62 protein-coding genes and 1 tRNA gene (2 of these 63 only partly in view) are annotated in these 54,901 nt (G+C 62.5%); 37 read left to right on the forward strand and 26 right to left on the reverse strand.

Translation table 11 applies throughout. From position 1 onward, the window contains the following. On the reverse strand, positions 1-109 hold the start of the coding sequence (locus CJ178_RS27355; protein WP_033234205.1) for a M23 family metallopeptidase. 929 nt of this gene lie to the left of the window's left edge; the window shows 109 of its 1,038 coding nt (coding positions 1-109); its start codon is at positions 107-109; the stop codon falls past the left edge of the window. A gap of 233 nt (positions 110-342) precedes the next feature. Here CJ178_RS27355 and CJ178_RS27360 point away from each other — a divergent pair, with 233 nt between their 5' ends. The 3 genes from CJ178_RS27360 to sucD all read left to right on the forward strand — a co-directional run bounded on the left by CJ178_RS27360 (position 343) and on the right by sucD (position 4,508). Continuing rightward, a complete protein-coding gene (locus tag CJ178_RS27360; protein ID WP_257013464.1) occupies positions 343-2,229 on the forward strand; it encodes a hypothetical protein in 1,887 nt (628 codons plus the stop codon). Positions 2,230-2,420: 191 nt separating this feature from the next. Beyond that, positions 2,421-3,590: an ADP-forming succinate--CoA ligase subunit beta gene (gene sucC / locus CJ178_RS27365; RefSeq protein WP_045069199.1), complete on the forward strand. Its 1,170-nt coding sequence runs from the start codon at positions 2,421-2,423 to the stop codon at positions 3,588-3,590. Between the two features lie 15 nt (positions 3,591-3,605). Next, positions 3,606-4,508 carry a succinate--CoA ligase subunit alpha gene (gene sucD, locus CJ178_RS27370; protein WP_033234208.1) on the forward strand — a complete coding sequence of 301 codons (903 nt, stop codon included), beginning with the start codon at positions 3,606-3,608 and terminating at the stop codon, positions 4,506-4,508. A gap of 140 nt (positions 4,509-4,648) precedes the next feature. Here the strand turns inward: sucD and CJ178_RS27375 are convergent, their stop codons facing one another. Further along, complete coding sequence (locus tag CJ178_RS27375; protein WP_045069201.1) at positions 4,649-5,272, reverse strand: IMPACT family protein; 624 nt, start codon at positions 5,270-5,272, stop codon at positions 4,649-4,651. Between the two features lie 86 nt (positions 5,273-5,358). Between CJ178_RS27375 and CJ178_RS27380 the strand changes: the two genes are divergently transcribed. From CJ178_RS27380 to purH, 4 genes are all read left to right on the forward strand, one after another. Continuing rightward, positions 5,359-6,336: a DUF5336 domain-containing protein gene (locus CJ178_RS27380; RefSeq protein WP_033234210.1), complete on the forward strand. Its 978-nt coding sequence runs from the start codon at positions 5,359-5,361 to the stop codon at positions 6,334-6,336. 71 nt (positions 6,337-6,407) lie between these two features. Further along, positions 6,408-7,940, forward strand: a complete 1,533-nt coding sequence (locus CJ178_RS27385) for a cell division protein PerM (protein ID WP_257013466.1) — start codon at positions 6,408-6,410, stop codon at positions 7,938-7,940. A 57-nt stretch (positions 7,941-7,997) separates the two neighbouring features. Further along, positions 7,998-8,639 carry a phosphoribosylglycinamide formyltransferase gene (gene purN / locus CJ178_RS27390; protein ID WP_051730473.1) on the forward strand — a complete coding sequence of 214 codons (642 nt, stop codon included), beginning with the start codon at positions 7,998-8,000 and terminating at the stop codon, positions 8,637-8,639. Then, complete coding sequence (gene purH / locus CJ178_RS27395; RefSeq protein WP_033234212.1) at positions 8,632-10,191, forward strand: bifunctional phosphoribosylaminoimidazolecarboxamide formyltransferase/IMP cyclohydrolase; 1,560 nt, start codon at positions 8,632-8,634, stop codon at positions 10,189-10,191. The genes purN and purH overlap by 8 nt, the downstream gene beginning before the upstream one ends. Before the next feature lie 85 nt (positions 10,192-10,276). Here the strand turns inward: purH and CJ178_RS27400 are convergent, their stop codons facing one another. From CJ178_RS27400 to CJ178_RS27415, 3 genes are all read right to left on the reverse strand, one after another. Next, positions 10,277-10,498: a hypothetical protein gene (locus CJ178_RS27400; protein ID WP_033234213.1), complete on the reverse strand. Its 222-nt coding sequence runs from the start codon at positions 10,496-10,498 to the stop codon at positions 10,277-10,279. A 496-nt stretch (positions 10,499-10,994) separates the two neighbouring features. Continuing rightward, positions 10,995-11,963 carry an alpha/beta hydrolase gene (locus tag CJ178_RS27410; RefSeq protein WP_095888435.1) on the reverse strand — a complete coding sequence of 323 codons (969 nt, stop codon included), beginning with the start codon at positions 11,961-11,963 and terminating at the stop codon, positions 10,995-10,997. A gap of 27 nt (positions 11,964-11,990) precedes the next feature. Next, a complete protein-coding gene (locus CJ178_RS27415) occupies positions 11,991-12,563 on the reverse strand; it encodes a DUF4126 domain-containing protein (RefSeq protein ID WP_095888436.1) in 573 nt (190 codons plus the stop codon). 74 nt (positions 12,564-12,637) lie between these two features. Between CJ178_RS27415 and CJ178_RS27420 the strand changes: the two genes are divergently transcribed. The 3 genes from CJ178_RS27420 to CJ178_RS27430 are packed head-to-tail and all read left to right on the forward strand — an operon-like array spanning position 12,638 to position 16,420. Beyond that, positions 12,638-13,042: a VOC family protein gene (locus CJ178_RS27420; RefSeq protein ID WP_033234216.1), complete on the forward strand. Its 405-nt coding sequence runs from the start codon at positions 12,638-12,640 to the stop codon at positions 13,040-13,042. A 53-nt stretch (positions 13,043-13,095) separates the two neighbouring features. Further along, complete coding sequence (locus tag CJ178_RS27425; RefSeq protein WP_092806774.1) at positions 13,096-14,472, forward strand: ATP-binding protein; 1,377 nt, start codon at positions 13,096-13,098, stop codon at positions 14,470-14,472. Positions 14,473-14,482: 10 nt separating this feature from the next. Further along, a complete protein-coding gene (locus CJ178_RS27430) occupies positions 14,483-16,420 on the forward strand; it encodes a vWA domain-containing protein (RefSeq protein ID WP_033234217.1) in 1,938 nt (645 codons plus the stop codon). Here the strand turns inward: CJ178_RS27430 and CJ178_RS27435 are convergent. Both CJ178_RS27435 and CJ178_RS27440 read right to left on the reverse strand, forming a co-directional pair. Further along, positions 16,417-17,442 carry an agmatine deiminase family protein gene (locus CJ178_RS27435; RefSeq protein ID WP_095888437.1) on the reverse strand — a complete coding sequence of 342 codons (1,026 nt, stop codon included), beginning with the start codon at positions 17,440-17,442 and terminating at the stop codon, positions 16,417-16,419. The genes CJ178_RS27430 and CJ178_RS27435 overlap by 4 nt on opposite strands. Then, complete coding sequence (locus CJ178_RS27440; protein ID WP_045069216.1) at positions 17,442-18,386, reverse strand: nitrilase-related carbon-nitrogen hydrolase; 945 nt, start codon at positions 18,384-18,386, stop codon at positions 17,442-17,444. Before CJ178_RS27440 ends, CJ178_RS27435 begins: the two co-directional genes overlap by 1 nt. 149 nt (positions 18,387-18,535) lie before the next feature. Between CJ178_RS27440 and CJ178_RS27445 the strand changes: the two genes are divergently transcribed. Beyond that, positions 18,536-19,147, forward strand: coding sequence for a TetR/AcrR family transcriptional regulator C-terminal domain-containing protein (locus tag CJ178_RS27445; protein WP_033234220.1), 612 nt, complete (start codon positions 18,536-18,538; stop codon positions 19,145-19,147). Here the strand turns inward: CJ178_RS27445 and CJ178_RS27450 are convergent. From CJ178_RS27450 to CJ178_RS27460, 3 genes are all read right to left on the reverse strand, one after another. Next, positions 19,134-20,687, reverse strand: coding sequence for an APC family permease (locus CJ178_RS27450; RefSeq protein WP_095888438.1), 1,554 nt, complete (start codon positions 20,685-20,687; stop codon positions 19,134-19,136). The genes CJ178_RS27445 and CJ178_RS27450 overlap by 14 nt on opposite strands. Beyond that, positions 20,684-21,583, reverse strand: coding sequence for a universal stress protein (locus CJ178_RS27455; protein ID WP_033234222.1), 900 nt, complete (start codon positions 21,581-21,583; stop codon positions 20,684-20,686). The genes CJ178_RS27450 and CJ178_RS27455 overlap by 4 nt, the downstream gene beginning before the upstream one ends. 91 nt (positions 21,584-21,674) lie before the next feature. Beyond that, positions 21,675-23,105 (reverse strand): gamma-aminobutyraldehyde dehydrogenase, encoded by a 1,431-nt coding sequence (locus CJ178_RS27460; RefSeq protein ID WP_095888439.1) that lies wholly within the window; start codon positions 23,103-23,105, stop codon positions 21,675-21,677. 169 nt (positions 23,106-23,274) lie between these two features. Here CJ178_RS27460 and CJ178_RS27465 point away from each other — a divergent pair, with 169 nt between their 5' ends. Then, positions 23,275-24,792, forward strand: a complete 1,518-nt coding sequence (locus CJ178_RS27465) for a PucR family transcriptional regulator (RefSeq protein WP_095888440.1) — start codon at positions 23,275-23,277, stop codon at positions 24,790-24,792. Positions 24,793-24,825: 33 nt separating this feature from the next. Here the strand turns inward: CJ178_RS27465 and CJ178_RS27470 are convergent, their stop codons facing one another. From CJ178_RS27470 to rpmB, 7 genes are all read right to left on the reverse strand, one after another. Beyond that, positions 24,826-26,187, reverse strand: a complete 1,362-nt coding sequence (locus CJ178_RS27470; RefSeq protein WP_095888441.1) for a flavin monoamine oxidase family protein — start codon at positions 26,185-26,187, stop codon at positions 24,826-24,828. Between the two features lie 159 nt (positions 26,188-26,346). Beyond that, positions 26,347-26,811, reverse strand: coding sequence for a hypothetical protein (locus CJ178_RS27475; RefSeq protein ID WP_033234225.1), 465 nt, complete (start codon positions 26,809-26,811; stop codon positions 26,347-26,349). 19 nt (positions 26,812-26,830) lie between these two features. After that, complete coding sequence (locus CJ178_RS27480) at positions 26,831-27,766, reverse strand: AEC family transporter (protein ID WP_045069227.1); 936 nt, start codon at positions 27,764-27,766, stop codon at positions 26,831-26,833. Positions 27,767-27,876: 110 nt separating this feature from the next. Next, positions 27,877-28,134 (reverse strand): 30S ribosomal protein S18, encoded by a 258-nt coding sequence (gene rpsR / locus CJ178_RS27485; protein WP_003946414.1) that lies wholly within the window; start codon positions 28,132-28,134, stop codon positions 27,877-27,879. 9 nt (positions 28,135-28,143) lie between these two features. Continuing rightward, positions 28,144-28,449, reverse strand: coding sequence for a 30S ribosomal protein S14 (gene rpsN / locus CJ178_RS27490; RefSeq protein ID WP_033234227.1), 306 nt, complete (start codon positions 28,447-28,449; stop codon positions 28,144-28,146). 2 nt (positions 28,450-28,451) lie between these two features. After that, positions 28,452-28,616, reverse strand: a complete 165-nt coding sequence (gene rpmG, locus CJ178_RS27495) for a 50S ribosomal protein L33 (protein WP_003946358.1) — start codon at positions 28,614-28,616, stop codon at positions 28,452-28,454. 4 nt (positions 28,617-28,620) lie between these two features. Beyond that, a complete protein-coding gene (gene rpmB, locus CJ178_RS27500; protein ID WP_095888442.1) occupies positions 28,621-28,857 on the reverse strand; it encodes a 50S ribosomal protein L28 in 237 nt (78 codons plus the stop codon). A 105-nt stretch (positions 28,858-28,962) separates the two neighbouring features. On the opposite strand from rpmB, the gene mrf reads away from it, so the two are divergent. The 9 genes from mrf (at position 28,963) to CJ178_RS32915 (ending at position 35,935) form a co-directional block, all read left to right on the forward strand. Beyond that, entirely contained in the window at positions 28,963-30,231 is a 1,269-nt protein-coding gene (gene mrf, locus CJ178_RS27505; protein ID WP_257013469.1) for a ribosome hibernation factor-recruiting GTPase MRF, read from the forward strand. Then, positions 30,228-30,482: a type B 50S ribosomal protein L31 gene (locus tag CJ178_RS27510; protein ID WP_033234229.1), complete on the forward strand. Its 255-nt coding sequence runs from the start codon at positions 30,228-30,230 to the stop codon at positions 30,480-30,482. The genes mrf and CJ178_RS27510 overlap by 4 nt, the downstream gene beginning before the upstream one ends. After that, complete coding sequence (gene rpmF, locus CJ178_RS27515; protein ID WP_033234230.1) at positions 30,482-30,655, forward strand: 50S ribosomal protein L32; 174 nt, start codon at positions 30,482-30,484, stop codon at positions 30,653-30,655. The genes CJ178_RS27510 and rpmF overlap by 1 nt, the downstream gene beginning before the upstream one ends. 18 nt (positions 30,656-30,673) lie before the next feature. Continuing rightward, a complete protein-coding gene (locus tag CJ178_RS27520; RefSeq protein ID WP_033234231.1) occupies positions 30,674-31,285 on the forward strand; it encodes a trimeric intracellular cation channel family protein in 612 nt (203 codons plus the stop codon). A gap of 71 nt (positions 31,286-31,356) precedes the next feature. After that, positions 31,357-32,043 (forward strand): response regulator transcription factor, encoded by a 687-nt coding sequence (locus CJ178_RS27525; protein ID WP_033234232.1) that lies wholly within the window; start codon positions 31,357-31,359, stop codon positions 32,041-32,043. 68 nt (positions 32,044-32,111) lie between these two features. Then, the gene (locus CJ178_RS27530; RefSeq protein ID WP_202025801.1) at positions 32,112-33,491 is read left to right on the forward strand and encodes a HAMP domain-containing sensor histidine kinase; all 1,380 of its coding nucleotides are present in this window, start codon (positions 32,112-32,114) and stop codon (positions 33,489-33,491) included. A gap of 191 nt (positions 33,492-33,682) precedes the next feature. Continuing rightward, entirely contained in the window at positions 33,683-35,176 is a 1,494-nt protein-coding gene (locus tag CJ178_RS27535; protein WP_095888711.1) for a S1C family serine protease, read from the forward strand. An 80-nt stretch (positions 35,177-35,256) separates the two neighbouring features. Continuing rightward, positions 35,257-35,754: a MogA/MoaB family molybdenum cofactor biosynthesis protein gene (locus CJ178_RS27540; RefSeq protein ID WP_179300869.1), complete on the forward strand. Its 498-nt coding sequence runs from the start codon at positions 35,257-35,259 to the stop codon at positions 35,752-35,754. Positions 35,755-35,761: 7 nt separating this feature from the next. Further along, entirely contained in the window at positions 35,762-35,935 is a 174-nt protein-coding gene (locus tag CJ178_RS32915; protein ID WP_165826316.1) for a hypothetical protein, read from the forward strand. A 63-nt stretch (positions 35,936-35,998) separates the two neighbouring features. Here CJ178_RS32915 and mscL read toward each other — a convergent pair whose 3' ends face one another. The 4 genes from mscL to CJ178_RS27560 form a co-directional block, all read right to left on the reverse strand. Continuing rightward, positions 35,999-36,421 (reverse strand): large conductance mechanosensitive channel protein MscL, encoded by a 423-nt coding sequence (gene mscL, locus CJ178_RS27545; protein WP_033234234.1) that lies wholly within the window; start codon positions 36,419-36,421, stop codon positions 35,999-36,001. 97 nt (positions 36,422-36,518) lie between these two features. Continuing rightward, entirely contained in the window at positions 36,519-37,262 is a 744-nt protein-coding gene (locus tag CJ178_RS27550) for an SAF domain-containing protein (protein ID WP_095888444.1), read from the reverse strand. A gap of 91 nt (positions 37,263-37,353) precedes the next feature. Next, positions 37,354-37,662: an FmdB family zinc ribbon protein gene (locus CJ178_RS27555; protein WP_033234236.1), complete on the reverse strand. Its 309-nt coding sequence runs from the start codon at positions 37,660-37,662 to the stop codon at positions 37,354-37,356. 158 nt (positions 37,663-37,820) lie between these two features. Next, entirely contained in the window at positions 37,821-38,396 is a 576-nt protein-coding gene (locus tag CJ178_RS27560) for a 5-formyltetrahydrofolate cyclo-ligase (protein ID WP_095888712.1), read from the reverse strand. A gap of 59 nt (positions 38,397-38,455) precedes the next feature. Between CJ178_RS27560 and CJ178_RS27565 the strand changes: the two genes are divergently transcribed. The 5 genes from CJ178_RS27565 to CJ178_RS27585 all read left to right on the forward strand — a co-directional run bounded on the left by CJ178_RS27565 (position 38,456) and on the right by CJ178_RS27585 (position 42,590). Then, on the forward strand, positions 38,456-39,367 hold the full coding sequence (locus tag CJ178_RS27565; RefSeq protein WP_033234238.1) for a UTP--glucose-1-phosphate uridylyltransferase: 912 nt from the start codon (positions 38,456-38,458) through the stop codon (positions 39,365-39,367). Positions 39,368-39,492: 125 nt separating this feature from the next. Then, positions 39,493-40,752 carry a molybdotransferase-like divisome protein Glp gene (gene glp, locus CJ178_RS27570; RefSeq protein ID WP_033234239.1) on the forward strand — a complete coding sequence of 420 codons (1,260 nt, stop codon included), beginning with the start codon at positions 39,493-39,495 and terminating at the stop codon, positions 40,750-40,752. A gap of 57 nt (positions 40,753-40,809) precedes the next feature. Further along, complete coding sequence (locus CJ178_RS27575; protein WP_033234240.1) at positions 40,810-41,445, forward strand: GNAT family N-acetyltransferase; 636 nt, start codon at positions 40,810-40,812, stop codon at positions 41,443-41,445. Positions 41,446-41,688: 243 nt separating this feature from the next. Continuing rightward, complete coding sequence (sepX, locus tag CJ178_RS27580) at positions 41,689-42,426, forward strand: divisome protein SepX/GlpR (protein ID WP_033234241.1); 738 nt, start codon at positions 41,689-41,691, stop codon at positions 42,424-42,426. Between the two features lie 88 nt (positions 42,427-42,514). Then, positions 42,515-42,590: transfer RNA gene (locus tag CJ178_RS27585), tRNA-Ala, on the forward strand. A 335-nt stretch (positions 42,591-42,925) separates the two neighbouring features. Here CJ178_RS27585 and CJ178_RS32530 read toward each other — a convergent pair. After that, the gene (locus CJ178_RS32530; RefSeq protein WP_179300851.1) at positions 42,926-43,243 is read right to left on the reverse strand and encodes a hypothetical protein; all 318 of its coding nucleotides are present in this window, start codon (positions 43,241-43,243) and stop codon (positions 42,926-42,928) included. Between the two features lie 27 nt (positions 43,244-43,270). Here CJ178_RS32530 and CJ178_RS27590 point away from each other — a divergent pair, with 27 nt between their 5' ends. From CJ178_RS27590 to CJ178_RS27600, 3 genes are read left to right on the forward strand one after another with little or no spacing between them, the layout of a single operon-like run. Next, positions 43,271-44,056: a hypothetical protein gene (locus CJ178_RS27590; protein ID WP_143547542.1), complete on the forward strand. Its 786-nt coding sequence runs from the start codon at positions 43,271-43,273 to the stop codon at positions 44,054-44,056. A 46-nt stretch (positions 44,057-44,102) separates the two neighbouring features. Beyond that, positions 44,103-44,564 (forward strand): ImmA/IrrE family metallo-endopeptidase, encoded by a 462-nt coding sequence (locus CJ178_RS27595; RefSeq protein WP_045069236.1) that lies wholly within the window; start codon positions 44,103-44,105, stop codon positions 44,562-44,564. Continuing rightward, positions 44,561-45,574 carry a hypothetical protein gene (locus tag CJ178_RS27600; RefSeq protein WP_033234243.1) on the forward strand — a complete coding sequence of 338 codons (1,014 nt, stop codon included), beginning with the start codon at positions 44,561-44,563 and terminating at the stop codon, positions 45,572-45,574. The genes CJ178_RS27595 and CJ178_RS27600 overlap by 4 nt, the downstream gene beginning before the upstream one ends. Positions 45,575-45,623: 49 nt before the next feature. Here CJ178_RS27600 and CJ178_RS27605 read toward each other — a convergent pair whose 3' ends face one another. After that, positions 45,624-46,040: a helix-turn-helix domain-containing protein gene (locus CJ178_RS27605; RefSeq protein WP_033234244.1), complete on the reverse strand. Its 417-nt coding sequence runs from the start codon at positions 46,038-46,040 to the stop codon at positions 45,624-45,626. Positions 46,041-46,540: 500 nt separating this feature from the next. On the opposite strand from CJ178_RS27605, the gene CJ178_RS32920 reads away from it, so the two are divergent. From CJ178_RS32920 to CJ178_RS27615, 3 genes are all read left to right on the forward strand, one after another. After that, positions 46,541-46,696 carry a hypothetical protein gene (locus CJ178_RS32920; protein ID WP_165826315.1) on the forward strand — a complete coding sequence of 52 codons (156 nt, stop codon included), beginning with the start codon at positions 46,541-46,543 and terminating at the stop codon, positions 46,694-46,696. Positions 46,697-46,813: 117 nt separating this feature from the next. After that, complete coding sequence (locus CJ178_RS27610; RefSeq protein ID WP_095888446.1) at positions 46,814-47,662, forward strand: SDR family oxidoreductase; 849 nt, start codon at positions 46,814-46,816, stop codon at positions 47,660-47,662. Positions 47,663-47,714: 52 nt separating this feature from the next. Continuing rightward, the gene (locus CJ178_RS27615; protein ID WP_033234246.1) at positions 47,715-48,206 is read left to right on the forward strand and encodes a DUF2505 domain-containing protein; all 492 of its coding nucleotides are present in this window, start codon (positions 47,715-47,717) and stop codon (positions 48,204-48,206) included. Between the two features lie 7 nt (positions 48,207-48,213). Here CJ178_RS27615 and CJ178_RS27620 read toward each other — a convergent pair whose 3' ends face one another. Beyond that, positions 48,214-48,699, reverse strand: coding sequence for an FABP family protein (locus CJ178_RS27620; protein WP_045069243.1), 486 nt, complete (start codon positions 48,697-48,699; stop codon positions 48,214-48,216). A gap of 61 nt (positions 48,700-48,760) precedes the next feature. Between CJ178_RS27620 and arcA the strand changes: the two genes are divergently transcribed. Beyond that, positions 48,761-49,978 (forward strand): arginine deiminase, encoded by a 1,218-nt coding sequence (gene arcA / locus CJ178_RS27625; protein ID WP_033234247.1) that lies wholly within the window; start codon positions 48,761-48,763, stop codon positions 49,976-49,978. Between the two features lie 3 nt (positions 49,979-49,981). Here arcA and arsC read toward each other — a convergent pair whose 3' ends face one another. Then, positions 49,982-50,335, reverse strand: coding sequence for an arsenate reductase (glutaredoxin) (gene arsC, locus CJ178_RS27630; RefSeq protein ID WP_033234248.1), 354 nt, complete (start codon positions 50,333-50,335; stop codon positions 49,982-49,984). A 95-nt stretch (positions 50,336-50,430) separates the two neighbouring features. Here arsC and CJ178_RS27635 point away from each other — a divergent pair, with 95 nt between their 5' ends. From CJ178_RS27635 to CJ178_RS27650, 4 genes are all read left to right on the forward strand, one after another. Beyond that, positions 50,431-51,114, forward strand: coding sequence for an SDR family oxidoreductase (locus CJ178_RS27635; protein ID WP_095888713.1), 684 nt, complete (start codon positions 50,431-50,433; stop codon positions 51,112-51,114). Then, positions 51,114-51,476, forward strand: a complete 363-nt coding sequence (locus CJ178_RS27640) for a GntR family transcriptional regulator (protein WP_033234249.1) — start codon at positions 51,114-51,116, stop codon at positions 51,474-51,476. Before CJ178_RS27635 ends, CJ178_RS27640 begins: the two co-directional genes overlap by 1 nt. 47 nt (positions 51,477-51,523) lie before the next feature. Beyond that, positions 51,524-51,955, forward strand: a complete 432-nt coding sequence (locus tag CJ178_RS27645; RefSeq protein WP_033234250.1) for a DoxX family protein — start codon at positions 51,524-51,526, stop codon at positions 51,953-51,955. A gap of 84 nt (positions 51,956-52,039) precedes the next feature. Further along, positions 52,040-53,680: a BCCT family transporter gene (locus tag CJ178_RS27650; protein WP_033234251.1), complete on the forward strand. Its 1,641-nt coding sequence runs from the start codon at positions 52,040-52,042 to the stop codon at positions 53,678-53,680. Position 53,681: 1 nt separating this feature from the next. On the opposite strand, the gene CJ178_RS27655 is transcribed toward CJ178_RS27650, so the two are convergent. Next, positions 53,682-54,901, reverse strand: the 3' portion of a protein-coding gene (locus tag CJ178_RS27655; protein WP_033234252.1) for a dolichyl-phosphate-mannose--protein mannosyltransferase. The gene runs 340 nt beyond the window's last position; only the last 1,220 of its 1,560 coding nucleotides appear in the window; its start codon lies beyond the right edge, outside the window; it ends in the stop codon at positions 53,682-53,684.

The following is a 54,901-nucleotide window of genomic DNA, read 5'->3' on the forward strand; positions in this document are numbered from 1 at the left end:
AACTTTTGGTCTCGGTGTAACGCCGGGCCGAGTGCGTTGGATAAGAGGGCGTGACCTCGTCCGGTTCTGATTCTGTGAACCTGCTGGGCGTGAACTGGCTGTGTCGCATATGCCTGTTCGCTCCTTGGGGTTCGTGATCAGCCTGTGACTTAGCTGGAGTAACGGTAACGAAATGGTTGCGACACGTGCAACCTATACAGCAAACGAGTCGTAGTTTGTGACGTGGCTCACATCCTGACCAGGCAATATGTCGCTTCGGACAAATCGGACCAAGTATCTCGATTGATATCGGGGTGTGTCACAACCAGATCACCGACCTGCGCAGGCGCTACCGTCGAGCAGGTGTCGTCAACACTCCGAAGCTCGTCGGTCCACGCGCCCGGCGATGTTCGCACCGCTCGTCCATTCCCACCGCCGCTCGCCCTGGCCCTAGTTCTGGGGCTGCTCGGCGCGGTCGCGGTGTCGGCTGCGCCGATTGTCGACGTGGGGGGTGGACTCGGTGCGTCCGGTTCGATCGTGACCGCCTCGATATTTGCCGCGCTGTGCGCGCTCGTGATCCCGGCCGCTGCGATTGTGGTGGCGCGTCGTCACCCCGCCCTCTCAGGCGCGCTCTTGGCCGGTGCAGGCGCGCTGTCCTTCGGGGTCGCGATCCTCGATCTGCAGTTGTTCGTCGACGCGATCGACGCAAACCGCTTGGAACTTTTCCGTCCGATTTCCGCCGGAGTGATCACCGCCGGTGTCGGGTCGTACGTTGCACTTCTCGGGCACGCACTGTTGGTTGTTGCCGGAATTCTGGGGCTTGTGGTGATTCATCGTGAGTCCGAGCGTGACGGATACGGCAGCGCACATGCTGCCGAGTACGACGGCAGATCCGTAGGCGGACGCATCGGTGCCTGGCCGACGTCCGTATTGATTCTTGCTGCAGGCGCTTACCTGCTGTCGCTGTTCGCGCCCGCCTTCGATTCGCAGGATCCGATCTTTCTCGCCCGCTCCCTCGTGGACAGTCCCGCTGCCAGTGCTGTCGGAACCGCGTTGGTTGCCGTTGCCGTCTTGATTGTCACGGCATCGGCTCTGACGTCGATTTCGCCGTGGGTGGGCGCAGGCGGCGTTGTCGGCGCCGGCGTCGGCGCGCTGGGTGTCAGTGGCACTCGGGTTGTTGCCGGTCTGGCGTCCGGTGACCGGATCGGTGTCGGCGCTGGATCGATCGTGGGTGCCATCGCGGCGGTGGTCATCGTGGGAGTGGGCGCGGTGATACCGATTCTGTCGGCGCGGCGCGAGGCTGCGGCGGTAGAAGAAGCGCGGCCGGTGAAATCCGAAAACCAGGCGCAGTCCGGCGGCTCCAAGAAAGCGCGCCGAGCCGCGATGATCGAGCAGGCCCGCGAAGCGCAGGCTCACGTCACGAAGATGCACCGCATCGCCGGGGCGCTCGGAATTGGCGCCGCGGTGTCGGCCGCACTTGGCGCGTCGTTGCCCATTCTGTCCTTGCCCGGGGGACTCGCCGAACCGTCGATACTCGCGACCCGCATCGTCTTCGTCGCGGCGATCGTTCTCTTCGTTGCATCGCTCGGGCTGTGGATTCCTGGCCGCGCCGTTGCCATTCGGCCGGCCGTGGGAACGCTGTGGACCACCGTCGTCATGGGCATTGCGGCTGTCGTGCAACCAGCTGTCATCGCAACAGATGTTTCGGGTGTCGACCTTGGGGCCGGGGTGTACGTGATGGGCGTCGCCTCCGCGCTCGCGGCCGCTGCCGGCCTGGCGTTGTGGTTCGCCGGAACAGCGGAACGCGAGGAAATCGACACATCCGTGGAGATCGAGGCGAACTCCGTGGTCCGTATCCTCGCCGGACTCGGCGGCGTACTTGCACTCGTCGGCACCGCTCTGCCGCTCTATCGCGGCGCAAATCACACCGCGGCGTCGATCACGCAATGGCCATGGGGCAGTGACGCGTGGGGGATCGACACCTGGGGGCAACTCCTCGTCGGAGTGTCTGTCCTGCTCGCATCCGTCGTCGCCACCCGTTCCCGGCCACCGCGTGCTGTTGCGCTCCTCGTCGGATCGGCGATCTCGGTGTCGATATATCTCGCCGCGGGACCACTGACGTCTTCACGCATACCGGACGCAACAGTGGGGGCGGGTGCGATCGCAGCGGCGACGGGCCTACTCTTGCTAGTCGTTGCTGCTTTCTTCAGTGCGCGAACAACGCTGTCGATGCATGCCGAGCGGCGGTGAGACCCGCGCTTGACAAATGGTGCGAAGCTGCGTTGCCGATCGGTGACGCCTGCCGCACCTGGCGATGTCGCGTGACATGGGCCACATAGCATGTATGCGGGCGCAAACCGAACGCAGCAACTGGTTAAAGTCCAGAACAGACCCGCTCCTACCCCTCGAGCGGGTGTCAACGCAGACGAGACGGTGAGCAGATGGATCTCTTCGAATACCAGGCGAAGGAACTCTTCGCCAAGCACGGAGTGCCGACTTCGGCTGGGCGTGTTACGGACACGGTCGCAGGAGCACGCGAGATTGCCGAAGAAATCGGCAAGCCCGTAATGATCAAGGCGCAGGTCAAGGTCGGTGGCCGCGGCAAGGCCGGTGGCGTGAAGTACTCGCCCGACGTGGATGCCGCAGTGGCAAACGCAGAAGCAATCCTCGGCCTGGACATCAAGGGCCATGTTGTCAAGAAGCTGCTGGTCGCAGAGGCAAGTGACATTGCCGAGGAGTACTACATCTCCTTCCTGCTCGACCGCACCAACCGCACCTACCTGGCCATGTGCTCGGTAGAGGGTGGCGTCGAGATCGAGGTCACCGCCGAGGAGAACCCCGACGCTCTCGCGAAGATCCCCGTCGACGCAGTCAAGGGCGTCGACCTCGCGTTCGCGCGCAGCATCGCCGAGGCAGGAAAGCTGCCCGCTGAGGTGCTCGACGCAGCGGCCGTCACGATCCAGAAGCTGTGGGAGGTCTTCATCAACGAGGACGCACTCCTCGTCGAGGTCAACCCCCTCGTTCGCACGCCTGACGATCAGATCCTCGCCCTCGACGGCAAGGTCACCCTCGACGAGAACGCAGCGTTCCGTCAGCCCGGCCACGAGGCATTCGAGGATCGCGACGCAACCGATCCCCTCGAGCTCAAGGCCAAGGAAAACGACCTCAACTACGTCAAGCTCGACGGTGAGGTCGGAATCATCGGCAACGGCGCAGGCCTTGTCATGTCCACCCTGGACGTCGTCGCATACGCAGGCGAGAACCACGGTGGCGTCAAGCCCGCCAACTTCCTCGACATCGGCGGCGGAGCTTCCGCTGCAGTCATGGCTGCCGGCCTGGATGTCATCCTGAACGACGCACAGGTCAAGAGCGTGTTCGTCAACGTCTTCGGCGGCATCACCGCTTGTGACGCAGTTGCCAACGGCATCGTCGGCGCACTGAAGACCCTGGGCGACGAGGCCAACAAGCCGCTCGTCGTTCGCCTGGACGGAAACAACGTCGAAGAGGGTCGTCGTATCCTCGCCGAGGCCAACCACCCGCTGGTCACGGTCGTCGCAACCATGGACGAGGCCGCCGACAAGGCCGCCGAACTCGCTCACGCAGCGAAGTAAGGGACTCACAGAACAATGGCAATCTTCCTCACCAAGGATTCAAAGGTCATCGTCCAGGGCATCACCGGCGGCGAGGGCACCAAGCACACCGCTCTGATGCTCAAGGCCGGCACCCAGGTCGTCGGCGGCGTCAACGCTCGCAAGGCCGGCACCACGGTCTCGCACGTTGCTGCTGACGGTTCCGCTGTCGAGCTCCCCGTCTTCGCGACGGTCGAAGAAGCAATCAAGGAGACCGGCGCAGACGTTTCCATCGCGTTTGTTCCCCCGGCCTTCTCGAAGGACGCCATCGTCGAGGCCATCGACGCGGAGATCCCGCTCCTCGTGGTCATCACCGAGGGCATCCCGGTCCAGGACTCCGCTTACGCTTGGGCGTACAACGAGTCCAAGGGCAAGAAGACGCGCATCATCGGACCGAACTGCCCCGGCATCATCACCCCGGGTGAGGCTCTCGTCGGCATCACGCCCGCCAACATTGCGGGCACCGGCCCCATCGGCCTGGTCTCCAAGTCGGGCACCCTGACCTACCAGATGATGTACGAACTCCGTGACTTCGGCTTCTCCACCGCCATCGGCATCGGCGGCGACCCGGTCATCGGTACGACGCACATCGATGCCATCGAGGCATTCGAGAACGATCCCGACACCAAGGTCATCGTGATGATCGGTGAAATCGGTGGCGACGCAGAAGAGCGCGCAGCCGATTACATCAAGGCTCACGTCACCAAGCCGGTTGTCGGCTACGTGGCAGGCTTCACTGCTCCCGAAGGCAAGACCATGGGCCACGCAGGCGCCATCGTCTCCGGTTCCTCGGGAACGGCTCAGGCCAAGCAGGAAGCTCTCGAAGCTGCAGGCGTGAAGGTCGGCAAGACGCCGTCCGCCACCGCTGCTCTCGCACGCGAGATCCTTCAGAGCCTCTAAGTTCGTTTCGCGGAGCGTAGTGCTTCGTGTTGAACTACAGCTTGTCTGAACTACAGCTTGTCTGAACTACAGCGCCCGCAATCAGGTTTTCCTGGTTGCGGGCGTTGTTCGTCACTGTGACATGTCTGTCGCCGGGTGGCTCAGACGTCGACCCACGTATCGCCTGCGGTTTCGAGTTGGCCGGCGCCTGAGGTGATCGATGCCACCGTCGACGCAAGGTGTTCGGGGTCGTGAGTGGCAAGTGTCAGAACAGCTTTCGATCCGTAGTCGGTCCCAAGGACCACAACTCCGCGGGCGCGCAGTTCGGCCTCGACGCGTCCGGCCTCCCCATGCCGAATTGCCAAGGTGTGCAACGTTCGTCGCTCGCGGCCGACCAGCGTGGCAGAATCCACCGCAACCGACACCGCACCGGAATATGCGCGTACCAAACCGCCTGCGCCCAGTTTGATGCCTCCGAAATATCGTGTCACGACCACGATTACATCCACGAGGTCACGCGCCTTGAGTACCTGCAACATCGGAATCCCGGCTGTGCCGCCGGGCTCACCGTCGTCGTCGGCGCGTTCGGACCGCGACGATGCGTCGTAGCCCACCACGAATGCCGAACAATGATGGCGCGCATCCGGATACAGTGATTTCTGTTCGGCCAGGAACTGTTTTGCGCCCTCGGTGTCGTCGATTCTGCGGAGGGAGGCGATGAACCGCGAGTGCTTCACTTCCGTCTCGACAGTGTGATCCGCGCCGGGAGCAAGAGTGAAGGGCATCTGCCCATTGTCTCCTGTCGGTGTTGGCGTGAGAAGACAAGGCACATAGGCTGGAATCGACAACCGTCCGTCCACGAGGGGAAGCCATGACGTTCACACCGCAAGGGTCAAATTTCGGAGGATCCTCGTACGGATCGCCGACGCCCCCGAACGCAGGCGGTGGGGCCAAGATCGGTTTCTTCTTGACCATCGCGGTAGCCGCGTTGGGAATCGTCAACTTTCTGCTCGGGTTCGCTCCCTTCACCTCGATCACGAGTTCCGGTGTCGGTTCCGACGTGAGCACCACGTCCAGCTTCTTCGAAACCAGTGTCTACGGACTCGGATTCCTTTTTGCCGGCGGTGTTCTGGCTGCGGTGTCACTGCTGCCGCAGCAACGCTACGCAGGGATATTTGCCGCGTTGTCCCTGGTCGGATATGTCTCGTTGGTGTTCACCGCGTTCAGCCTCGGTTCGACGGATTACCTCGACATCGGTTTCGGGTGGGGATTGATCGTCGTCCTCGTCCTCGGCTTTGTGCAGACCGTCGTCGCAGTGGCCGCGTTCCTCTTCGACATCGGAATCCTCAAGGCCCCCGCGCCCAGGCCGGTAGCTCCCCAGGCCTTCGGTCAGGGCTACCAGCAGTACGGCCAGCCGCAGCAGCAGATGTACCAGCAAGGCCAGCCGGGGCAGCCGCAGCAGGGCCAGGCGCAGCAGTACGGGGCCCAGAACCAGCCCTACGGACAGCAGTACGGTCAAACGCCGCAGCCCGGTTCGCAGCAGCAGGGATACGCGAGCGGCTACGGCGCGACACCCGCAGAAACTACCGACACGTCGGGCCAACAATCCCAGCAGTACGGCGGGTACGCGCAGCCGACGCCCCAGTACCCCTCCGGGCAGCAGCCTCCGGCCGGGTACCCGTCTACCCAGCCCGCCCCTGCCCAGCACCAAGCGGGGCCGTACCAGCCCACCCCAGCCCAGCCCACCGGCTTCGAAGCTCCCGCAGCCCCCGAAACCGGCGAGAACACAGACCCAGCGGCCGAGACTCGAGCTTTCGATTCTCGGAACCCCGACGAGCGTCAGCAGTAAGGGGTTTACGGATTCGTCCCGGGCGGCGCGCCTGAGTGCGCGCCGCGATGTCGGGTGAAATCCTCGAGGGGATGAATTCTTTGACTGATCGAACACGACCACGCCCTTCCTCCGGTCAGCAAACACGAGGCCGCACGTCGCTGCGCACACCCACGCCGGAAGCAGACCAGACCAGAACACTGCTCACCGTGGCCTTCCGCTCATCGGGAATGGCGATCCTGCTGATCTCGGCCGTCGTAGTCGTGACGCTGGTATCGGCGAGTAGTGAACTGACCGGAACATTCGGCGCCATCGCAACGACGTGGCTGGCTATTCATCAAGTTCCCGTTGTCATCGACGACGTTCAACTCGGTGTGCTGCCGTTGCTCCCGACCGCACTCATGATGTGGGTGGTGGCGCGGCGATGTGCGTCGGCGGCAACACTCGCCGATACGCGGATAGCAGTAGCGCGACTGGTGGGCGCAGCCGTGGCGGGGCCTCTCACGGTGACCGCGATCTGCCTGGTCGTTGTTGCCGACGCGTCCGCTGCAATCCCGCTGTCGAGTCCCAATGCGTTGAGCGCGTTCGGTTGGGTCGCCGGAATTCACCTGGTAGCCGCGACGGTCGGCGTTGTTGTCGCGCACTGGCAGATCATCGAACCTGAGCTTCCGCGGTGGGCATCCGCCGCCGTTCGCCCCGGTGCCTGGACGACAACAGCGCTGCTGGCAGCGGGATCTATTGCCGTTCTGTGTGCGCTGCTCATCTCCTGGTCCACCGTCGGGGATCTTCTTGCCCGTGGCGGCGGTTTTGTCGGCGTGCTGGGTCTGACCGTGCTGTCGCTGCTTTACCTGCCCAACCTTGTTGTCGGTGCGGTCGCCGTCATGACGGGCGCAAGCGCCGATATCGGTGAGGTGTCCACCAGTGTGTTCGGCAACATAGGCGGCGACCTTCCACCGCTTCCGGTTCTCGGAGCCGTCCCGGCCGGCACGGGCGGAGGGTTCTGGCCAGTACTCCTCGTTGTTCCGGTCGTGATCGGGATTTATCTGGGACGAGACTGCGCACGCCGCGTCGGCGGGCAGGACGGAATCCTCACAGCCGTTGCCGCCGCGTTCATGAGCGGAACAGTGATCGCGCTCCTCGCCCTCGCCAGCGGAGGGGAGCTGGGGTACTTCGGTGCCGTCGAGGTGACCTGGTGGGCCGTCGGGTTCTTGACCTTCGGCTGGTTGGCGCTGTTCGGATCGATCAGTGCACTGATCACGACGTGGTTGCAGCATCGGGCGGTTCCTGCACCGGAGCCCACGGTGACGGCACCGCCGGCCCAGCAGGCTGAAACAGCTGAGTCCGAAGGCGACGACACGAACTCGGACACGGACTCGGACTCGGACTCGGTCTCTACGGATGAATCGGTGGACGAAACTGGTTCGGCGCAAGAGTCGGAGACCGAGGATGCCGAGGAGCCTGCCGAGTCTGCGGAGATCGAGGCGCCGGAACTCGCGGCTGAAGAAAGCCAGGCTGAAGAAAGCAAGGCTGCAGAGGTCGAGGTCGACGCTGTAACCGTCGTCGAGAATTCTGCCGAAGAGTCTGCGACCGACCTGCCCTCACCGGTGAAAGACCCCAGCGACTAAGCTGTCGTCTGGCCGATTATCCGGCCACACCATCTTCTAGATCTCAGGAGTAGAGCGCTGACTGCCTCGGCCCACGACCTGCAGCAGACGACGCCTACTCGCGTCGTGGTTCTCGCGTCCGGAGCGGGAACCCTCCTGAAGTCGCTCATCGAAGCGTCGTACACCGAAAACTACCCCGCGCAGATCGTTGCCGTCGGTGTCGATCGTGACTGCGCTGCGACCGAACATGCCGGAGCCGCGGAGATTCCCGCGTTCAAGGTATCGATCAAGGATTTTGCCGACCGCGCCGCCTGGGACATGGCACTGACCTCCGCTGTTGCGCAGCACCAGCCGGATCTGGTGGTGAGCGCCGGCTTCATGAAGATCCTCGGACCCAGTTTCCTGGCGAAATTCGGTGGACGGATCATCAACACCCACCCCGCGTTGCTGCCCGCCTTCCCCGGCGCGCACGCGGTTCCCGACGCGATGGCGTACGGCGTCAAGGTCACCGGATCGACGGTGCATCTGGTCGACGACGGCGTTGACACCGGGCCGATTCTGGCCCAAGAACCTGTGGCAGTGCTTCCGGGCGACACCGAGTCGTCTTTGCACGAGCGCATCAAAGTTGTAGAGCGGCGGTTGTTGGCGGACGTTATCGCCGCTGTCGCTACACACGGAGTAGTTTCCGATGGACGAAAGGCCGTGATCCCCAGTGAGTGAACGCAAGGCTGTGCGCCGCGCTCTTGTCAGTGTTTACGACAAGAGCGGTCTGATCGAGCTGGCAACGGGTCTGCACGAGGCCGGTGTCGAGTTGGTGTCGACCGGCTCGACCGCGTCGAAGATCGCCGACGCCGGCATCCCCGTGACCCCGGTGGAGGCTCTGACCGGATTCCCCGAATGCCTCGAAGGTCGAGTGAAGACGCTGCATCCGCGCGTCCACGCCGGTGTTCTGGCCGACACCCGCAAGCCGGATCACCTCGCTCAGCTCGAGGAACTCGGCATCGCGACTTTCGAACTCGTTGTAGTCAACCTGTACCCGTTCACGGCGACAGTTGCTTCCGGTGCGACGCCGGACGAGTGCGTCGAGCAGATCGACATCGGCGGTCCGTCGATGGTGCGCGCGGCTGCGAAGAACCATCCGTCGGTTGCCGTTGTGGTCGACCCGGCCCGTTACGCCGACGTCTTGACGGCTGTTGCCGGTGGCGGATTCACGCTGCGTGAGCGCACTGTCCTTGCCGCGCAGGCGTTTCAGCACACCGCGTCGTACGACGTGGCTGTCGCGAGCTGGATGACCAGCACCATTGCTGCAGACGAAGACGGCTCGCAGTTCCCGGCCTGGGTCGGTGCCACCTGGAACCGCAGCGCCGTTCTGCGTTACGGCGAGAACCCGCATCAGGATGCCGCGCTGTACGAAAACCCGGCTGCTCCGGCAGGTTTGGCTCAGGCCGAGCAGGTGCACGGCAAGGAAATGTCGTACAACAACTACACGGACTCCGACGCAGCCTGGCGCGCAGCCTACGACTTCGCCGATCCGGCAGTCGCAATCATCAAGCACGCCAACCCTTGTGGCATTGCGGTCGGCGCCGATATCGCCGAGGCCCACCGCAAGGCGCATGCGTGCGACCCGGTCAGTGCTTTTGGTGGCGTCATCGCAGCCAACCGTGAGGTCACCGTCGAACTGGCCGAGCAGATCGCCGACATCTTCACCGAGGTTGTCATCGCGCCGTCCTATGCAGACGGAGCAGTCGAGGTTCTGCAGCGTAAGAAGAACATTCGTGTTCTCAAAGCTGCCGCACCGACCGCTACCGGCATCGAGCTTCGCCCCATCTCCGGTGGCACCTTGCTGCAGCAGCGTGACGTCCTCGACGCCGATGGTGACAACCCGGCCAACTGGACTCTTGCCAACGGCGAAGCGGCAGATGCGGAAACGCTCAAGGATCTGGAATTCGCTTGGCGTGCAAGCCGCTCCGTGAAGTCCAACGCAATCCTGCTGGCTAAGGGCGGCGCCTCGGTTGGCGTCGGCATGGGCCAGGTCAACCGTGTGGATGCTGCGCATCTTGCGGTCCAGCGCGCCGGCGATCGTGTTGTCGGTTCGGTGGCCGCGTCCGACGCGTTCTTCCCGTTCCCCGACGGACTCCAGGTTCTCTTGACCGCAGGCGTCAAGGCTGTTGTTCAGCCCGGCGGTTCCGTTCGTGACAACGAGGTGATCGAGGCTGCCAAGGAAGCCGGCGTCACTCTCTACCTGACAGGTGCGCGCCACTTCGCGCACTGATCAACTTCGTGTGAAGCGGGCCTCGACGTGAATGTCGGGGCCCGTTTTCTTTTGTCTCTCGTGCGTTCAAGGTTTGCGTATCGGGTCAGGCAGCGTGGGTGTGTGTTCCCTGGAGTTCACGCGGAGTTCCGGTGATCACGACGCGGGAAGCGCCGCGGGCGCGGATTTCGCTGATCAAACCGCCAAGAGTCGCTTCGTGGGCCGCGTCGGAGTGCGACAGGTCCAGTGTGACGGCGTAACCGCTCAGGTCGGAGGGCAGATCGGCATACGGGGGCGCGGTGGACAGTTGGTTGACTCGAAGTTTCATGTTGTTCTCCTGCATGTGAAAGGTAAAAGAAAAGGCACCCGAGGCTTTTGCCCTGGGTGCCCGAAAACGGATCCGATCAATCGGTGGATCATTCTCGGGGGACACCGCGCTTATGGCTGATGTGCTTGTGATTCATCGCCTTACCGGCCATACGATCTGCCGATGTGCCGGCGGAAAAAATCTGTACGGGGGCGGTGCAACTGCGCCACGAAAGCGCGGATGCAAAGTTCGGGTGAAGCGTCATCTGATCCGTGCCTTTCTCGTTCGGCGTAGCTGGTTAATGGATGACCGTACAGGACGCTGCCAGGGATTGCACCAATAAAAACCAACACAAACGTAAACTCCGTGTGACTTTTGTCCCGGCGTTCTGCGTCGCGCAGCTGCTCTTTGTGCAGGTCCAGTCCCAAAAACGAAAGTCCCCTCGCGATGATTCGCAAGGGGACTTTCATATCGAAAAACAAGGCCGTCCGGTCTGTATACAGCCCGGGGTGGCGGCTCAGCGGAGTGAGCGAACCCAGGCAGCAAACGGCTCGGCAAACTCGCTCGAATACGGCAGGGGCGCGACGTAATCGGGGCCCGTCGAGTGCTCGTCACCGAGATCCTTGAGTACGAAACTCGCGTTCTTCATCCGTACCGAGGTGAGCGCGGTATGAGCGAGAGCCTCGTCGAGTGCCGCGACCTCGGCCGGAACGATCTGGATGTCCTTGGCCGAGCAACTGGTGAGGACCGGCATGCCGGCTGGAAGCGACGCCACCAGTGCAACCGGGTCCAGTGCATCTTCCTCGGCGAGAGCCTTGGCATTTGCGTACACCAGTCCGGCATTGCGGAGAGGTTCGGGAAGATCGTCGGGAACCGTGCCGTCACTGCGCAACGATTCGACTGCGCCGGCGAGCGCCACTCGAAGCTCGTCAGCCAATTCGACCGGCAACTGCCCGGCCCCGACAACCGCGTCGAGTTGCCCGTGAATCTGGTTGGTCAGAAGGTCGAGGAGCCTGATGCTCAGCGGTTCGACCAGAGCGAGTGCATGGACGCGGGAACCGCCGTGACCGGTGGCCACGGCAAGAGCCACCACCGCGCCGTCGCTGTGACCGATGATGATCAGTCGCTCGGCGTCGACGCCGGGTTGCGCTGCCAGGAAGTCGAGACCGGAAGAGGCCGCGTCGACGTACGTGTTGAAACCGAGATCTGCGATGTCGTCGACCTCGTACGGTCCCAATCCGGTTTCACCGCTGCCGATCTTGTCGTAACGCAGACTCGAAATACCCTGTTCTTCAAGGAGATCCGCGATGAACCGAAGCGTACCGATGTCGCCTTCGAGGAGTGCGCTGTCGCCGTTGCGATCGGTGGGACCGCTACCCGCCAGGATGAGCGCAGCAGGTGCTTGTACGTCTGAAGTCGTGGCGAGGCGCAGGCTCCCGAAGAGGGTGACGTCGCCGGATTGAAACGTGATCTCGGTGTCGGACATGACGACCTGTCTACCAGGTGTGGATGTTCAGGCGGTACGCGCACTGCGGAGGCGGCGCAGGCCCCGCCAACTGAACCACAAGAGCGCGGCGAGCAGCGGAATGATCAGGAGCGGAAGGATCATCGCAATCAACGACGTGAAGAACGTCAGCACGTCCTCGACGACCGAGAGCACAGGGTTGGCGAGCCCACCGGTGGTTGCCGTACTGACCGCTCGCGCGCCGGTCTGCGCGGAGCTGAAGGTCAGTGCCGTTGGTGCCCCGACGATGATGGCGGCTATCCCCGCCACCGCAGGATCAAGATGACTGAACGCGGCCCAGGCCGCGATCACCCCGGCGATGGGACCCGTGACATTGCCCACCACGGACAAGGCGTTGTCGACAAAGGGAATGAGGTCGGCACCCAATTCGACGACCGCGGCGATCGCCAGCGCCACCAGAGCGCCGGTCGATCCGATCCACTGCATCGACTCACCGACGGTGATCCCGAACAGCTGGAAATGGACGGCAGCGCTCAGCATCAGCAGCGGCAGGAACGTTCGCATCCCCGAAGCTGCGGCAAGGCCGAGGCCGAGCATGGCGGGTAAGACCCAGGTATCCATGGGTGGAGTTTAGGTCTGGATTTCATCGCGTACGGGTATAAAGGCACACACCAAACCATCGGAAAGGAACTTTCATGCCGACCATGTTCTTCCTCAACCTGCCCGTCAAAGACCTGGGCAAGGCCACAGCCTTCTACGAGGGGCTCGGGTACGCCAAGAACCCACAGTTCTCCGACGACAACGCGTCGTCGATCGTCATCAGCGACGAAATTGTCGTGATGTTGCTGGCAGAGCCATTTTTCAAGACCTTCACGTCGAAGGAAATTGCCGACACGTCGACGTCGACGGAAGCGCTGTTGGGTCTGTCGGCGGAGACTCGCGAGGCAGTGGACACCATCGTCGACAAGGCTCTGGCAACAGGTGGCAGCGCTGGAAATGCCACTCAGGACCACGGATTCATGTACTCCCGCAGCTTCCAGGATCCCGACGGCCACATCTGGGAAATCATCTGGATGGACCAGTCTCAGGTGCAGGGCTGACCTCGAATCTTTTTCGGCGCGCGGCGCAATCGCGCAAATGCTCGTAACTTGGTGTGGTGACTGTCGCCAAGACCCTCGGTGAGCTACGCGCCGCCGGACACGTGCAACGAAGTGTCAAAGAAGAAATTCGGGAGAACCTTCTCGCCGCGTTGCGGGACGGCCGCGATCCTTGGCCCGGGATAGTCGGGTTCGAGGACACTGTCGCTCCGCAACTCGAGCGGGCCCTGATCGCCGGCCACGACGTCGTCCTACTCGGCGAACGTGGGCAGGGCAAGACAAGAGTGCTTCGAACGCTCAGCTTGCTGCTCGACGAATGGACGCCCGTCATCGAAGGATCGGAGCTGGGGGAGCATCCCTACGAGCCGATCACGCCGGCTTCGATTCGTCGAGCCGAGGAACTGGGCGACGACCTGCCGGTGGTGTGGCGCCACCGCAGCGAGCGGTACTCCGAGAAACTCGCGACGCCTGATACCTCGGTCGCGGACCTGATCGGTGACGTCGATCCGGTCAAGGTCGCGGAGGGCCGCAGCCTCGGTGACCCAGAGACCATTCACTTCGGCCTCGTGCCCCGAGCGCACCGCGGAATTGTGGCGATCAACGAACTTCCGGACCTCGCCGAGCGCATCCAGGTGTCGCTTCTCAACGTGATGGAAGAGCGGGACATCCAGGTTCGTGGATACACGTTGCGGCTCCCGCTCGACGTACTGTTGGTGGCGAGCGCCAACCCCGAGGATTACACCAACCGCGGGCGCATCATCACCCCACTCAAGGACCGTTTCGGTGCTGAGATCCGTACCCACTATCCGGTCGAGTTGATGGACGAAATCGCTGTGATCGAGCAGGAAGCGCATCTCGCAGCGGAGGTTCCCGACTACCTGCTCGAGATCCTTGCCCGCTTCACTCGACTGCTCCGTGAATCCACGTCCGTCGACCAGCGTTCGGGTGTGTCGGCACGGTTTGCCGTGGCCGGCGCCGAGACCGTCAGTGCCGCAGCGGTACGACGTGCCGCGGTCCTCGGTGAGGCGGATGCTGTTGCGAGACCGGTAGATCTGGAATCGGTCGTGGAAGTTCTGCGCGGCAAGGTGGAGTTCGAATCCGGCGAAGAGGGCCGCGAACTGGAAGTGCTCGAGCACCTGTTGCGTCGAGCGACGGCAGACACCGTTCGGGTGCGCCTCGGTGGAATCGACCTGGGAATGTTGGTTGCCGCCGTGGAGATGGGCAATACCGTCGTCACGGGTGAATCCGTCACGGCCAAGGCACTTCTCGAAGAACTGCCCGAGATCGAGGTCCTGGACGAGATCGCCGAACGTCTTGGTGCCCAATCCGACGGTGAGCGTGCCGCTGGTGCCGAGTTGGCGCTCGAAGGGCTCTACCTCGCGCGCCGGATCTCCAAAGATCAAGGCCCGGGCGGCCGCTCGGTGTACTCGTAAGGAGCGGGCGATGATTCACAATCCGCGCTATGGACCATACGACGGCGGCCCCGATCCGCTGGCACCGCCGGTGGACCTGCGCGATGCGTTGGCGGCGATCGGTGATGACGTGCTGTCCGGGACGTCGCCTCGCCATGCGCTGCGCGAACTCTTGCGGCGCGGCAACCGGGACATGCGCGGGCTCGACGACCTTGCCGCCCAGGCCAATCGGCGTCGACGCGAACTGCTGCGCCGCAACAACCTCGGCGGAACTCTCGACGAGGCCCGGAAATTGCTGGACAAGGCGGTGCTCGAAGAGCGCAAGGAGTTGGCGCGCGCTCTCGACGACGATGCCAGGTTCAACGAAATGCGCATCGAGGAGTTGCCGCCGTCGACGGCTCAGGCGGTTCAGGAACTGGCCGATTACAACTGGCGCAGCGAGCAGGCGAGAGCCGACTACGAGAAGATTCGTGATCTTCTCGGACGCGAGGTTCTCGATCAGCGTTTTTCGGGAATGAAGCAGGCACTCGAGGGCGCTACCGACGAGGATCGTGAGCAGATTCGCCAGATGCTGGCCGATCTGAATCAACTGCTCGACGCTCATGCACGTGGGGTTGACACTCCGGAGCAGTTCACGGAGTTCATGGACAAATACGGAGAGTATTTTCCCGACAACCCCCGCAATGTCGAGGAACTTCTCGACTCCCTCGCGCAACGCGCCGCTGCCGCGCAGCGCCTACGAAACTCGCTGTCTCAAGAGCAACGTGACGAGTTGGATGCTTTGGCGCAGCAGGCTTTCGGTGATCCGAGCCTGATCGACGAACTCGGCAAGCTGGATCAGTATCTGCAGGCCGCCCGGCCGGGGGAGGACTGGGAAGGTTCGCAGCAGTTCCGCGGGGACAACGGAATGGGCTTGGGTGAGGGGACTGGCGCACTGTCCGATATCGCCGAGCTGGAATCGTTGGCCGATCAACTCTCGCAACAGTATGCGGGGGCGGGGCTCGACGACATCGACCCCGAACTGCTCGCGAGGCAACTCGGTGACGAAGCCGCAGCTGACGCTCGCACCCTGGCCGACCTCGAAAAAGCCTTGCAGGAACAGGGTTTCTTCGATCGGGCACCCGACGGCCAATGGCGCTTGTCGCCCAAGGCAATGCGCCAACTCGGACAGACGGCACTGCGCGACGTTGCCGGTCAGTTGTCATCCAGAAACGGACAACGAGATACGCGTCGGGCCGGCTCGATGGGCGAACCGACCGGAGCTTCCCGAGAATGGGAATTCGGGGACACAGAACCCTGGGACGTCACGAGAACGATCACCAACGCTGTGCTGCGTGACCCGGGCCGAATGCCGGTGCGGCTGAGTGTCGTCGACGTCGAAGTTGCCGAAACGGAGCAGCGTAGTCAGGCTGCCGTCGCGTTGTTGGTGGACACGTCGTTCTCCATGGTGATGGAGGATCGCTGGGTACCGATGAAACGCACCGCGCTGGCGCTCAATCATCTGGTGAGTACCCGCTTCCGCAGTGACGAACTGCAACTCATCGCCTTCGGGCGCCACGCGCATGTGTTGAACCCGTCGGAGTTGGCGGGACTGGACGGCGCGTGGGATCAGGGAACCAACCTCCACCATGCACTCTTGTTGGCGGCCAGGCACCTTCGACGCCATTCCAACGCGCAGCCGGTGGTGCTGATCGTCACCGACGGTGAGCCGACGGCTCATCTCGAAGCGGACGGAGAAGCACGGTTCGACTACCCGCCGAGTGCGCGAACCCTGGGACTTACAGTTCGTGCACTCGACGCGGTGGCCAGGCTGGGCGCCAAGGTCACGTTCTTCCGGCTCGGTGAGGATCCTGGTCTGGCCAGGGTGGTCGACCGAATGGCGCACCGGGTGGGCGGACGCGTCATAGCTCCTGATGTCGACGGCCTCGGCGCAGCCGTGGTGAGCGACTACATGCGGGGCCGTCACTAGTTTTGCTCGGCCGGCTGATGCTGGGTGATGCAATGGATGCCGCCGCCGCGTTCGAACAGAGGCCTCGCGTCGACGGTGACGACGGTGCGTCCTGGATAGGCGGCTGCAAGAATCTCGACCGCTTCCGCGTCGGCTGGATCGTCGAAGCTGCAGGCGATCACTCCGCGGTTGACCACGAGGTGGTTGATGTAGCTGTAGTCGACGAATCCCTCGTCGTCGCGCAGGATCTCGGGAGCGGGAACACGGATGACCTTCCACGGCCGTCCGCCGACATCGGTCGAGCGTTCGAACAACTCGATGATCGTCTTGCTGACCGCGTAGTCCGGATGGATGGGGTTGCGCTGGTCGTGGACCAGTACCACTCCGGGGGACGAGATGGCAGCGACGATGTCGACGTGTCCGCGGGTTCCGTAGGTCTCCTGATCGCGAGTCAAGCCGCGCGGCAGCCAGATCACGTGCTTGGCGCCGATGGTGCGGGCGAGTTCGGCCTCGATGTCTGCCTTTGTCAGATCGGGATTGCGCCCCGGATCGAGTTGGACGGTTTCGGTGACCAACACGGTGCCGAGGCCGTCGACCGCAATGCCGCCGCCCTCGTTGACGAGTGGTGAGTCGATCAACTGGGCGCCGGATTGTTCGACGACAAACGCTCCGATTTTCGAGTCCTTGTCCCACTGCGCCCAATCCTGTGCGCCCCAGCCGTTGAACACCCAGTCGACGCCGCCGAGACGGCCGTCGTCCGACAACACGAATGTGGGTCCGATGTCGCGCATCCAGGCGTCGTTGAGCGGCGCTTCGACGATATCGATCTTCTCGGACAGGTACTTTCGTGCTTCTTCGACCTCCGCCGGGTCGACGACGACGGTGACCGGCTCGAATTCTGCGATGGCGTGAGCAACTGCAGCCCACGTCGACCGCGCTTCGTGCTGCTGCTCCGCAGTGTCCCCAAGGGAGTATCCGGCGCTGGGGTAGGCCATCCAGGTACGTTCGTGCGGTTCACTTTCCGCGGGCATACGCCAGGTCATCAGTTGGCTCCCGCGGTGTTCACCGGTGCGGTCAGGGCCGCGTAGGTGTCGGGTCGGCGAGTGGCCAGGAACGGGAACAGTGCAAGCCAGTCCTCGCGCTGCTGAAGATCGAGATCGGCTACCAGCACAGCGGATTCGTCACGGGGAGCCTGAACGAGGATGCGTCCGTACGGGTCCGAGATGAAGGACGAACCGTAGAAGGTGATGAGACCTTCGCTGCCGTGGCGGTTGGGGACAACCATGAAGGTGCCGTTCGCGATACCGTTTCCGACGATCACCTGCTGCCACAGCGGTTGGGTGTCGAAGTTCGGGTGATCGGGCTCCGAGCCGATCGCCGTGGGGTACACCAGGACCTGTGCACCGGCGAGTGAGTAAGCGCGCGCGACCTCGGGGAACCACTCGTCCCAGCACGTCGGGAGTCCGAACTTGGCGCCGAGTGCCTCGTGAACGGGGTACGCGTCCTGCGCCGGGCCTCCTCGGAAGTACGTGTCCTCGTAGTACCCGGCGGTCACCGGAATGTGGAGCTTGCGGGTTCTCCCGAGAAGTTCACCGGCGGGCGAGACGAGGATCGCGGTGTTGAAGCCCAGTCCGTCCTCGGCCTCGCTGCGCTCGTACAGCGACGCATGAACGAGTACTTGGTTCTCGGCGGCAGCCTTGGCTGCGAAGGCGAGCGTGGGTCCGGTGAGCAGGTCTTCCGCTTGGCGTCCGGGATTGTCGGCGGCGGGGGTGGAGGCCGGGTAGCGGCTGAGCGTCAGCTCCGGGAGGAAGACCACGCAAGCGCCCAGCTTCGCTGCGGCCGCGATGCCTTCGCTCAGTTCGGTATGGAGGTCGCTGCGGTCCTCGTGCCAGCGATGTTGGACGAGGCCGACGCGCAGTGGGGCAGACGTGGACTGCGCTGTCGCGGCCGGCGACTCGGGCGGAGTGAGGGCGGTGATCGTCAGCATGGGGTTTCCTCAGTACTCGGATGTTCGACGTTCAACGTAAAACGAATGTGATTCGTTAAGTATGGTGGGTGAGCGCTGATTGATCAAGGACTTTCGAGGAATTGTTTTTTGCGGCGCCCCGAACGGTGTGGATCACTACAGGAGGACATATGCCGCGGCCATCGCAACGACTGCTCTCGCCCGAAATCATCACCGAGGCGGCAATCGAATCGGTGGACGAAACTGGCGACTTCACCATGCCGGGACTCGCGGGAAGACTGAAGGTGCGGCCGTCCTCGCTGTACAACCATGTGTCCGGGCGGGCCGAAATTGTCGAACTGATGAGAGCTCAATTGATGGCGGGCATCGACCTCCGATCGGTTGACGGTTCGTGGACCGACACCGTAGCGGCGTTGGCGTCCGAATACCGGCGCAGCTATGCCGAGCATCCTCGCTTGATCCCGCTCTTCACTGCCCAGACGGTGCAAGCAGGTGTTGCCTTCGGTCTGTACAACGCACTGGCGCAGGCATTTTCGGACGGTGGGTTCGATCCGTCGGCGACGCTCCACGCGATCACGACGGTAGACAGTTTTGTTCTCGGTTCCGCGCTCGATCTGGCAGCGCCCGAGGTCCAATGGGCCGCCGGGCCGGAAGTGAACGACGCGATGAAGGCGGCATTGGCAACGTCCGGGAAAAATCCCGAACGTGCCGATGCCGCCTTCGAATTCGGTTTGCGCGTGCTGATGGCTGGGTTGGTTGCCCAGTCTCCTAAGTCGAGCTGAGATCGCTTTCGTCGCGCAACGCGACCGTGTCGCGGTTGAGGGTCTTGCCCTCGAAGAACTCCGGGTTGCGCACGCGCATCACCATCATCAGTGCGGCGCCGAGGATCAGGATTCCGAAGCCCAGGAAGAACACCAGGCCGATTCCGCCGATCGAAGCGCCACTCGCATTCTCGGGATCCATGCTCTCTTGGATCGAGATGACGAACACCGCGAGCAGCATCAGGCCACCCAGTAGCGGGAACGCCAGTCGGAAGACGAAGTTGCGCATGCTGTCGAACACCGTCCGGCGGAAGTACCAGACACACGCAAATGCCGTGATGCCGTAGTACCAGCAGATCATGATGCCCAGCGCAGCGATCGTGTCGAGGAGAGCGCTTTCGGAGAGGAACGTGACAACGGTGTAGAACACCGCCGTCACAACGCCGGCAACCACGGTCGCGTAAGACGGCACCAGGAACCGCGGGGATACCTCGGCAAGCTTCTTGGGGAAGGCTCCGTAGGCTCCCATCGCGAGCATGGTTCGTGCGGCCGGGAGGAACGTGGTCTGGAGGCTGGCGACCGAGGATACGAAGACGGCAAGGAAGAGGAGCATGCCGCCCCAGTCGCCCAGTACGGGGTCTGCCAATGCGCCGAAGACGTTCTCCGAATTCTCGGGATTTCCGAGGCCGAGGCCTTCCTCTCCGACGCCGGCGTACATCATCGCGGCAACGGCAACCAGCAGATAGGTCAGGAGAATGGTTGCAACACACAGTAGTCCGGCGCGGCCCGGGGTCTTCTTGGGGTTCTTCGACTCCTCACCCAACGTCAGGCACGTGTCCCAGCCCCAGAAGGCGAAGATCGATCCGGTCAGTCCGATGACAAAAGCGCCGATGGCGAGTCCGCTGAACGGGTTGAACCAGCTGAGGTCGAACGACAATCCGGCCGGGGCGTCTCCGGCACCGACGTGAACGAGTGCGACGACGGCAAAGACGACGAGCAGCACCATCTGGAAGCCGACGAGTGCGAACTGCACGCGCTCGCTCGTGGTGATTCCTCGACTCGCTATCCAGGTGGCCAGGGCGATGAACACCAGCGTCGTGCCGACGTTGACAAGTTTGTTACCCGGTAGATCCGCGATCGACGGATTGTCGACCACCCGTGCGATGAACAGATAGAAGAAGTCGACGGCAATGGCGGCGAGATTCGAGAGCACGATGATGGTGGCGATCACCATGCCCCAACCGCACATCCAGCCGACGTACGGGCCGAATGCCTTGGTGGACCACGTGAATGACGCCCCGCAGTCTGGAGTATCGGAGTTCAGTTCGCGATATGCGTACGCGGTGAGGAACATCGGAATGAAGCCGGCGATGAAGATGGCGGGCATCTTGAGGCCGACGGCGGCGACGATCAATCCGATACTGGCGGTCAGGGTGTAACCCGGTGCCACGGAAGAGATTCCGAGAACTGCGCCGGAGATCATCCCGATCTTGCCGGTGGCGAGACCTTTGGAACTCAGTTCGTTGCCTGCAGGTGGCTGCGAAGTTTCGTTGCTCGTCATGACAGTGCCTCCGGCTGGGTGAATTCGTGCTTGGGCACTACGACCATGGGAACGGGCAACACGCGCAGCATCTTGGCGGCGGTGGAGCCCAGAAAAAGTTTGCGCGGCTGCGCGAGGCGACTGGAACCGACCATCACGAGATCGCCGTCCTGCCAGTCCAGTTGACGCACTGCCGATTCCACAGTGGAACCGTCGGCGATGATGACCTCGATCGGAACATCCTCGGGGAGCGCAGCCCTTGCGACGTCGAGTGTGTCCTGAGCGTGACTTCGCGCGCGCTCTCTCGCCGACTCGGCAGTGTCGCGGTGATCGCGGAGATCGTTCTGCGGGTCCAACGCCACCAGTGAGACCAGGCGCAGCGGAACGTGCATTTGTTCGCTGGTGCGCACAGCCGTGTTCAAGACGATATCGGCGCCGACACGGGTACCGAGTGCACACGTGATCTCGCGGATCGCCGACGCCGACGAGTGTCGGGTTCCGCGCGGTGCCAGTGCAACCGGGACGTGGGCCGAGTGCAACAGTTCGGTGGACACCGAACCTATCGAGTGGCGGCCGAGCAGACCGTCGCCGGACGCACCCACCACAATCGCCAGCGCGCCCAGTCGGTCCACTTCGTCGAGTAGTCCCTGAGCAAACGACTCGTGGAAGCTCAGATGTACTTCGACCGGGATGTCCTCGGGCACCGACGCTCGAGCCTCGGCAAGCCACTCGTGCGCGCGGGCGGCGAGGATGTCGTCGTAGCCGGGTTCCGAGGGAATCTTGGCCGGGAGGGTTCGGTCCGGAGGGAGCACCATGCAGATGTCGAGTTGCGCGCCGAGACTGCGCGCGAGCTGCGTCCCGAGGACCAGCCCGTCTTTACCGCTGGGTGTGGCGAGGTATCCGACGATAAGGCGCATGGTGGCTCTTTTCCGGATTGGAGGAATCTGCTGTGCGCCTTTGTTAACCGCGGGCGGTTAACAAAGGCGCACAGCAGGAAGGGGCGGCGACTCAGTCGTGCGAACTCATGACGTGCTTGAGGCGGGTGTAATCCTCGACTCCGTAGGCGGAGAGATCCTTGCCGTAGCCGGAGTACTTGAAGCCGCCGTGCGGCATCTCGGCGACGAGCGGGATGTGGCAGTTGATCCACACCGCTCCGAAGTCGAGGGCCGCGGAGAGCCGTTGGGTGACACCGTGATCCTTGGTCCAGATGCTCGAGGCAAGGCCGAACCGAACGTCGTTGGCGAGGGCGATCGCCTCCTTTTCGTCGGAGAAGCTCTGGACCGTGAGGATGGGACCGAAGGTTTCTTCCTGCACGATGTCGTCGGACTGCGCGACACCGGTGATGATCGTCGGCTCGAAGAAGAATCCGGTTTCGCCTGAACGCTTTCCACCGGTCACGATCGTGGCCGACGCCGGCAGGTTCGCGATCTTGTCGCTCACGGTGTTGAAGTGGTTGATGTTGTTGAGCGGACCGTAGAACGCATCAGGGTCGGAAGGCGCGCCGGGGCGCAGCTTTTCGGCGTTACGCACCAGTGCGTCGACAAGCTGATCGTGAATGGATTCGTGGACGATCACGCGGGTGGCTGCGGTGCAGTCCTGGCCGCCGTTGAAGAACGCGGCCTCGGCGATGCCGGTTGCGGTCTTTTCGATGTCGACGTCGTCGAACACGATGGCCGGTGCCTTGCCGCCCAGTTCGAGGTGGGCGCGCTTGAGTTGTTGCGCTGCGGATACGGCGACCGCGATGCCTGCACGTACCGAACCGGTGATGGAGACAAGACCGAGGGCCGGATTCTCCACCAACGTCGCGCCGGTACCGCCGTTGCCGAGCACGACGTTGAACACGCCGTCCGGCAGGATTCCCTTGGACAGCTTGGCCAGTACCAGCGTGCTGCCCGGGGTGGTGTCGCTCGGCTTGAGGACGATCGTGTTGCCGGCAGCGAGTGCAGGGCCGATCTTCCACAGCGCCATCATGAACGGGTAGTTCCACGGCGTGACCTGACCGACGACGCCGATGGGCTCACGACGGACGTAGGAGGTGAAACCCTCCATGTACTCTCCGGCCGCCTTGCCCTCGAGAAGTCGTGCAGCTCCGGCGAAGAACCGCATCTGATCGGCCCCGACCTTGACCTCTTCGTCGGCGATCATCTGGTGAGCCTGGCCGGTATTTGCGCTCTCGGCGGCGACGATTTCGTCGCTGTGCGCTTCGATCGCGTCGGCGAGTTTGAGAAGCGCGGTCTGACGGACACTCGGCGTTGTCTTGCCCCACGTCTCGAATGCGCGTTGTGCGGCTTCAACGGCGGCGTCCACATCGGCTTTGGTCGAGATCGGAGCACGCCCGACGATGCTTTCATCCACCGGGCTGATCAGGTCGAGCGTTTCCGTCGCGGACGAGGCGACAAATTCACCGTTGATGTAGTTCTCGAGTACGACGATCGACATCGGTACCGGTTCCTCTCGCGGTCGAACGAGTTCGCAGTCCAGACGAAGCGCCACGAACCCGCACTGTGTGGGGCTGTGTCAGCAAGTGTGCGCTGACTCACAGATTTCGACAGCTGCCATAAAGTCGAAATCTTTTGGGATCGACGCGCCGAGTTGTACAGTCCAGCGCATGACGATCCCCGTGCGGTGGATGTTGGCGCAGGAAGACCTTGCTTTGGAACTGAAAGGCGGGGCAGAAGGCGTCGGTCGAGAAATCACGTTTGCGCACGCCACTGAACTGCTTGACCCGTTCCGTTGGCTGACCGGAGGTGAATTCATCCTCACGACCGGCATCAGATTGCCGTCGACAGCGCAGAAACGTGGGCGGTATCTCCGCATGCTCGACGCGGCCGGCGTGGCCGCGGTCGGATTCGGCACCGGGCTCTCGTACCCCGAGGTGCCGGCCGACCTTGTTACCGTCGCTGACGAAATCGGCCTGCCGTTGATCGAGGTGCCGTTGCCGACTCCCTTTGCCGCTGTGGTGAAACGAGTGATGAGCCGGTTGGCCGAACAGGAATACGAAGCGGTTCTGCGGGCATCGCGGGCACAGCCGAAGATGACGCGCGCCGTTATCGCCGGTGGAACCGCCTCGACGGTGCGTGAACTCGCTATCGCGACGTCGGCGACCGTCCTGTTGCTCGACGTGGCCGGTCGGGTGCTCGAGAGTTACCCCGAACTGCCGGCCGACGACGTGATCGAGGAACTGCGGGGGACTCTGGGCGGCGGCGCGTCCAGCAGCGTCACCCTCGCGAGTTCGGGGGCGTCCATCGCGGCGCAACGGATATCCGTCGGCCGAACACTTCACGGATACCTGGCGGTGATCAGCGCGTCGTCACTGAGCTACGTCGACCAGATCCTACTCGGTCACGCAAACTCGTTGCTGGCGTTGGACTTCGAGAAGCCGGCTAGGTTGCAGGCAACGCAGAATCAACTGAACTCGCACGCGCTTGGCCTGCTGTTGACCGAGGATCGCGATCCCGCGCCGGCGTGGCAGCAGATTCGGGCGGCGGCAGACGGGGACGGCATGATCCGTGGTCTCACGGTGCTGGCCGACACGCCCGACATTGCGACGCGCGTCGCGGGAGAAATTGCGTCGTTCCTGAACAAGGCCGGCCGGCAACTCTTCTCACGTATCCACGATGCCCGGGTCACGGTTGTTCTGCGTGGAACCGACGACGTCGACTTCGTTCGAGCGCTGCTGCGAGATGTGTCGACCGGTGACCGCCGTTCGTTGCGGGTGGGACTGAGTGGTAAACGTGAGGTTCTGGCACTAGCGGACACGGTCGAGCAATCACAGCTCTGCGCGTCGGCGGCGGAAACCGGTGGGGAGCCTTTGGAATTCGCAGCTCTCACAGGGAGCGTGCTACTCGCGTTCAGTTCAACCCGAGAAGTGCTGAACACGTTGGCGGAAACGATGATCGCCCCGCTCGATCGCTACGACCGCGACAACGGCACCGAACTGCTGGCGTCGTTGCGCGCTTTCCTCGAAGCCAACGGGCATTGGGAAGCAGCGGCTATCGCCATGGGCGTTCATCGGCATACGTTGCGCAGCCGAATTGCCAAGGTGGAGACGCTGATCGACTGCAGTCTGGACGTGGCACGGGTGCGAGCGGAGTTGCTACTCGCGATCATTGCCCGGCAGTCGTGACCGCTGAAACGAGCGGTCACGACTGCGATCGGGTTATCCCTTGACTCGGGAGACGATGTCGGCCGCCGTCCGTTGTCCCATCCGCACAGCGCCGTCCACGTGCTGGTAGCCTTCGGCCGCAATGTCGGAGCAGGAGAAGTGAATCGGGCCGACCGGTGTCCGTGAATCGGCGCCGTACCGGTGCAGACCACCGAGATCGAAGCTCGCGGCGTACGCGCCTCGGGTCCATTCCTCCGAACCCCAGTCGGATTCGTAGTACACGATCGGCTCTTCTGCCTTCGGGCCGAGGAAGCGGGCGATCGACCCGAGAATCGTGGCCTTACGCTCTTCGGCGGAAAGCTCGAACATCGCGTCCGCCTTCTCGTCGGAGACGAAGGCGACCAGGGTGCCACGAGTGTCCTCGTGGTTGGTGTTGTCGTACACCTCCTGAACGACCTCGGACGCGCCGAAACCGGTGCCGGACAAGCCGTCTTCACGCCAGAACGGCGTCTCGTACACGGCGTGCACCTTGATGACCAGACCAAGGGACTGGTGCTGGTGCATCTGGTGCTGACGGCGCGGCAGCGGGGGATCGTAGGAGATCCGAGAGTAGAGATTGGGCGGGACAGCCAGGATGACCTTTTTTGCCTCGACGCGAACGTCACCGTCCGCCAACACAACTGCACCGTCTTCGGTCCACTGCACGGTACGCACGGGAGCGTTGAGGAAGACATCGTCGCCCAGGGCGGCGGCCATGCGGATGGATACCTGCTGCATTCCGCCGACCACACGCTTGTCGAGAATGAAGTCCTCGTCCACCAGGTTCGAGAACGAACCGGCGGAGGCGGCCATGAGAACGGCCTGCAGCGCGGAGAACGCGTGGGCAGGCTTGGTGAGCATGCCACCTGCAATGAAAAGTCCGATGTTGTCGCGAGCTTCGGCGTCGTCGGACTGATTGATCAGCCACTGCTTGAACGAGACGGTGTCGAGGTCACGGGCAAGTGGATGAGCCCACGGCTCCTCCGCGCCGATCTGTGCGGCGAGATCGTCCATCTCGTCGATGAGGCGGTCCATCTCTTTTTTGGTGGTGTCGTTCGTGGGGAAGGAGTCGCCGGTGTAGCGGGTGCGTTCGCCTGCGGTGGAGATGTAGACGGATTCGCCCTCGCGGTATCGGTCGAACGTAGTGAGGCCGAGTTCGTCGAGAAGCTCGATCAGCGCGGTCTGGTCGGGGGAGACCCACTGGCCGCCGATTTCCAGGACCGCGCCGTCGACGGTGTCGGTCCAGGTGCGGCCGCCGACGCGGTCGCGTGCCTCGAGAACAGCGACGGACAAGCCGGCTTTGCGCAGCGCGGTTGCGGCTGCCAGGCCGGAGGGGCCGGCGCCGACGATTGCGACATCTCTCTGAAGAGTAGGCACTTGCGAGCTCCTTCGTAGTTGAGCACCGCTCGAGTCGAATAGAAGCCGACGCGTGAACAGTGAACGGGTGACTGCTCACAGTCTGCCGCGAAGAGACCCACGCCACACCTGACAAAACGGAGTGTTAACCCGCAGAAGTTGTGACGAAAAGGCGTGCGACTATCCGTTGACCACGACGCGATCGCCGAGCGGTCTACTCAAATGCACATCGAGGGATCCGAACACGGCCACAAGAACGCACATCCTGTCCGCAGCTTCGGGCAGAGAACCGGTGTGGAGCGTGATGACCACCGCGTCGTCCGTCTCGTCGAGAGTTGTATACGCGCCGTAACATTCCGGCGTTCCGGTCACGAAATGAACGGCAACGGTATTCTCGTCCACTTCCGACCACGACTCGAACATGGTCTCCCCGGCGCCGACGATGTCCGGCCGATCCTCGAACATCGTGCCGATATCGGTGTCGTCGACCTCCGTGGGGACAGGCGATTCTCGTGCCCAATCGGCGGGAACAGCACCCTGCGCTGCAAGCACTTTCGGGGTCCCGACGCCGGCATTGGTACTCGTGCCGATGGCACATCCCGCCAATGCCAGGGCGGCCAGAACGGCGAGGGTGATTACGCGCATGCATCCACCGTAACCCTGGTCATGCGAGTAGCGCCGTGACCAGCGCGATTGCCGGAATTGATGCCAAAGTGGTGACAAATGCGCTGTCTCGGGCCAACACCATTCCGCGACGGTAACGGCTCGCGTAGATGAAAACGTTCTGGGCAGTCGGCAAGGTGGACACGACGACGATCGCAAACAATTGATGACCGTCGATGCCGAGCAGGTAATGCGCCATCAGATAGGCGAGCACCGGTTGGACGACGATCTTGAGCGTCGAGGCCAGCGCCACGTCCCGGCGGGGACTCGAGCCTTTCTCGAGCACGCGCACGCCGTACAAGGACAGGCCGAAGGCAAGCAAGGCGCCGGGTACCGAGGTTGCCCCGATCAATTCGAACGGCTGCATCAGCGGTCTCGGTGGCACCCAGCCGATCAACGCGACGATCAAGCCCGCCGCACCTGCGAGCACGATCGGGTTCTTGAACGGAGCGGTGACAGTGTCGATCAGTGACAGTTTTTCGGCTTCGCCCCGCAATGCCGTGAGATCGAGGATCGTCAACGCGATGGGGGAGTACACGACAATCTGGAACAGCAGAAGTGGCGCCACGAACGTTGCGTCACCGAGGACGAACACTGCGATCGGGATACCGAGGTTCGCCGAGTTCACGTACGACGCGGACAGCGCGCCGATGGTCAGTTCGGGAAGCGGTCGACCGAGCCAGAGTTTTGCGATCACTACGTACAAGGCGCCGACGGCAAAGGCAGTGGCCGACGCGACCGCCAACGTAGGCGAGAAGATCACCGACAGATCGGACGACGCGAGGGTCGTGAACAGCAGCGCGGGGGTTGCGACGAAGAAGACGAGGCGGCCGAGAACAAATTGGCCTTGGCTGCCCAACGTGCCGAGGCGACCGAGGAGAAAGCCGACCGCGATGACAACAAAAATAACGGTGAAACCCGCAATAACTCCCGACACGCTGCGGGCACCTCTCAGCTGGACCGAATAACTTCAGGAATCTTAGTCCGGGCAACAAAAAGGCCGCGCAGTCGAGTGACTGCGCGGCCTTTCCGGTCTTCTACGTGTGACTACCGTGCGGCGGTGAAGGGAAGCAACGCCATTTCGCGTGCGTTCTTCACTGCAACGGCGACCTGACGCTGCTGCTGCGGGGTCAGGCCCGTGACGCGGCGGCTACGGATCTTGCCGCGGTCCGAGATGAACGTGCGAAGCAAGTTGATGTCCTTGTAATCGACATGCGTGATCTTCGCTGCGAACAACGGGTTCTTCTTGGGCTTACGTCCCTCTACGGGGCGTGGCTTCTTCGACGGTGAACGCTTGACTGCCATCCGACTTCCTTACCAGCTCGACTTGTGTACGCCAGGCAGTTCCCCACGGTGCGCCATTTCTCGCACGCGAATCCGGGATAGCCCGAACTTCCGCAGGTGGCCGCGCGGACGTCCATCCGCAGCGTCTCGATTGCGCAATCGTACCGGACTCGCGTCGCGTGGTAGACGTTGCAGGGTCGCTTGGGCCCGTGCGCGTTCCTCAAGGGAGCTTTTCGGGGAGCGAATCGTCTCCTTCAGGGCGGACCGCTGCTCGCGGTATCGCTCGACGATGACCCGTCGTTGGTTGTTCTTGGCGATCTTCGACTTCTTGGCCACGGCTATTTCTCTTCTCGGAAATCGACATGCTTTCGGAGCACCGGGTCGTACTTCTTCAGCACGAGTCGATCGGGGTCGTTGCGACGGTTCTTGCGGGTCACGTAGGTGTAGCCGGTGCCTGCGGTGGACTTCAGTTTCACGATCGGCCGGATCTCGTTGCGGGCCATCAGCTCAGATCTTCTCGCCGCGTGCGCGGATTCGGGCGACGACGGATTCGATGCCGTCGCGGTCGATCGTCTTGATGCCCTTCGTGGACAGAGTGAGGGTGACGCGACGCCCTTCGCTCGGCAATACATACGTCTTGCGCTGGATGTTCGGATTCCAGCGGCGATTCGAACGCTTGTGGGAGTGCGAGACGGATTTTCCGAATCCCGGCACACGTCCGGTCACTTGGCAGCGAGCCGACATGGGTGTTCCTTTCTAAATGCAGATGACAATCGTTTTCGACAATGGAGTGACATCAATGTAGCGTTCAGCCTCGGTAATGACAATCATTCCCAGAAAGGGCGCGCTGTGAACACGATCCTGGACGGCAGGACTCCGCTGGTCCTGGTTGCCGGCATGAGCGAAACCACCACACCGACCGCGCGCGCACTACTGCGGGCCGGAACAGTGCTGGTGCATCACGACCTGAGTCACGTCCGCGAGGGAGTAGTGCGACGGACAATCACGACAGTGGCCGGGACGACAGTGACCGGAACGACAGTGGCCGGCAACACGGTCTCGGAACGGGAGACCATCCTCGAACTCGCGCACGGCTGCGTGTCCTGCACGCTCAGCCAGGATTTGCTACCGCTGCTGCGTCGGTTACACGCTCGCAGTTCGGTTGCGCGCATCGTCGTGCTGCTGGACCCGCAACTCGAACCCGAAGCGCTGTGCTGGGCGATCGAGCACGTCGTGGTGGCCGGAGTCGTCGGCCAACTGGACGGTCCGGCCGAGCGAGATGTTCGCGTCGACGCCGTTGTGACGTGCATCGACGCCGAAAGCTGGCTTTCGGACGCCCTCAGTGACGAAGCCCTCGACGACGATCGAACACTGGCTCAGGTGGTTGTCGGCCAGGTCGAGTTCGCCGACGCACTTGTCGTGCAGGGGATGGCGGATATCGACAGTTGGCAACACACGCGTCTGCGGGCTGTCCTGGCTCGGCTTGCGCCCCGGGCGCCCGTCGTCGATGCGGGCGGCGACATCGAGAAGGTGCTCCTCGCAGTGCCCGAGGATTCCAGACGCGGCGAACTTGCCGACGCTCACTCACCGCTGCTGCGTTTCCAGCCACCGCTCGAGGAAGACAGCGGCGTGATGCTCGTGGAGTTCACCGCCAACCGCCCGTTCCACCCCGGACGTCTACATGACGCGATCGACGTCCTGCTCGACGGCGTCGTGTGCTCGCGCGGGCGAGTGTGGGTGGCGACGCAACCCGGGGAAGCGCTCTGGCTGGAATCCGCAGGCAGCGGCCTACGGGTTGCGAGCGCAGACACGTGGCTGGCGGCCATGACTCCCGAGGAACTGGAGGGCGTGCCGGTCGAGCGACGCGCACTGGCCGCATTGAAATGGGACGACCGTTTCGGCGACCGCGACACCTCGATGGTGGTGCTGGTGTGCGACGCCAACCCCCTCGAGATCGACCGAACGCTGCAACATGCGCTGGTCACCGACGAGGAACTGGCCGACGAAAAATCGTGGTCCGACTGGGACGACCCGTTCGGCGAGTTCCACGAGGACCCATGCGACGAATCCCAATCACCCTACGCAGAAACCGAATCGATCCGAGAGGCAAACGAATGAAAAAGCAACTGCACCCCGACTACCACCCCGTGGTGTTCCAGGACGCCGGCACCGGCAAGAGCTTCCTCACCCGTTCCACCGTGACGAGTGACCGAACCACCCAATGGGAAGACGGCAACACCTACCCGCTGCTGGTTGTCGACGTCACGAGCGACTCGCACCCGTTCTGGACGGGAGCGCAACGCGTCATGGATACCGCTGGCCGCGTCGAGAAGTTCGAGCGTCGCTACGGAAAGCGCACGGCGCGCTGATGGCTGTTCCCAAGCGGAAGATGTCCCGCTCCAACACACGTAGTCGACGGTCCCAGTGGAAAGCGACGCCGCCCGATCTGGTCGAGGTCACCGCCTTCGGTCACACCCACAAGGTTCCCCGACGGTTGGTCAAAGCAGTTCGACTCGGGGTGATCGACCCTCAGCGGCTCTGACCGTGCGATCCTTGGCCGGTGCTGCTGTCGATCCTCGAACTGGTGGGCATCGTGGCGTTTGCCGCTTCCGGTGCTCTGGTGGGCGTCACCAAGCGTCTCGACATCTTCGGGGTGTGCTCGGTGGGCGTATTCACCGGCATCGGCGGCGGTATCGTCCGCGACGTCCTACTCGGCGTCCACCCACCCAGTTCGCTGAGTAGCTGGCCGTACTTCGGAACGGCCGCCCTCACGTCCCTTGCGGTGTTCTACCTGCACGAGCCGCTCAACCGCCTGCGCCGCGAAATTCTGGCGCTCGACGCACTGGGCATGGGCCTGTTTGCCAGCACCGGAACCGTCATCGCCCTCGAGAACAACGCCAGCGGACTGGCTGCCACGCTGATCGGTGCCACCGCGGCGATCGGCGGCGGCGTGATCCGAGACGTCCTCGTCAACGAGGTGCCCTTGCTGCTCCACAAGGACCTCTATGCCGTCCCGGCGCTCCTCGGCGCTGCGTTGGTGGTCACAGTCTCGGCGTGGGGGTTGTCCACGAACGGTGCGCTTGTGGTCGGCACCGCGTTTGCCGCCGTCTTCAGATTGCTTGCGCTGTGGCGTCATTGGAGCCTGCCGGGACCACGCCGCACTGAAGACTGACGGCGACACGCCGAACCTCCCGAACGGGACCCTCTCAGCCCTATCTCAGCACTTCAGTCCAAACTGTCGGTATGCGTATTTTGGTGGTCGACGACGACCGGGCCGTTCGCGAGTCGCTCCGGCGCTCGCTCAGCTTCAACGGCTACACGGTAGAACTGGCGGTGGACGGACTCGACGCGCTCGAGAAGATCCTCGCGAACCGGCCGGACGCCGTGGTTCTCGACGTCATGATGCCGCGCCTCGACGGACTCGAAGTGTGCCGCCGGCTGCGCAGCGCCGGCGACGATCTCCCGATCCTGGTGCTCACTGCCCGCGATTCCGTCAGCGAACGCGTCGCCGGTCTCGACGCCGGTGCCGACGACTACCTTCCCAAGCCTTTTGCACTCGAAGAACTGCTGGCCCGATTGCGCGCGCTGCTCCGGCGAACCGCACCGGATCCTGACGCAGACTCCGAGATGATGACCTTCGAGGATCTCACCCTCGACCCGGTGACCCGTGAGGTTCGGCGAGGCGAGCGATCCATCAGTCTCACCCGAACCGAGTTCTCGCTTCTCGAAATGCTGATGGCCAACCCACGTCGCGTCCTCACCCGTGGGCGCATTCTCGAGGAGGTGTGGGGATACGATTTCCCGACCTCCGGCAACGCTCTCGAGGTTTACGTCGGCTACCTTCGTCGTAAAACCGAGGCCGACGGCGAACCGAGGCTGATTCACACCGTGCGCGGTGTCGGCTACGTCCTGCGGGAGACACCACCGTGATCGCTGCACCCTTCGGCAAGAACGCGGAGCCGAAGACCTCTCCCACATCGAACGGCTCGGCGGCCGGGATGCGCCCGCCCATGCCGTTGACCCGATCGGTGTCGCTGCGATGGCGGGTCACATTGCTGGCCGCGTCCGTCGTTGCGGTAGCCGTCGCTGTCATGGCCATCGCTGCCTATGCGGTGGTCTCACGTGCGCTGTACGCCGACGTTGATCACCAGTTGCGCACTCGCGCATCGGTTCTCATTGACAGCAACATCGTGCGTTTCGATCCCCGGTACATCACCGGTGCCACCCTGTACACCACCGATATCAGTGTGGCCCTGGTCTTTTCGAACCTCGATACGTATCAGCCGCCAGGGTCCGACGTCCCGATCGGCGAACCCGAACTCGCCGTCGCGCGGGGCACCGCAGAGTCGTCACTGCGGACGGTCGAAGGCCAGCGCGTGCTGGCGCAACGAACCCACGACGGAAGCACGCTGGTGATCGCGCAGCGGTTGGAGCCGACCGTCGCAGTGCTCGATCGACTTGCCTGGGTGCTGTTTGTCGTCGGTGGCTGCGGCGTCATACTTGCCGCGGTAGCCGGTACGACGGTGGGGCGCACAGGTTTACGACCTATCGCCCGGTTGACGGATGCCACCGAACGCGTTGCCCGAACCGACGATCTGACGCAGATCCCCGTATCCGGCAGCGACGAACTGGCGCGCCTCACCGAGAGCTTCAACACCATGCTCCGGGCACTTGCCGAATCCCGGGAACGACAGAGTCGCCTCGTCGCCGACGCCGGTCACGAACTGCGCACACCGCTGACGTCGCTCCGCACCAATATGGAGCTGCTGATCGCGTCGAGCCGGCCAGGGGCACCACAAATTCCGGACGAGGACATGGCGGAACTGCGAGCCGACGTCGTGGCACAGATCGAAGAGCTGTCGACTCTTGTCGGTGACCTCGTCGATCTCGCGCGAGAAGACGCACCCGAAACGGTGTACGAGCGCGTTGATGTCAGTGACGTCGTCGAACGATCACTCGAACGTGCGCGTCGACGCCGCAACGAAATTGAATTCGAGGCCGTGACAACGCCGTGGTTCGTCTACGGCGATCAAGCGGGACTCTCGCGTGCCGTACTCAACGTCCTCGACAACGCTGCGAAATGGAGTCCCAAGGGCGAGCAGGTGCGCGTCGAGATGCGCCCAGTCGGTCAAGGACTGTTGGAATTGACCGTCAGTGATGCGGGACCGGGTATTCCGGAGGAAGATCGGGAGTTGGTGTTCGATCGTTTCTACCGGTCCACCGCTGCGCGTTCCATGCCGGGATCCGGTCTGGGACTTGCGATAGTGCGCCAGGTGGTGATCAAGCACGGTGGCACCATTGCGATCGAGGAATCCGATCGTGGTGGGGCACTGGTTCGGATCGTGCTTCCCGGGGAGCCGGGTCCGATCGCCGAATAACTGGACACCGTGGGTAATGTGTTCAGCGAGAGTGCTTTTCGAAAAGTGAGCAGGGTGCACAGAATTATCGGTGCAAACTCTGGGCAAAGTGACAGGTGAGTCTCAGCGGCTTCTCAGCAGCGCAAGGCAGTCTTGTAGTCAACAGAGTTGTGACCAACCAATACGGTGGTCACCGAGACGAAAGCGAGCCGATGACCGAGGACCGTAACACTGGGCCTGACCGGCCCGAGCAGCCAAGCAACGAGCCCCAGCCGACGCAGGCTTACCCGACCCAGCAGAATCCTGCCCAGCAGAATCCTGCCCAGCAGAATCCTGCCCAGCAGAACCCCACGCAGGCTTACCCGACGCAGCAGCAGCCTTACCCGACCCAGCAGCATCAGGCGCCGGGCTACGGGCAGCAGCCCACGCAGTCGTTCGGGCAGCACTACGGCGCACATGAGGCTGCTCACCAGCAGCAGTCGCCCTATCAGAGTGCAGCGAGCCCGGCCGGCCCCGCCGGACCAGGTGGCGCTGCCGGACCCGGCGGACCCGGCGGACCGATCCCCGCTGCGCTGCGCGGACCCAACGCTGATCCCGAACCGGCCAAGCCGAAGTCGAAGCGCATGGCACTGGTAGCCGGCGCGCTTGCGCTGGTGCTCGTCAGCGGCGGTGTCGGCGGTGCGGTCGGCGCGATTGTGGCGGACAACAACGGTGGCAGCGGAACCGTCACCAATTCGCTCAACGCTGCCAAGCCGACAGCAACCAACACGTCCAACGCGCCGGCCGGTTCGGTGCAGGCCGTGGCTCAGAAGGTCGTGCCCAGTGTGGTCCAGATCGAGGTGGCCACAGCTCAGGGTTCCGGTGGGGAAGGATCCGGCGTGATTCTGTCCTCCGACGGTCTCATCCTGACCAACAATCACGTTGCCGGCGCCTCCGGTGCGCAGTTGAGTGTGTCGTTCTCCGACGGAAGCAAGGCATCGGCAACCCTGGTCGGTGCCGATCCGGTTTCAGATATCGCCGTCATCAAGGTCGAGGGTCGCAATGATCTGACGCCGATCGACCTGGGCAATTCGGCCGAGGTAGTGGTCGGTCAGCAGGTTGTTGCAGTCGGTTCACCGTTGGGGCTGGCCGGAACGGTCACCGAGGGCATCATCTCGGCGCTCAATCGACCGGTGTCCACCAGCGGCGAGTCGGGCAACCAGAACACGGTTATCGATGCCCTGCAGACCGACGCGGCCATCAACCCGGGTAACTCGGGTGGCGCACTGGTCAACATGGACGGACAGTTGATCGGTATCAACACGGCCATCGCGTCACTGGGAGCCTCGTCGGGCACGCAGGGTGGGTCGATCGGACTCGGCTTTGCCATTCCGATCGATCAGGCCAGGCGTGTTGCCAACGAGTTGATCGAAACCGGCAAGGCCACTCAGGCCATGATCGGTGTGACGGTGCCCTCGCAGGACAACGCGGATGGTGCGACGGTTATGGACGTCACCGCTGACGGTCCGGCAGCCAAGGCCGGAATCCCGAAGGGTGCCGTCATCACGAAGGTCGACGATCGTGTTGTCGCAGAAGGTGATTCGCTCATCGCGGCAGTGCGGTCGCACGCTCCCGGCGACACCGTGTCGATCACGTACACCGACGGTGGCCAGCAGAAGACCGTCGACGTCACGCTGGGAACCGCCCCGGCGCAAGGTGGGCGGTGACAGTTGGCGACCGGCCGACGATCACCCCGATCTTCGGCCGGACCGCAACTGATTCGGGGCGCGGCACTACGGTAGGAGTCATGGAACTCGAAGCCACATCGGCCGGCCGCGCCCTGGTTGTCATCGTCGACGATCGCACCGCTCACGGTGATACCACCGACTCCATCGGTCCGTTGGTTACGGAACTGCTGAACGAAGCAGGTTTTCACGTCGACGCGACGGTTGCAGTTGCCGCCGACGAGGTGGAAATCCGGAACGCTCTCAATACCGCGGTGATCGGTGGTGTCGACTTGGTGATCTCGGTCGGCGGTACCGGAGTGTCACCGCGCGACGTGACACCGGACGTGACGGCTGAGGTGCTCGATCGGGAGATCCCGGGAATTGCCGAGGCGCTGCGGGCGTCCGGGTTGTCCGCAGGATCGCTCGAAGCGGGCTTGTCCCGCGGCTTGGTCGGTGTCTCGGGCAGCACCGTCGTCGCCAATTTGGCGTCGACGCGCCCCGCGATCCGTGACGGCATGGCAACGTTGACGGCTTTGGCGGGCCATGTGATCGCCGAACTGTCCAGCCTCGAGGGCTGAGTAGAAGTTGTCCGACGAACAGAGCGCAGAAAAGAAGCCTGTCGACAAAGAGGCTTTGGCGCGCATTTTCGGGGATGTGTTCCCGGAGACGACGTCCGACGAGCGTGATCCGCAAGGATCCTCCCGTTCGTCGGATGACGAGTGGTTACGCAGGCAGGTTCCGCCGCATCACGGCGGTTGACGTATCAGACAGATCAGGCCCGTCCCGGAATGTCCGGGGCGGGCCTGATCTGTCAGGTGCACGCTAGTCGAAGCTCTTGGCGTGGGCGCCGGAGTCGGGGTCGGTTACACCGGAAGCGAGGATGTCGCGGATCTGGATGAGCAGATCGGTTTCGCTGGCTTCCTTGTCCTCGGGTTCGGTGACGAACTTCTTCTTGGCCGCGTTCGCGGGAACGATCAGCACGAAGTAGACAACTGCCGCGATGATGACGAAGTTGATGATCGCGGTGACCACGGCACCGATGTTGACGAAGGTTTCGGGATTGCCGGCAATGATCTCCTTTCCCCAGCCCAATTCGTCGGATCCACCAATGGCGGCGATGAGTGGGTTGATGATGTTCGACGTGAAGGCCGTGACGATCGCGGTGAACGCTGCGCCCACGACCACTGCAACGGCCAGGTCGAGCACGTTTCCGCGGAGCAGGAAGTCTTTGAATCCCTTGAGCATTTCGGTGTCCCCCGAATTGTGTGTGAGATGAACGTGTCGGTTCTCTGGAGAGAGCCGAATGCAAAAATCCTAAAGGAGCAAGCATCAATGTGTTTGCTTACTTGAACGTCACGGTGATGGCGTTGACCAGTGATGCGGCCGCGACGCGAGTAGCCGCCTCGGTGGGCAATGCCAGCATGATCACCTGTTCTTGCTGGTTACGTGTACTTTCCGCAGCGGTGACCATGACAACAACGGCGCCCGACGCAAGAATCGTGGGGTTGTTGTCGTTTGTCTGCTCTTTCGGAGTGTCGGCCTCAACTGTGAGTACATCGACAATGTCTCCGCTACGGACAATGTCAGAAACTGCGGCATCCGCGAGTCGGACCGGGACAATTCGCGCGTCGTCGGTTCCCGTGGACTCACGGGCCAGACGCGACCCGAGAACTCGGACGTCTGTGACGATTTCTCCGCGGCGAACGGGCCCGGCGACGGTGCTGCCCACAACGTCGGCGAAATCGGTAAGCGTCCCGTCGGGAAGGTGATCGGCAGAGAACTCGCTGATTCCGAGATCGTCGTCGGTGACAAGTTGTCCGGGAGCGACATCGCGGGCCGCGGTGACAACCCGGACGGTATCGGAGTCCGGATCGCCGCGAAACAGCAGCGCAATCCCGAGCACGGCAAGAGTGAGTGCGGCGATTTTTCGAACTGCCGAGCCTCGTGCGCGGTTGGGCTTTGCAATCGCAACCAGGCGGTCGACGACGCTGGGCGTGAGGTCGACTTCACCGAAATTCTGCGGTCTGGATCGGCCGTGACTCCGAGATCGTGCGCGGAACAGCCCGGACGGTGATGGTGGTGGCATAGACGAACGGTAGGGCCGAAAGCGTGCTTTTCGGCCCTACCGTTATCTGCCTGTGGACAACCTCGCGGTTGTGGAGAAAGTCGTGCTCGAACTAGCTGGCTGCAGCCTTTGCCGGAGCCGGAGTGCTGGTCGACGAAGAGGACGACTCGGACTTGGTCGACGACTCGGACTTTGCGGCCGGAGCGGAATCGCTCTTGGCGGGTTCGCTGGCCGTGCTGGAGCCACCTCGGCTGTCGGTGCGGTAGAAACCGCTGCCCTTGAACACGATGCCCACCGAGTTGAACAGCTTGCGGAGCTTGCCGGAGCAGGCTGGGCAGACCGTCAGCGAATCTTCGCTGAACGACTGGACGATGTCGAAACGGTTGTCACATTCCGTACATGCGTATGAGTAGGTAGGCACCGGGCTTCCTCCGCATTGTGATCTAAGTGCTTCATCAGGGCTGGCGAGTGCTGTCGAGCCAGTTCTGACACCGCAGCCCTTAGCACTCTACAAGTGACAGTGCCAACAGCGCTAATTACGTGTCTATTCCCACTGCGCGAGAAATGGTGGCGGCCGCCTCATCGGTCCAGTCGGGTCCAACCCGCAGTCGGGGTCAGCGCCCAGCCCATCGGAATGTCGTGCGGATCTGCGGGGAGCTGTTCGACGAGCTCCGAGTCGCGAACTACCGCGACGAGCCTGGCAGTCGGCGACGCCAATCCCAGCGTGCGGTCGTAGTACCCGGCGCCGCGTCCCAGCCGAGTGCCTCGCCGATCCACGGCGAGGGCCGGGACGAAGACAGTGTGGGCGAGCGCGATCGTTTCCGGTGGTAGTACCGGTCCGACGGGTTCCCGTAGCCCGTACGCAGCGGGGCGAAGTGCGTCGACACCCGTGTACTCGACCCAGGACAGCGGGCCGGGTGCGCCGGTGATCGGCAGGAGAACTCGATCTACGACGGCTGCCAGCGCGTCCAGCAGGTCAGTGGTTCCAGGTTCGGTCCTGGTCGGAACGTAGGCGCAGACAGTCGTCCCCGGGATTGTCAGATCAAGCGAGTGCGCCGTGAGTGCCGACGATTCGGTGCTCCGAGTTTGCTCCGATATCGCACGCCGCCCGGCCAGCACTGTTTGTCGCCATTGCTCTTTTTCTCGAGGTTCCACCACTTCACGATATGCATCGTGCTGACCATCGGGTAACAAGCTGCCGTTAGGGTGTTGGCATGACAGACGTGGTCGCTAGCAACAAGAAGGCCTTTCGTACGGCCGTGGTTCCTGCTGCCGGATTGGGTACCCGCTTCCTGCCGGCCACCAAGACCGTTCCCAAGGAATTGCTGCCGGTCGTCGACACCCCGGGTATCGAACTGGTTGCCGGGGAGGCCGCCGATTCCGGCGCTGAGCGCCTGGTCATCGTGACCTCGCCCGGCAAAGACGGGGTTGTCGCGCATTTTGTCGAGGATCTTGTCCTCGAAAGCAAGCTGGAAGCGAGTGGAAAGCTCGCTCTACTGGCCAAGGTGCGTAAGGCACCCGGACTCCTCGAAGTCGACTCCGTGATCCAGGATCAGCCACTCGGTTTGGGGCATGCGGTCGGTTGCGCCGAGGCTGTCCTCGACGACGACGAGGATGCGATCGCGGTTCTTCTGCCCGACGATCTCGTGTTGCCTAGAGGTGTGCTCGAAACCATGGCCAAGGTACGCGCCAAGCGCGGCGGTTCGGTTTTGTGCGCCATCGAAGTTCCCAAGGACAAAGTCAGCGCATACGGCGTCTTCGACGTCGAAATCGTGCCGGACGCCACCAACCCCGACGTGCTCAAGGTCATCGGGATGGTCGAGAAGCCGGCTATGGAGGATGCGCCGTCCACGTTTGCTGCCGCTGGTCGATACCTGCTCGATCGCGCCATTTTCGACGCACTGCGACGCATCAAGCCCGGAACCGGTGGTGAATTGCAGCTGACCGACGCCATCGCGCTTCTCATCTCCGAAGGCCACCCCGTGCATGTCGTCGTTCATCGCGGTACTCGACACGACCTCGGAAATCCCGGCGGTTACCTCCGCGCTGCGGTTGACTTCGCACTGGACATGGATGACTACGGCCCGTCGTTGCGAGAGTGGTTGGTTGCTCGTCTCGAACGATAGGGATAGTTCGGACATCTCCGCACAGCAGTTGACGCAGGATCGAGATGACCGGCCAATCGTGTGGCAAGGCATCATGGGCTGCGGGTAACACGAGTTTCGCGACAAAGTAGGAGGACGCAGTCCATATGCGGTCGGTTGAGGAGCAGCAGACCAGGGTCACAGCCGCTGCAGTTGCGCCCCGGCCGGTTCGTGTCGCCATTTCGGAGGCACAGGGGTTGCTCTGTGCCGAGGAAGTGGTCACCGAGCGGCCGCTGCCAGGGTTCGATCAGGCTGCCATCGACGGATACGCAGTCCGTAGCGTCGATGTTGCGGGTGCCGGCACGGATCTGCGTGGCGAGGACGGCGAGCCGATCGACTTGAGCCTGCCTGTCGTCGGTGAGGTCACGGCCGGTTCGCGTCAGCCGATCCGGCTACAGCCACGGCAAGCTGTGCGCGTCGACACAGGCGCGCCGCTGCCCACGTTGGCCGATGCGGTTCTCCCGCTGGAGCAGACCGACGGTGGCCGCGCCCGCGTGCGAGTCTTTGCGCCGGTGCGCTCAGGAGACTACGTACGACGCGCGGGTGACGACGTGCAACCGGGCGATGTCGCTGTTCGGGCGGGAACCATCATCGGCGCTGCCCAGGTCGGACTTCTCGCGGCAGTGGGCCGTGACAAAGTTCTGGTGCATCCGCGTCCACGGCTATCGGTCATCAGCGTCGGGGGCGAGCTGGTCGACATCGACCGAACTCCGGGACCCGGCCAGGTTTACGACGTGAATTCGTATGCTCTGGCTGCGGCTGCTCGTGACGCCGGAGCCGACGTCAACCGGGTTGGCATTTCCGGATCGGATGCTCGCCGGTTGCGTGAGGTTGTCGAGGGGCAATTGATCCGATCCGAGATCGTGGTCATCGCGGGAGCTGTCGGCGGTGGAGCGTCCGACGAGGTCCGCGATGCGCTGTCCGAACTGGGAACGCTCGAGGTCGAGCGGGTCGCGATGCATCCGGGATCAGTTCAAGGGTTCGGTCAGCTCGGGCGTGACGAGGTACCGACCTTCCTGCTCCCATCGAATCCGGTCAGTGCGCTCGTGGTGTTCGAGGTCATGGTCAGGCCGCTCATCCGGATCGCGCTCGGTCGTCGCCAGCCGATGCGTCGCATCGTGAAGGCCCGAACGGTGGGAACGATTACGTCGATCGCGGACCGTAAAGGATTCCTTCGTGGGCAGTTGATGCGCGACGAGGCAACGGGGGAGTACCTGGTCCAGGCTCTCGGTGGCGCCGCGGGCGCGTCGTCCCACCTGTTGGCGACGTTGGCCGAAGCAAATTGCCTGGTACTCGTCGACCGGGATGTCACCGAAGTGCAGATCGGTGAAGAAGTCGACGTCGCATTTCTCGCCCAACGTGGCTGAGTCACGGCTGGCTCACTTCCGGTGCGCCGCTTCGACTTTCCAACCGAATGAGGTGTGATGTCAGTCCATCCCGGATGGCCCGAGAAGCTGGGCCCGATTCGTGTGGCTGCCGGTGTGGTCACCGTCCGGCCGATTCGGTTGCGCGACGCGTCCGCGTGGAGCAGATTGCGCATTCGGGATAGAGAGCATCTCGAGCCGTGGGAACCGACCGGTGAATCGCCGTGGGATGCCCGGCATCACATCACCGTGTGGCCGTCGTTGTGCGGAAGTCTTCGATCCGAGGCGCGCAAAGGCCGGATACTTCCGTGGGTGATCGAGCTGGACGGCAATTACTGCGGGCAGATCACCATCGGCAACATCGTTCGCGGCGCGTTGCGTTCCGCTTGGGTGGGTTATTGGGTTGCGTCGGATGTCACGGGTGGTGGTGTGGCGACAGCTGCGGTGGCGCTCACGTTGGACCATGCCTTCTCGCAGGTGGGATTGCATCGTGTCGAGGCAACTGTTCGTCCGGAGAATTCGTCCTCGCGCGCCGTGCTCCACAACGTCGGCTTCCGTGAAGAGGGACTCCTACGCCGGTACCTCGACGTCGACGGGCAGTGGCGCGATCATGTGCTTGTGGGGATGACGATTGAAGAGATTCCCACCACAGTTGTGGATCGGCTTGTGCGCTCCGGTCGTGCGTCTTGGGTATGAAGTCCCTAGTTAAAAGGTAGTTACCGGCCGAATTGTCATCAAAATTGCTAGGCCGGGTCATTGCGAGTTCAACTTTTCCTCCGACAAATTCCGGCGGATCGGTCAGTTCGGTTCGGTACGCGTGTGACACATGAGTAAGGTGGGGTTCGGCGCGTCGGCAACGATGCGAGCCGGTCGGCCGTTAACCTTGATTCATCAACGGCTGGCATAGGTGCTGGTAGGTGATCGGGAGGAGGTCGCGGCATGCCTAGTTCATTCGTGTGGATCGGGCTCGTGGCCGTCTGGTTGTTCGTGCTCGTGCCCATGCTCGTGAACAAGCGCCCCCGGATCCGTCAGACCAGCGAAGCGGCTCTTGCGACTCGCGTACTTCACCGCGGCGACAGCAATCCTGTGCGACGCGGACCGGCAGCCGGACATCGAAGCGATCCGAACTGGCAACCAGAACCAGTGCGCAGCAGCTACGACGCGGAGGACCAGATGGACACTCACGCAGAAGACAGCGACTACAGCGGTGGCCGTGCCCCGGTCAGGGAGTTCGTGCCTGTCCGACGCGGCCGCGGTGGATTCGATCCCGAAGCCGATGCCGTCGCCCGAGAAGCGCGCTACACGTTTCGCCAGCGCACCCTTCTCGGACTTGCCTTCGTCTCGATCATGGCCGGTGCACTCGCGCTGATCGTCTCGCCCCTGGTGTGGTGGCTCTGTGCCTTGTCGTTTGCCGGTCTCGTCGGCTACTTGGCATATCTGCGCCGGCAAGTGCGCATCGAGCAGGAAATTCGCCGCCGTCGCACTGAACGGCTCAACCGTTCACGTCTGGGCGTCGAATCACACACAGACGAGGAATTGCGCCTGATTCCTTCTCGTCTGCGCCGACCGGGCGCAGTAGTCCTGGAAGTTGACGACGGAGACCCGGCGTTCGACCACCTCGATCACTACGAGGAAGTGCCGATGCAGTCGGAAATGCGACGCGCATCGGGTCAGTAAAACGTTCATCGTTTCGGAGGCGGGTAACTCGAGGCTCGGACTTCGGTCCTGCTAGAGTTGCCGAGCACACGCTTTCGGGCGGTGGCAAGGGGCTGTGGCGCAGTTGGTAGCGCGCTTCGTTCGCATCGAAGAGGTCAGGGGTTCGATTCCCCTCAGCTCCACCACGTAATCAGCTCCATCCAGTAATCAGTTCCACCCAGTAATCAGTTACCGATCAGGTCCTTCAGCTAGCGCTGAGGGACCTGTTTTGTTACAGACCGGTCGGTCGACAAATCGCCGCGACTCGCGAAGAATGTGCGGGTGTGTGCAGTTTCATACAGCCGCTGGGGCCCACCGAACCCGGTTTCGAACCGGTTGAGGCATGATCCTTGGTGGGCCAGTTATTTTCTGGACATGTAACGACCGTGACGTCGCGACGATAATCTCACTGTGTCGCTGCGCCTGTGCATGCAGCTAGAACGTTTTTGTCGGGAGGAATTTGATGAGCCAGCCACGACGGCTAGTCATGGCGCTTGTAGCTGTCTTGTGCCTGACGGGTGTGGGGTTCCTCGCTATTTCTGTATTTCCGACTGTCGTTTCGGCTCAACCCGGTGCAGGTGAAAACAGCGATGCCAGCGCTGACACCACCGTCACCGACGCCACCGACATTCCCAGTGCTGATGCCTTGGATAAACACGGCAATAACGGCAACGGCAATAACGGCAACGGCAATAACGGCTGCGGCAATAACGGCAATGGTTGGGGCAACGGGTGCGGCAACGGGTGCGGCAACAACGGCAACGGCAATGGTTGGGGCAACGGATGCGGTGGTTGCCACCACCACTGCACGACGACGAGTCCAGTCGTGACCACGACGACCGATCCCGTTATGACGACGACCACTGATCCGGAAGTAACGACGACGGACCCGACTGAACCAGAGGTCCCGACCACGACTACTGATCCGGTCGTAACGACGACCACTGATCCGGAAGTGACGACCACGACCACTGATCCGGAAGTGACGACCACGACCACTGATCCGGAAGTGACGACGACTACCGATCCGGTCGTAACGACGACTACCGATCCGGTCGTAACGACGACTACTGATCCAGAAGTGACGACCACGACTACCGATCCGGTCGTAACGACGACAGACTCGACGGAACCCGGGGAGCCGAGCAATTCGACTGAGGTGTCGACAAGTGCTGAGGCAACTACAAGTTCAGAACAGTCCAGCGAAACTTCGGTGGCGGCGGCTCCGGCCGGACCGGAAAATCCTCAGGGCCCGTCCGCCGAAAGTGGGTCGCCGGCGTCCGGGCCGTCCGGCGGCGTAGGCGGCGCCGCCACACCGGCAGCACCTCAAATCTTGGCTGCACCGGCACCGATCGCTGCTGCGGTGCAAACGGATGGCCCGAATTCCTCGGCTTCGGCACAAAGTGACGACCCGCAAGCTTTCCCGGTGGTCTTCACCTCAGGATTGCCACCAATTCAGAATGCTGCTGCGGTGGTAGGTGGCCTCGCGGGAATGACGTTGGTTGCGGCGGGTGCAGGCGCATTGACGTTCAGGGGCGCTTCGATGCAGAAGGCTCGATTGGCAGCGGCGCGGGCTGAGTTCCTGGCACCCCGATCAGGAAGAGGTGTGTAGGACAGTGCCGACAAACAGGCGTTCGCATCGTCGAGTTCTTGCTGCGGTGGACGCGGTGTGTGATGCTGCTGCGTCGTCGGAGGCGGTGAATTTGTTGACGGTGGTGGAGGCTGTGGCGCTCGAGCGTGAGCGGCCGATCGAGATCGATCTGCAGACTCCGTTGGCGACGGGTGTGTGCGGTCAACGGCGCGCGTTCGACGATCATGACGTTATCGTTCTGGCACCGGGCTTACCCAATGTCGAGCGAACTCTTGCACATGAGTTGGGGCACATCGTGTTTCGGCATGAAGGGGCGGAGATCGCGGAGGCGACGTTGGAAGCCAGCGATGATCTGATCGCGTACATGCTCAGCCAGCGATCGCTGCGCCGCAACGAGCCGGTGCCGATGGATGACCTTGCAGAGTGGGAAGCGGAGACCTTTGCGTCGATGCTGTTGATGAGGTTGAAGACGATGAGCGGTCGTGGGACGCCGTTGTCGGTGCTGCGGTACGACGAGGCGATCGGATGATCGCTTGGGCAATTGCCTTGGTGGTGTGGATCGCAGCAGGTGCAAGGCTTGGGCGCGTGGTGGCGCGAGTTGCCACGCCGCTGCGTACGGCCATGGTTATCGCCGGATTCGGTGTTGCGTTGATGGCTACGGTGCTTGTCCCCGGGGTGTGGGACATCGTGGACAGAATTGCGCCTGATCAGCACTTTTCAGCGATGGTTGTTGTCGTGTTGTGGGTGTTCTTGTCGGCAGCAAGCGCGGTTGGCGCGGTGTCTGCGTGGCCTGTGATGACGCGTTCTGCGATGCGCGTCGTGGCGATCGTGTTGTATACGGTCGGCTTGCTTGTGTCGATTTCCGTGGGCGTCGGTTATCCGATGCCGGCTTTGCTCTTTGTGGTTGTCGCGCTGGCGTTGGTTATCTCGACCGGACTGCGGCACGTTGCGTGGGCGCCGTTGGGCCGCGGAATCGGACTCATCGTCGTGGGTTCGATGATTCTGCTGATTGTTGTCGTGGTCATGCTGGTCGAGTCGGTGCGTGGGGCGAACGCACTCGAGTCGGGTATCTGGTCCGGCGCCGGCGTGCAATTCGTGTCGGTGGCGGGCTTGCTGATCGCGCTGGGCATCACGTGGATGTTGACCGAGACATGGGTGCGAGCGCGCTTGGACCTGAAGCGTTTAGGGGGCATACACGGTCTGCTGGTGAAGCGATTCCCGGAGGTTGTGGATGTCGACAGTGCGGCAACCACAACAGTGCTCAAGGCGTCGGACATGATCGCGCAGATCATGGACGCCATGTACATCCAGGCAGGTGCCGGGTTGTTCGACGTCGGTGGAAGGGAGCCGCCGAGGTCGCTCGCCACGCATTCCGAGATATTGACGGAGTGGATTGTGAATCCACTGGAATCAGATGTTCTCGATACCCGTTGGATTGCGCCTCCTGACGGTATGTCCGCCAGGAGATGGGTCTTGGTTCTGGCTAGGGACTACGAAAAGTTCGAAGCCCAGCCGAATACGACAAAAGCAGGCCGATAGGTGTCGATCGACCTGCTCAGTGTCGTCTAGGGACAGCCCTAGCCTCGCGTCAACGTGACGCGTCTGGTGGGACTTCGGGTAGTCCTTCGCTTGCACGGAGCTTTTCGGCCATAGTCGTGAGAAGGTTCTGCGACTCTTCAGACAGATCGAACGCTCGGCTCGACAATCGACGCAGACCGTAACCCTGGAGCTGTGCGAGCAGTTCGAGGTCGTGATCGATCTTCGCGGCGTAGATGTCGTTGAAGAAGTAGTCGGGCTTCACCTTGAAGAAGCGCGCAAAAGCAGCGACAGTCTCGTCCGACGGGTTGGTGCGTTGTCCCGAGCGGAGCTGTGAGATGTACGGCTTGGAGATCTGGTGGCCGTCCTCGATCAACGCGGAGGCGACCTCGGCGTTGGTGTGGGGCTTGCGCCCGGGAGGATGGACACTGTCGAACAGTTTGTTCAGTCGTTCTGCAAAGTCAGCCATTGTGAACCGCCCCGTAATCCTCTCTATCAGCGATTGTTCGTTCAGCGAATCCCACGATATCACGCGGATAACCGATTGGTAGCTCGCTGTAGTCCATTCGGTGGGCTTTGGGTGCAAAGTTGAGTTCGGTATTTATGGGAACTCGGGGGATGCTTCCGTCGAGTTCGCGGGTAATTTCGGGCCGCTCGATATCGCAATAGGACCAATTGTGTGGGCAGTAGAGACCTACCGCAGTGCTGCATATTGTCACCATAACGAACCGTTTACCCGTTTTGCCTGCAGTAGCTATACGTTAACCCGGTTTTGGTGGTTCTTACTGTGTGAATAATCGCAGTTCAGGCCTCGGTCGACTCCAGTTCACCTCTGGAGTGCGTATTGTCGGGACCTTTGCCCCGATTTGCTCAAATGTGGCACGAAGTTTGTCGGATACGGGCGTCTGTGGCTCGTCGTAACGACGTTCGCCACTAGCCATGGCCTGATAGTTGGCGCAAGATTGTGACATGAAACACATCATGAGTGACGAAGAGTTACGCCGGGCGATTCGCGCGCTCCAGGATCGTGCCCTCGATGCGCGCAAGCGTGGAGACCGCGACGCGGCAGACGAAATCGAGCGCACCATGCGTGACTACCAGGATCAGATGGCGCAACGCCTGTAGCGCAGCTGGGCCGAGAACTTCGGCTTGGAATGAAGCGGACATAACCCCTGCCGCTAGATGCTGCGTGCGTACACTTCCCTGCATGTCCACAGTGCTACCGCGGGGGAGTGTAAAGCCATGTCGATAAGGTCGCTCGATGGAAAGAAGTGCCTGATCACGGGTGCGGGTAGCGGTATCGGTCGAGCTACAGCGATTGCGGCGGGCGCTGGCGGGGCAGAGTTGTTTCTCACGGATATCAACGGTTCCGGTCTTGATGAGACCGTCGAAATGGTGTCCTCGGCCGGCGGTACCGTCAGTGTGGCGGAGGCATTCGATGTTTCCGATTACGACGCCGTTTCCAAATTCGGCGCAGAAGTGGCCGAGCAGTTCGGATCGATGGATGTCGTGATGAACATTGCAGGCATATCGGCCTGGGGAACAATCGAGAACCTCGAGCATCGTCACTGGCGAGCAATGGTGGACGTCAATCTCATGGGTCCCATTCATGTCATGGAGACGTTCATTCCGCCGATGATCCGCGCCGGAAAGGGCGGTCATCTGGTCAATGTCTCGTCGGCCGCCGGCCTGCTGGCTCTGCCCTGGCATGCGGCATACAGCGCCAGCAAGTTCGGGCTACGAGGCGTTTCGGAGGTACTTCGGTTCGATCTGAAGCGTCACGGCATCGGTGTGAGCCTCGTTGTTCCGGGTGGGGTGAAGACTCCATTGGTGGGCACCGTCGACATCGCGGGCATCGATCGGGACGACCCGCGAGTCAAGTCATTGGTGCATCGCTTCGAGAAGCGTGCGGTTTCGCCGGAGAAAGTGGCGGAGTGCATTGTCTCCGGTATCGAGAAGAATCGATATCTGGTCTATACATCCAATGACATCAGGTTCGGTTATTGGTGGGCTCGTAAGTTCTCTCCGCCCTATGAATTTGTTATGCAGAAAGCGAATGACCAGTTCGCCAAGCTGTTACCGCGCTCGTAATTAGCTGCCTTTCAGAACCAGTGCCAACTCGCATAGGGACCAAGGTCACCAAATGTCAAAGAGTTTTCGGTTTGGTATCGAATTCAACTTTCCGCCCGAGAAGGTTCATGCGGCATTGACAGATACTCGGTATTGGATGATCAGACTTGGCGACCTGTATTCCAAGGCAGTTATCGAAGACGGAGGCGGAGCGATAGCGGTGTCGCTAACCGACGAGCTCGAATCGTCGGCACTGCCGGGGTTGGTTGCAAAGCTGGTTCCGGACCGCCTCGGTGTCGAGCGAGCCGATCGGTGGGGTCCGCTATCCGACGGCCGGGCGGTCGGATCAGTGACCGGGAGAGCGCACGGATTGCCTATTCGTATCGAGGTCGACCTGGAATTGGCCGAAGCAGGCGACGCTCGCTCCGTGCTGAACGTCGACGGCTGGGCAGAGGTGAAGATTCCGGTTCTAGGCGGCCAGATCGAAAGGCTGTTGAAGAATATGGCTCAGGATCTGTTGCGCCGCGATCACGACGCCGTCGAAGCGTTCCTACTCAATCCGTGAAAGAGCGTTAATCGTCGACGCGCTGGAGCTCGGCATGCAGATGATGAGTGAGCGGTGTCTGATCGTGTGCCATCCAGATGTCGTACGTCAGTGTGTCTTCGTGAACCCGCACTACGCGTCGCACATCGGTGACGGGCTTGGAATCCGGTGACGCCGCAAGTGTCAACAGTGTGAAGGCAAGAGTGCCCTCGGCGTCGATGCTGCCGCGGTGGATCTCCACAAAACCGGTCGGCTGGGTGATCAGCAATTCGAGCTTGTTTCCGGGGACCGGGCGCAGGTATCCAGATTCCATGTGAAGTGGGCGGCCGTCGGGCAAGCCACGTGTGCGTGAGCTGTACGTCAGGAACGGTTTGGGGGTCGGAGCGAAGACGATTTCCTCGGAGTACTCGAAATCGTCGATCGTCGGAAAGTGTCCGCTACCGGTGCCGGCCCAGCGTCCACGCAACAACTCGACCCCTCGGTGTTCGTTCTCGGGTCGCTGTGGTGCCGTCATGGTGGTTCCTCTCACTGGTGTCGGCCATCAGATTACGCACCGACGGGAATACTGTTTATCCATGAACGGTTCTGGATCCGTCTCGCTCGGTGTCGACTCCGAGGTAGGTAGGTTGCGTTCGGTCATCTTGCATCGTCCCGGCGACGAATTGAAGCGGCTCACCCCGCGAAACAACGATCAACTGCTTTTCGACGGTTTGCCGTGGGTTGATCGGGCGCAGGACGAGCACGATCAGTTCGCGTCGGTGCTGCGTGAGCACGGTGTCGAGGTTCTGTTGCTTGCGGACCTGCTCGCCGAAGCCTTGACGGTCAGTGGTGCGGCCCGGATTCAAGGAATCTCGGCTGCGGTGGACACACGGAAGATCGGGCACTCGCTGGGGCAGCATCTGTCGTCGTACCTACGCAGTGTGCCGCCGGCGGAGTTGTCGTCCATCCTCACCGCCGGTATGACTTTCGACGAACTCCCGATCGACGCGTCGTCGACGTCGCTGGTGCGGCGGATGCACCACGGCGGGGATTTTGTGATCGATCCGCTGCCCAATCTGCTGTTCACGCGTGATTCGTCGTTCTGGATCGGGCCGCGGGTGGTGATTACGTCCTTGGCGTTGTCTGCGCGGGCGCGGGAGTCGTCGATCACCGATCTGGTGTATGCGCATCATCCTCGGTTTCGGGGGGTGCGGCGGGCGTACGAATCGCATACCGCTCCGGTCGAAGGTGGTGATGTGCTGCTACTCGCTCCGGGCGTGATTGCCGTCGGTGTGGGTGAGCGGACGTCGCCGGCGGGGGCGGAAGCATTGGCGCGCAGTGTGTTCGACGACGATTTGGCGCATACGGTGTTGGTGGTGCCGATCGAGCAGCGCCGCGCGTCGATGCATCTCGATACGGTGTGCACGATGGTGGAGGCCGACGCCGTAGTCATGTATCCGGCGATTCAGAACACATTGTCGGCCTTCACTATTCGGCGTGAGGATGACGGCGTGAGCATACGAGGTGCTGACCCGTTCCTCGAGGCTGCCGCCGACGCGATGGGGATCGGGAAGCTGCGGGTCATCGACACCGGATTGGACACGGTGACTGCCGAACGTGAGCAGTGGGACGACGGAAACAACACTCTGGCAATTGAACCCGGTGTGGTGGTCGCATACGAGCGCAATGTCGAGACCAATGCGCGGCTGGAGGCGTCGGGGATCGAGGTGCTCCGGATCGCGGGGTCGGAACTGGGATCCGGCCGGGGTGGTCCCCGGTGCATGTCCTGTCCGATCGCCCGCGATCCGTTGTGATGCCTAGAGGATTTCTTCGACCTTGTCTGCCGGGCGGGCGAGGACAGTGCCCTTGTCAGTGACGACAAAGGGGCGTTCGATGAGAATCGGGTGTTCGATCATGGCGTCGAGGATCTTGGACTCGGATGCGTCGGCGAGCCCGAGTTCCTTGTACTGCGATTCACGCTTACGAACTGCCTGGCTGGGAGTGAGGCCGGCGTCGGAGAGGAGTTTTTCCAGTTCCGAACGGGTAGGCGGTGTATCGAGGTACATGACGACGGTCGGTTCGATGTCGTGTTCACGGAGCCGGGCGAGGACAGTTCGTGAGGTGTTGCACCGTTGATTGTGGAAGATCGTTGCAGAGGCCATGGTCGTCATTGTGCCTGGCGTGATCAGCTGCCCGGTCGGGAAGTGGGAACAAACGGCCCCTTCCGGTGCGCTGGACTGAAGTACCGACGTACGAGGAGTGGATGATGACGGAACATCGAAGTGTCGACGAACGGCGAGTGGCGATTGCCGGAGGTCACGGCAAGATCGCGCAGCACCTCATATTTTTGCTGGCCGGACATGGTGATCGGCCGGTTGCGCTGATCCGCAATCCGGATCACGAGGGTGCGGTCCGAACGTTGGGCGCATTTCCCGTAGTGATCGACCTGGAAACGGCCACCGTCGACGAACTCGCGAAGGTGCTGGCCGGGTGCGATGTTGCAGTTTTTGCGGCGGGAGCCGGTCCGGGGAGTGGAATTGCGCGTAAGGACACAGTCGATCGGGCGGCAGCGGTCCGGCTTGCCGACGCGGCGGAAAAAGCGGGTGTTCGTCGTTTCATCCAGATCAGTGCGATGGGCGCCGGCGAACCGGTTGCGGAGGGGACCGACGAGGTTTTTGCCGCGTACCTCGAAGCCAAGACGGCCGCCGAGGACGATCTGCGTTCTCGTACGGGCTTGGAGTGGACGATCATTCGTCCGGGGCTACTCACCGATGACGATCCGATCGGTGAGGTAACTCTGGCCGAGCCTCCGGTCGCGCGTGGATCGGTCAGTAGGGCTGATGTAGCGGCGGTGATCGAGGCGGTGATCGATGCGCCCGCGAGTGTCGGCAAGACGTTGGTTCTGACGTCCGGCTCCGATCTTGTTCGCGACGCGGTTGATGCCTTGTGATGACCGGTATCGTGATCGACCACGGTTCTTCCGTGGCGCCGTACGACCAACTACGCCAACAGATTATCGAACAGGTACAGACCGGGGGGCTGATAGCGGGGGCCAAGATTCCCACGGTTCGGGCGCTGGCAACGGACCTGGGTTTGGCGGCGAATACCGTCGCAAAAGCGTATCGGGTGCTCGGCGAGCAGGGGGTGATCGAGACCCGCGGGAAGCAGGGCACCTTCATTGCGTCGGGAAGTGATCCGGTACGAGCGCAGGCGGAGCAGGCGGCGACGGCTTTCGTGAAAGATGTGCGTGCGCTCGGATATTCGGATGACGAGATACTGACCATGGTCGAGGCCGCGTTGAGAGGCGCGTGACGCAGCCTTAAGTTGACGCTTCAACTTAAAGCTGTCAGGCTTGCACCATGAATTCGTCGATCGTCCGTGACCTCGGACTCCTCATCGCTCGCATCGGCCTTGGCATCATCTTCATCGCCCACGGTTGGCAGAAGTTCTTCACGTACAAGATCGCCGGAACGCAGGCGTCATTCGAAATGATGGGCGCGCCCCTGCCCAAGGTGTCGGCGATTCTCGCAGCCACGATCGAACTCGGCGGCGGAATCCTGCTCATTGCCGGCGTGCTGACTCCGCTTGTCGGTGTGCTGCTGTTCCTCGACATGGTGGGCGCCTTCTTCATCGTGCACTCGGGCAACGGCATTTTCGTCGACGCTGGTGGCTACGAACTGGTACTTGCGCTCGGTGTCGGTTCGCTGCTGATCGCCACGATCGGAGCCGGTCGCATCAGCGTGGACGGATTGATTGGCAAAGGCAACGGCTGGTTGAAAACCGCAGCGTAAGGCGTATTTCGGGGCGGGTCCGGCAGGTGTCGGGCCCGCCTTCGCTATTGCTTTTGTTCGCGCGAGTGACCAACGTATTGTCCTATGGTGACGAAATCTGATCCTTCCGAGCAGAATTCCGGTGCCAACGAGGACCGACCGACGAATGGGTTCACACGAGTAGGTGTGCGAACCGATTACGTGGTTTTTTCCGTAACGGCAGTGGCGGTCTTGGCAATTCTCGTGTGGGGCCTCGTTGCCCCCGACAATCTGAACTCGGTGACGGGGAGCATTCTCGACTGGCTCGTCGTCAACATCGGCTGGCTCTTCGTTCTCGCGGCGTCGGCTTTTGTGCTGTTCTCCATCTACCTCGCCGTCAGTCGGTTCGGAGACATTCCACTCGGCAAGGACGGTGAGAAACCGGAGTTCCGGACCGTCAGTTGGATTGCGATGATGTTCAGCGCCGGAATGGGAATCGGCCTGATGTTCTTCGGTGTCGCCGAACCATTGGCGCACTACGTCAATCCACCACCTGGCACCGACGGCGGTATCGGAACCGCTATGGCAACCACCATGTTCCACTGGGGGCTTCATCCCTGGGCGATGTATGCCGTTGTGGGCCTTGCCATTGCGTACGGATCGTATCGGCGTGGACGCAAGCAGCTTTTCAGCTCGGCTTTCATCCCACTGCTCGGGCGTCGGGCTGAAGGTCCGATCGGCAAGATCATCGATATTCTTGCCATCTTCGCGACTCTCTTCGGCACGGCCGCATCACTGGGACTCGGCGCCCTGCAAATCGGCTCGGGTTTCCAGGTGGTCGGGTGGATGCAAGAAGTGAGTGTCTTCCTTCTCGTTTCCATTGTCGCGGTGTTGACCCTGGCCTTTGTCGCATCGGCAGTCTCGGGCGTTTCCAAGGGAATTCAGTGGTTGTCGAACATCAACATGGTGCTCGCGTTGATCTTGGCGCTCTTCGTGTTCGTACTCGGACCGACAGTTCTGATCCTCAACCTTCTGCCCACCACCATCGGCGCCTACGCGTCGGACCTCGCCCAGATGTCGGCAAGGACCGGAGCGTCGTCGAATCCCGAGACAGGAGAGTGGCTGTCGTCCTGGACCATCTTCTACTGGGCCTGGTGGGTGTCCTGGACACCGTTCGTGGGAATGTTCTTGGCGCGCATCAGTCGTGGGCGCACTATCCGTCAGTTCATCGTGGGTGTCATTGTCGTGCCGACGACGGTGAGCCTGTTGTGGTTCTCGATCTTCGGCGGTGCCGGGATCGGTGAGGAGCGAGACGGAATCGATCTCGCGAGCCGGGGTTCCGAGGAAGCGCAGTTGTTCGGGATGCTCGACAATCTCCCGCTCGCTGGCGTTACGACCGTCCTGGTCATGCTGCTCGTAGCGGTGTTCTTCGTCTCGGGCGCAGACGCTGCGTCGATGGTGATGGGCACTCTCTCGCAGCGGGGCACTCTCGAGCCGAGTCGGTGGGTCGTGGTGTTCTGGGGTGTGTTGACCGGTGGCGCCGCGGCGCTATTGCTGTGGACCGGCGGTTCCGAAGCGCTCGAGGGTTTACAGACGATGACGATCATCGCGGCCGCGCCATTTGTCGTCGTGATGATAGGCCTGTGCTTCTCGCTCTACCGAGATCTGTCACACGACCCGATCATCGTCGCTGCCCGAGAACAGAAACGAGCGCTTCTCCAAACCCGACGAGTCCGACGAGGCACTCGCGTTCGTCGCGATACCTGAGCTATTTCCAGCTCGGCAACCACAGATGGTTCTGCCACGATTCCGGAGTGATCGGCATCGCGGTCAAGATGGGCCACAGGTAGACGAAGTTCGCGACAACCAGCCCGATGTACAGGCTGACCGCGAGCAATCCCGTGGTGCGTCGCTCGACGGAATCCGTTGCCTTGCCAAGTACGTCGCCGAGTGTCAGCGCAAATCCCATGACCATGAACGGTGCGAGCGCAACGCCGTAGAAGAAGTACATCTGACGGTCCATCGTGGCGAACCAGGGGAGGTAGGCGGCGGCGTATCCGGTGAGAACAACGGCATAGCGCCAGTCACGCCGAACGAACGTCTTCCAGATCGCCCACGCCAACATGGGCAGCGCCAGCCACCACATCGCCGGCGTGCCGATCAGCATGATCGCCTTGACGCAGGTGGCCGCCCCACAGCCCGTCACCTGCTCGCCGTCGGCGTAGTAGTAGAGCATCGGACGAAGACCCATGGGCCACGTCCAGGGTTTCGATTCCCACGGGTGGTGGTTGCCCGCGGAGTTCGTCAGGCTCGAGTGGAAGGTGAGCACGTTGCCGCTGTAATACCAGAGGGAACGCAGCGCCGACGGTATGAAACTCCACGTTCCGCCCTCGCCGATCTCGTTGCCGACGGCATGGCGATCGACGCCCGTCTCGCTCGCAAACCAGGCCCAGTAGCTGGCCAGGTAGACGCCGATCGGGATGACGACCAACGCGTACAGAGCGGGGCCGATGTCGCGGATCGCGGTGCCGAACCATGGCCGCTGCACACGGTAGGCGCGGCGTGCGGACAGGTCGAACGCGACGCTGAGGAGTCCGAAGAACAAGATGAAGTACATCCCGGACCATTTGGTGCCGCAGGCCAATCCGAGCAGGATGCCGGCGCCGAATCGCCACCACCGGAACCCGAGCCGTGGACCCCATTCGGAATCGCCGATCCGACCCTCGGCGTAAGCGGTGGCCATCCGTTGCCGAACCTGGTCACGGTCGACGATCAGGCAGCCAAGCGCGGCGAGAACAAAGAATGCGAGAAAAATGTCGAGCATGCCCAGGCGGGACGAGACGAACGTGACTCCGTCGACGATCAGCAGAATGCCGGCAATCGCGCCGATGAGCGTCGAACGTGTCATCCGTCGAACGATCCGAATGATCAGCAGCACCATCAAGGTTCCGACCAATGCCGACGAGAACCGCCAACCCCAGCCGTTGT

Origin of the sequence: Rhodococcus sp. ACPA4 (assembly GCF_002300185.1) — a bacterium.
GTDB lineage: Bacteria > Actinomycetota > Actinomycetes > Mycobacteriales > Mycobacteriaceae > Rhodococcus_F > Rhodococcus_F globerula.

Coding starts and splice junctions, on each gene's coding strand:
- CJ178_RS27635 (WP_095888713.1), top strand. CDS start 50,431: ATGACGGAACATCGAAGTGTCGACGAACGGCGAGTGGCGATTGCCGGA.
- sucC (WP_045069199.1), top strand. CDS start 2,421: ATGGATCTCTTCGAATACCAGGCGAAGGAACTCTTCGCCAAGCACGGA.
- CJ178_RS27620 (WP_045069243.1), bottom strand. CDS start 48,699: ATGACGGCACCACAGCGACCCGAGAACGAACACCGAGGGGTCGAGTTG.
- CJ178_RS27445 (WP_033234220.1), top strand. CDS start 18,536: ATGCCGCGGCCATCGCAACGACTGCTCTCGCCCGAAATCATCACCGAG.
- CJ178_RS27420 (WP_033234216.1), top strand. CDS start 12,638: ATGCCGACCATGTTCTTCCTCAACCTGCCCGTCAAAGACCTGGGCAAG.
- CJ178_RS27510 (WP_033234229.1), top strand. CDS start 30,228: ATGAAAAAGCAACTGCACCCCGACTACCACCCCGTGGTGTTCCAGGAC.
- CJ178_RS27610 (WP_095888446.1), top strand. CDS start 46,814: ATGTCGATAAGGTCGCTCGATGGAAAGAAGTGCCTGATCACGGGTGCG.
- CJ178_RS27640 (WP_033234249.1), top strand. CDS start 51,114: ATGACCGGTATCGTGATCGACCACGGTTCTTCCGTGGCGCCGTACGAC.
- glp (WP_033234239.1), top strand. CDS start 39,493: ATGCGGTCGGTTGAGGAGCAGCAGACCAGGGTCACAGCCGCTGCAGTT.
- CJ178_RS27380 (WP_033234210.1), top strand. CDS start 5,359: ATGACGTTCACACCGCAAGGGTCAAATTTCGGAGGATCCTCGTACGGA.
- CJ178_RS27415 (WP_095888436.1), bottom strand. CDS start 12,563: ATGGATACCTGGGTCTTACCCGCCATGCTCGGCCTCGGCCTTGCCGCA.
- CJ178_RS27410 (WP_095888435.1), bottom strand. CDS start 11,963: ATGTCCGACACCGAGATCACGTTTCAATCCGGCGACGTCACCCTCTTC.
- CJ178_RS27650 (WP_033234251.1), top strand. CDS start 52,040: ATGGTGACGAAATCTGATCCTTCCGAGCAGAATTCCGGTGCCAACGAG.
- CJ178_RS27550 (WP_095888444.1), bottom strand. CDS start 37,262: ATGCCACCACCATCACCGTCCGGGCTGTTCCGCGCACGATCTCGGAGT.
- CJ178_RS27455 (WP_033234222.1), bottom strand. CDS start 21,583: ATGCGCCTTATCGTCGGATACCTCGCCACACCCAGCGGTAAAGACGGG.
- CJ178_RS27465 (WP_095888440.1), top strand. CDS start 23,275: ATGACGATCCCCGTGCGGTGGATGTTGGCGCAGGAAGACCTTGCTTTG.
- CJ178_RS27440 (WP_045069216.1), bottom strand. CDS start 18,386: ATGCTGACGATCACCGCCCTCACTCCGCCCGAGTCGCCGGCCGCGACA.
- CJ178_RS27600 (WP_033234243.1), top strand. CDS start 44,561: ATGATCGCTTGGGCAATTGCCTTGGTGGTGTGGATCGCAGCAGGTGCA.
- mscL (WP_033234234.1), bottom strand. CDS start 36,421: ATGCTCAAGGGATTCAAAGACTTCCTGCTCCGCGGAAACGTGCTCGAC.
- CJ178_RS32920 (WP_165826315.1), top strand. CDS start 46,541: ATGAAACACATCATGAGTGACGAAGAGTTACGCCGGGCGATTCGCGCG.
- CJ178_RS27615 (WP_033234246.1), top strand. CDS start 47,715: ATGTCAAAGAGTTTTCGGTTTGGTATCGAATTCAACTTTCCGCCCGAG.
- CJ178_RS27400 (WP_033234213.1), bottom strand. CDS start 10,498: ATGAAACTTCGAGTCAACCAACTGTCCACCGCGCCCCCGTATGCCGAT.
- CJ178_RS27535 (WP_095888711.1), top strand. CDS start 33,683: ATGACCGAGGACCGTAACACTGGGCCTGACCGGCCCGAGCAGCCAAGC.
- CJ178_RS27375 (WP_045069201.1), bottom strand. CDS start 5,272: ATGCCCTTCACTCTTGCTCCCGGCGCGGATCACACTGTCGAGACGGAA.
- rpmF (WP_033234230.1), top strand. CDS start 30,482: ATGGCTGTTCCCAAGCGGAAGATGTCCCGCTCCAACACACGTAGTCGA.
- arsC (WP_033234248.1), bottom strand. CDS start 50,335: ATGACGACCATGGCCTCTGCAACGATCTTCCACAATCAACGGTGCAAC.
- CJ178_RS27450 (WP_095888438.1), bottom strand. CDS start 20,687: ATGACGAGCAACGAAACTTCGCAGCCACCTGCAGGCAACGAACTGAGT.
- CJ178_RS27540 (WP_179300869.1), top strand. CDS start 35,257: ATGGAACTCGAAGCCACATCGGCCGGCCGCGCCCTGGTTGTCATCGTC.
- CJ178_RS27575 (WP_033234240.1), top strand. CDS start 40,810: ATGTCAGTCCATCCCGGATGGCCCGAGAAGCTGGGCCCGATTCGTGTG.
- CJ178_RS27565 (WP_033234238.1), top strand. CDS start 38,456: ATGACAGACGTGGTCGCTAGCAACAAGAAGGCCTTTCGTACGGCCGTG.
- arcA (WP_033234247.1), top strand. CDS start 48,761: ATGAACGGTTCTGGATCCGTCTCGCTCGGTGTCGACTCCGAGGTAGGT.
- CJ178_RS27475 (WP_033234225.1), bottom strand. CDS start 26,811: ATGCGCGTAATCACCCTCGCCGTTCTGGCCGCCCTGGCATTGGCGGGA.
- CJ178_RS27430 (WP_033234217.1), top strand. CDS start 14,483: ATGATTCACAATCCGCGCTATGGACCATACGACGGCGGCCCCGATCCG.
- rpsR (WP_003946414.1), bottom strand. CDS start 28,134: ATGGCAGTCAAGCGTTCACCGTCGAAGAAGCCACGCCCCGTAGAGGGA.
- rpmB (WP_095888442.1), bottom strand. CDS start 28,857: ATGTCGGCTCGCTGCCAAGTGACCGGACGTGTGCCGGGATTCGGAAAA.
- CJ178_RS27645 (WP_033234250.1), top strand. CDS start 51,524: ATGAATTCGTCGATCGTCCGTGACCTCGGACTCCTCATCGCTCGCATC.
- CJ178_RS27605 (WP_033234244.1), bottom strand. CDS start 46,040: ATGGCTGACTTTGCAGAACGACTGAACAAACTGTTCGACAGTGTCCAT.
- CJ178_RS27525 (WP_033234232.1), top strand. CDS start 31,357: ATGCGTATTTTGGTGGTCGACGACGACCGGGCCGTTCGCGAGTCGCTC.
- sucD (WP_033234208.1), top strand. CDS start 3,606: ATGGCAATCTTCCTCACCAAGGATTCAAAGGTCATCGTCCAGGGCATC.
- rpmG (WP_003946358.1), bottom strand. CDS start 28,616: ATGGCCCGCAACGAGATCCGGCCGATCGTGAAACTGAAGTCCACCGCA.
- CJ178_RS27435 (WP_095888437.1), bottom strand. CDS start 17,442: ATGACCTGGCGTATGCCCGCGGAAAGTGAACCGCACGAACGTACCTGG.
- sepX (WP_033234241.1), top strand. CDS start 41,689: ATGCCTAGTTCATTCGTGTGGATCGGGCTCGTGGCCGTCTGGTTGTTC.
- CJ178_RS27530 (WP_202025801.1), top strand. CDS start 32,112: ATGCGCCCGCCCATGCCGTTGACCCGATCGGTGTCGCTGCGATGGCGG.
- CJ178_RS27460 (WP_095888439.1), bottom strand. CDS start 23,105: ATGTCGATCGTCGTACTCGAGAACTACATCAACGGTGAATTTGTCGCC.
- CJ178_RS27385 (WP_257013466.1), top strand. CDS start 6,408: ATGAATTCTTTGACTGATCGAACACGACCACGCCCTTCCTCCGGTCAG.